Below are 56,611 nucleotides of genomic sequence, written 5' to 3' on the forward strand. Positions count from 1 at the left end.
CGTCGAACGCTTCGGTGCACCGCTCGACGTACCACGGCAGGTCGTACGGCGGCCCGCTGGTGTAGGCGAGCACCCCACGGTGGCCGGGGCGCGGCCAGTCGTCCACATCGGACTCGAGGTGGGTGTCGAGCACGTCGCAGGCCAGCCGGCCGACGTACTCGCCGCCGGCGTGCAGCCCGACGACCGGGTCCAGCACCGCCGGCACCGGGAACACCAGGTGGTCGCTGGCGTCGAAGAGCAGATCCGACAGCGTCTCCGGCCGGGGTCCCCGCAGGTGGTGCAGCAGCGGCGCGAAGGCGGCCGCGGCGGCGCGGTCCGGTGCCCGGCCGCCGTCGCTGCCCCATCCGAACGCCCGGTGGTCGGGCCAGACGACCGGCGAGACCACCGGTATCGACAGGCGGTGGGCGGCGACGATCGTCGTCAGGTCGTAGTCGTGGAACAGCGCCTCGACCCCGTGGGCGGCGAACGCCGCACACTGGCTTTCGAAGACCCCGGCCACGAACGCGGGATCGGCGTAGACGGTCTGCGACAGCAGGTCGTCCAGGCGCAGCACGGGCGCCGCTGCGGCCGGGTAGCCGGCGACCGGCGGGCCCGGCAGCGGCACGCAGGCGATGCCCAGCCGGTCCAGCAGCGGCCGGTGCTGCGGGCCCGCGAAGACGACCGGTTCGTCGCCGGCCCGCACGGCCGCTTCCCACACCGCGAGCACCGTCGAGGCGGATCCGATGCCGTAGGACCACACGCCCGGCACGAGACCAATGCGCACGTCAGCTCCTCCCGCGTCGGTTTCGGGTCGGTGGTCAGGCCGCGGCGCCGGCGGCGGTGTCCGGCGACCCGCCGGAGCGGCCACCGAAGAACACCTTCCGCAGCACGCCCGGCCGCATGATCGCCTGCGGCGGGTCGACCAGCCCGGCCGTGCGCAGGAACGCCTCGGTGAGCGCGGAGTCCCCCGCGGCGGCCGTGCGCAGCCGAGGCACGTAGGCGTTGGCCAGCCGGGTCGCCAGCGTCCGGCGGCCTTCGGCGCCGGGGAACCCCAGGTCGCCGCCCGCGGCCAGCGCCCACGGGGCGTCGTTGACCTTCGCCAGGTCGCGGAAGAACGCCTTCGGCCACGGTTCCCGCCCGGGACCGGTGTGCCGGCCCAGCACCTCGGCGCCGAGGGCCGCCACCGTCATGCCCTGCGCGTAGATCGGGTTGAACGAGCAGGCGGCGTCGCCCAGCACCAGCAGCCCGGCCGGCGGGGCCGCCAGCGTCTCGTAGCGCCGCCGGACACTGGCCGGGTAGTGGAACGAAACCGGCGTGGTGATCGGCTCCGCGCCCCGCACCGCCGCGTGGATCGCCGGCACCGCCAGCGTCGCCGCGAACTCCAGGAAACCGGGCAGGTCGGCCGGCGGCCGGTCCCCGAGGATGCCGTACAGCGACAGCGAATACCGGTCGGCCAGCCGGGCCAGCGTGGCCCCGCGCGGGCTCGACGGCGTCGCGACGCACACTTCGGCGACGCCGTCACCGATCGGGTCGGGGTCCAGCGGTCCGCGGAAGTCGCACGTCGTGTAGGTCAGGTCGATCTTGACCCGCTCCTCCGGCACCTTCGGCAGCCCGAGCCCGGCGAGCCACGCCGGGGTGCGCGACCCCTTGCCCGTCGCGTCCACGACGAGCGCCGCGGCGACCTCCCGCTCGGCCGCACCGGCGGCCCTGGCCTGGATCCGGACACCGGTCACGCGCCGGCCGCCGTCGGCGGTGAGCAGGCCCTTGATGTCGGTGGCTTCGGCGAACGACACCGGCGGCAGCGCGCGCACCCGGCGGCGCAGCCGCTGCTCCAGCATCGGCCGCGACGGCGAAATGCAGGTCAGCCCGGTCCGCGTCCGCTGCAGCATCCGGCCGCCGAAGTACCAGCCGAGGCTGGTGCCGAAGTCGCCGACCGGCACGTCGTCGGCCGTCAGTTCGGCGGTGAGCCCGGGGAAGAGGCGCTCGATGATTTCGTGCCCGCGCGCCAGCAGCCCGTGGATGTGGTGGCCCTGCGGGGCCGCCCGGCGCGGCCCCGCGACGTCGCCGAGCTCGTCCCGGTCGACGACGAGGACGTGGTCGTAGGCGTCGGCGAGGACCCGGGCGGCCAGCAGGCCCGCCATGCCGGCCCCGAGGACGACGGCGTTGCGCCCGCCCGCGCTCACAGGTACGCCGTGTTCGGCTCGACCCCGCACAGCACCCGGCCGTAGAGCTCGGCGTTGGTGTCCGGGTGCATGAGGGCGTGGAGGTTGAGCGCCTGCACGTCGCGCCGGATCCGCTGGATGGGTTCCGTCGCGTACAGCGAGGACCCGCCGCTGGCCGTCGCGAGCACGTCGACGGCGGTCCCGGCCAGGCGGAACACCCGGCCCAGCGCGGCGCGCGCGGCCACCCGCTCCGCGAGGTCCCACGGGGCGCCTTCGAGGCCCTTGCGGTCCAGCAGGTCCGCCAGCCGCTGGGCGTGGAACTCCGCCTCGTCGGCCAGGTACACCGCCTCCGCGAGCTTATGGTGGGTGATCGGGGCTTCGCGGCTGCTCTCGTAGGCGGTGTAGGTGATCTTGTGGTCGAGGCGGCCCAGGAAGCCGCTGATCGCCTCCCGGACCATGCTGGCGGCGACGCCGACGAAGCTGGCGCAGCCCGTGGCCATCATCGGGGCGCGCCACACCGGGGAACCGGCGTTGAGCCGGCTCGCGTACTGCTCCTGCAGCACCAGCGGCATCGGCAGGACCCGGTCCGGCGGCACGCGGACGCCCTCGGCCACCGTGGTGACGCTGCCGGTGCCGCGCAGGCCCGAGGTGTGCCAGTCGTCGACGATGCCCAGCTGCGCCATCGGCACCAGCGCCAGCACCGGCCACACGCCCGCGCCGTCCGGGGTGGGCGCCATCGCCAGCACGACCTGCCACTGGCTGTGCAGTGCGCCGCTGATGAACGCCCACCGCCCGTCGACGACCAGGTCGCCGCCGTCGGGGCGGGCCGTGGCCGTGGGGCTGAGCACGCCGCACACCCGGACGTCCGGGTCGCCGAACACCTCGTCCTGCACGTGGTCGGGGAACAGGCCGGCCAGCCACGCGCCCATCGCCCACACCGCGGTGTTCCAGGCGGCGGCGCCGTCGCCGCGGGCGACCTCGCCGACGACCCGGACGAGCGTGTTCGCGTCGGACTCGTGGCCGCCGTAGCGGGCGGGCACGCGCATCCGGACGACACCGGTGTCGAGCAGGACGCCCAGGGTGTCCTCGTGCAGCCGCCGGTTCTCGTCGTTCCACCGGGCGTTTCCGCGCAGCACGGGCAGCGCGTCCGCGACGCGGGCCCGGAGGTCGCCGGCCGTGGGGGTGGTGACAGTCATCGGGTGCCTCTCTTCAGGATCGGGGGGTCGCCGGCGCGGGCCGGCCGTCCGGTCGGAAGCGCAGGAGGACCTTGCCGAAGTGGGCGCCCTCCAGCTGGGCCCGCATGGCGGGGATGATGTTCTCCAGGCCGTCGATCACGGTCTCGGGCAGGACGACCGCGCCCCGGGCCACCAGGGGCGGGAACTCGCGGGTGAACTCGGCGATCACGTCGGGGTGGTCGTCGGTGGTGAAGCCCTGCAGGGTGAGCCGCTTGGCGATGACCAGCTGCATGTTGCGGATGCCGTGCGGCTGCCCGGAAACCTGCTGTTCGGTGCCGCCGCAGAGCACGATCCGGCCGTGCGGGTTCATCGCCTCGATCGCCGCTTCGAGCTGCTGTCCGCCGACGTTGTCGTAGTAGACGTCGACGCCGCCCAGGTCGGGCCAGCCCTCGTGGTAGTCGAACGCGTCGTCGAAGCCCAGGGTCCGCACGACCCGGCCGGCCTTGTCCGGGGAGCCGACGCTGCCGATGACCCGGCCGGCGCCGCGGAGCTTGGCGAGCTGCCCGGCGACGCTGCCGACCGCGCCGGCCGCGCTGGAGACGACCACCGTGTCCCCGGGGGCGATCCGGATCCGGCTGAGGCCGACCCAGGCGACCACGGCGGAGCTGAGGTGGTGGGAGCGGCTCGGGTAGAGATCGGCGTCGACCACGTCGAACTTCGCCGCGTCGGCCAGCGCGTACTCCCGCCACGCCAGGCGGTGCAGCACGACGTCGCCCGGGCGCTTGCCCGGATCCGCCGAGGCGACCACTTCGCCGAGGGCGTGTCCCCACATCACCTCGCCGAGGGGGAAGTCGGGGACCAGCCCGTCCAGGCACCGCATGCGCAGCAGCAGGCCGGGGTCGATGGCCATGTACAGGTTCCGCACCAGCACCTGCCCGGGGCCCGGCTCCGGCACCGGCACCTCTTCCAGCGCCACCTCGCCCGGGATCGGCAGCGTTCCCGGCGGGTGCGTCAGCAGGCGCATCTGACGGCTCGTGGTCATGCCTGGCTGTCCTCTCGTCGGGCCGCCCGACCGCGGGGTCAGGACGGCAGTGCGCGCCGGAACCGGCGAAGGTCGCCGACCAGCAGTTCGGGTTGTTCCATCGCGGCGAAGTGGCCACCGCGGTCGAACTCCGTCCACGTCACGATGCCGGTGAACGCCCGCTCGGCGAACGGGCGGATGGGCAGCACCGAGTCGTCCGGGAAGACGGCCACGCCGAGCGGCACGGACGACGGCGGTGGTGGCGGCGGGGGCGGCGAGGCGGTCGGCAGCGTGCCGGCCATCTCGAAGTACAGGCCCGCGGCGGAGGCGGCGGTGCCGGTCAGCCAGTAGAGCATGACGTTGGTGAGCAGCTGGTCGCGGTCGACGGCGTCTTCGGGCACCTTCGCCGCGCCGCTCCACTCCCGGACCTTCTCCACGATCCAGGCCAGCTGCCCGGCCGGTGAGTCGGTCAGCGCGTAGGAGAGGGTGCGGGGGCTGCTCGCCTGCAGCCGCATGTAGGCGGATCGGTCGTCCAAAAAGGACTTGAGCCGCTCCAGGCGGGCGAGGTCGACCGGAGCCAGGTCCGCGAAGGCCGCGGGATCGGCGGGCGGCGGCGTGACGAGGAAGTTCACGTGCACGCCGAGGACGTGTCCGGGGTCGACCGCGGGCAGGGTGAGGCTGATCCAGGCCCCGACGTCGCCGCCCTGCGGGATGTACTCCTCGTAGCCGAGGCGGCGCATGAGCTCGGCCCAGGCGCGGGCGATCCGGGTGATGTCCCACCCCGGCTCGGGCACCGGACCGGAGAAGCCGAACCCCGGCAGGGACGGGATGACCAGGTGGAAGGCGTCGGCGGGGTCGCCGCCGTGCGCGCGCGGGTCGGTGAGCGGCCCGATCACCGACTGGAACTCGGCGATCGACCCGGGCCACCCGTGGCTGAGGAGCAGGGGAACGGCGCCGGGCTCGGGCGAGCGGACGTGCAGGAAATGGATCCGGGCGCCGTCGATCTCGGTCACGAACTGCGGAAAACCGTTGAGCCGCGCCTCCGCGGCCCGCCAGTCGTATTCGGTCCGCCAGTATTCTGCCAATTCCTTCAGATAAGCGGGTGGTACGCCGCGTTCCCACCCGGCGTCGAACCGCTCGTCCGGCCAGCGCGTGGCGGCGAGCCGGCGGCGCAATTCGGCGAGGTCGGCCTCGGGGACCTCGATCCGGAAAGGTTTCATTCGTCTCTTCCCCTCTGCGGCGCGGTCGTCAAACGCCCGCGGCCGCGCGCCCCTTCAGGTAGGCCGGGCAGTTCTTGCGCCCGTTCATGATGAAGCTGCCCTGCGGTTCGAGCCGGTCGCGCTCGACGGCGAGCTCGAGGGCGGGGTACCGCTCGAACAGCGCCGGCAGCATGATCAGCGTGGCCACCGTCGCCAGCCGCACGCCGAGGCAGTAGTGCACGCCGTGGCCGAAGGACAGGAACGTCTTGTCCGCGCGCCGGGCGTCGAACACGTCCGCGGTGTCGCCGTGCAGCTTCGGGTCGCGCCCGATCGCCGCGTAGTCGATCAGCACCGCGTCGCCCTCGGCGATGGTGACGCCGCCGAGGCCGAACTCTTCGGTGGCGAAGCGGAAGGGCAGGTGCGCGACGGGGCATTCGACGCGCAGGGTCTCGTCCATCACGTCGGTCCACGTCACCTCGCCGTCGGCCAGCTGACGGCGCAGCACCGGGTCGGCGAGCACGGCGATGATGGCGTAGTTCAGCGAGTTCACCATCGTCTCGGACCCGGCGCCGAGCATCAGGTGCAGCGTCCCGATCAGCTCGGTGTCGGTCAGCCGCGATCCGTCCTCCTCCTGCGCGGCGATGAGCGCGCTGGTCAGGTCGTCGCCCGGGTGATCGTGTTTGTAGGCGACCAGGTCGGCGATCGCCTGCTCCCACTGGTCGACGTTGGCTTCGGCCTCTTCGGGCGTGAGCCGGGTGTCCACATTGACGTGTCCGCCGCGCAGCACCTCGTCGCGCGCTTCGTCGGGGACGCCGAACAGCTCGCACATCAGCCGGGCGGGCAGCGCCTGGCAGTAGCGCTGCTTGAGGTCGACGACCTCGTCCGGGTCGCCGGCCCCCAGCTCGTCGAGCAGGTCGTCGACGATCGCCCGGATCCGCGGCACCATCGCGTCGACCCGGCCGGTGGTGAACGCCTTGAGCAGCAGCCGGCGCAGGCGGGCGTGGTCTTCGCCGTCGTGGGTGGCCATGTTGTCCATCACCACCCAGCTGATCATCGGCCAGTCACGCGGGATCTCCCCGTTGACGTAAGCCGGCCAGCTGCGGCGCGGGTTCTTCGAAAACCGTTCGTCCAGCAGGATCTTCTTGGCCAGTTCGTAGTCGTGCACCGACCAGGCGAGGACACCGCCGGGCAGTTCCACCCGCGCGATCGGGCCCTGCTCCCGGAGCCGGGCGCTTTCCGCGTGGGTGTCCTTGCCCTGCGGGTCGAGGACGTACGGGCACTGGTTCTGGGTCATGACGGCTGCTCCCCTGGAAATGGCGCTCGGCGGGATTCGCGGGGGTCTGGCCGATCTGATCCGGGGATCGTCGGCAACCGCGGCGCGACTCCACCACGGTATAACTGCCGTCAGGAATTCACTTCTTCCGGAATGCTTTCGGGGCACCGGCATTCTGCGAGATGTCGCCGCGGAGCGCATTGCTATCTTCAATCAAGTAAGCGCTACCCGGGCCGTCGACGAGGTCACTTCGAAGATTTCGACGGCGATTTACGAAACTTTCGGGCGGTGCCGGAACCGGCGCCACCGCGGAAAGCGCTGTCAATCAAGCAAATTCATTCGAAATGTGCAGGACCTCGGAGAAATGGGAGGGAATCGATGACGGTCACCGAGATCGGCGCCGGACGCGACCCGCGCCGCTGGGCGGCACTCGTGCTGTTGTGCATGGCGAGCTTCATGATGATCCTCGACTCGCAGATCGTGATCCTGGCGCTGCCGGCCATCCAGCAGGGGCTGGACATGGCACCGGGAGCGGCCCAGTGGATCCTGACCGCCAACGCGATCACCTTCGGCGGGCTGCTCCTGCTCGGCGGCCGGATGGCGGACCTGCTGGGCCGCCGGCTGGTGTTCATGCTCGGCGTGGGCGGCTTCCTGGGCACCTCGCTGGTGTCGGGGCTGGCGTGGAACGGCGACGTGCTGGTGGGGGCCCGTGCGCTGCACGGCCTGTCGTCGGCGTTGATGGTGCCCAGTGCGCTGTCGATCCTGATGAACACCTTCCCCGAAGGCCGCGAGCGCAACCGGGCCATCGCCGCGTGGTCGGCGGTGGGCGGCATCGGAGCGACCGCCGGCCTCCTGGTCGGCGGGCAGCTGACCACCGCGCTGGGCTGGCAGTGGGTCTTCCTCGTCAACGTCCCGGTGGTGCTCGCGGTCCTGGTGGTGAGCCCGTTCATCCTGCGCGAGAGCCGCGACCACGGCCGGCGGCGCACGTTCGACCTGGCCGGCGCGGTCACCAGCACCGGCGCGCTGCTCGTCCTGATCTACGCGCTCGTCAACGCCCCGGCCGCCGGGTGGGGGAGCGGCCGGACGCTCGGCCTGTTCGGCGCCGCCGCGGTGCTCATCGCCCTGTTCTTCGTGATCGAAGCCCGCTCCGCCGCCCCGCTGGTGCCGCTGCCGCTGCTGCGCCGCCGGAGCGTGCTGACCGGCAACCTGCTGATGGGTCTCGTCGCGATGGTCGCGTGGGGCGAAGGGGTGCTGATCTCCCTGCACACCCAGCAGGTGCTCGGGTACACGGCCTTCCAGTCCGGCCTGGCCAGCTGCGTCATGCCCATCCTCGCGGTGCTGGGCGCCTACATCGGCCAGGCGCTGGTCACCCGGCGCGGTTTCCGGCTCGCCGCGGCGGCCGCTGCCCTCGTGCTCGGGCTGGCGTGCGCCCTGCTGGCCCGCATCCCGGTCGACGGCCGGTTCGCCGCCGACATCCTGCTGCCGCTGGTCCTGTTCGGGCTCGGGCTGGGCGTGGGCAACACGACCGCGTCGATCGTCGCGCTCGACGGCGTGGCCGAGCCGGAGTCCGGGCTGGCGTCCGGGCTCAACTCGGCCGGGTTCCAGATCGGCGGCGCGTTCGGCGTCGCGCTCGTCACGACGGTCGCGGTGGCCGTCTCGGCCGGGTCCACCGAGCCGGCCCGGCTGGCCGCCGGCTTCCACGCCGGCTTCGTGGCGTTGGTGATCGTCGCCGCGGTCACCGTCGCGACGGCGTTGTTCCTGCCCGCCTTCGTCCGCCGGGCCGGGTCGCGGCCCACCGCGGTGCCGGCGGCGGACGAACTCGGGAAAGCCGCGTGAGCGTGCCGGAAACCGGCATTCTCCGAGAAGCGTCCCCGTGCCCGAACCACTACACAGGCAGAGTGCCCCACCTCTGCCCTCGAGTGCCCCCCTCGAAAGGAGCCGTCGGACAATGAGCTCACCGCAGGTCGCCCGGCCCCCCGTCGTGTCCCGCGAAGAATGGCTGGCCGCGCGCAAGAACCTGCAGGCGCAGGAAGAGGAGGCCGCGCGCACGCTCGCCGCGCTCGGTGCCGCCCGGCAGGCGCTGCCCGCCGTGGCGGTCGGCAAGGAGTACGTCTTCGAAGGACCGGACGGGAAGCTGAGCCTGCTCGACCTGTTCGAAGGCCGCAGTCAGCTGATCGTGTACCACTTCATGTTCGGGCCGGACTGGGACGCGGGCTGCAAGTTCTGCTCCTACCTGGTGGACAACCTCGGCCACCTGGCGCACCTGCACGCGCGGGACACCTCGATCGCGCTGGTCTCCCGGGCGCCGATCGCGAAGATCACCGCGTTCAAGGCGCGCATGGGCTGGTCGGTGCCCTGGTACTCGTCCTTCGGCAGCGACTTCAACTACGACTTCCACGTCACCCAGGACGAGTCCGTGGCGCCGGTGGAGTACCTGTTCAAGACGAAGGCCGAGCTGCTGGCCGAAGGTCTGGACCACATGACCGTGGGTGAACAGGCCGGGCTGAGCAGTTTCGTCCGCGACGGCGACACCGTCCTCCACGCCTACTCGACGTACGGCGAAGGCACCGCGCTGCTGCACGGCACCGACAACTACCTCGAGTTCACCCCGCAAGGCCGTCCGGTCTTCGCGGAGAAGAACGACTGGCTGCGCCACCACGACGCCTATCCCGGCTCCGGAGGTTGACGATCATGGGGATCGACGCGGAACACCCGCCGCAGGTGTCGGTGGTCATGCCGACGTACAACCGCTGCGAACTGCTGCGCAGCCAGCTGGCGCAGCTGACCCGGCAAACGCTGCCGGCCACGGAGTTCGAGGTGGTCGTCGCCGACGACGGCTCGTCGGACGGCACCCGGGCCGTGGTGGCCTCGTTCGAGGACGAGCTGCGCCTGAAGTACTGCTTCCAGGAGGACCTGGGCAACCGGGTCGGCACGGCTCGCAACGCGGGCGCCGCCGCGGCCGCCGCGCCCGTCCTGGTCTTCCTCGACACCGGGCCGCTGTTCGGCACGGACTTCGTGGCGCAGCACCTGGCCCTGCACCGCGACCCGGCGCACCGCCGGGCGATCGTCGGCTACGCCCACGGCTACAACCCCGAGAAGACCATGACGTGGGTGAACGACGAGGTGGCCCGGCTCGGTCCGGAAGGGACGGTCGCGCGGTACGCCGACGACCCGGAGTTCCGCGACGTCCGGTACGGGTTGTTCGAAGAGATCGGCTTCGACCTGTCCCGGCGGCTCGCACCGTGGCAGCTGTTCTTCAGCCTCAACATCTCCATGCGCGCCGAGGACTTCCACGCCGTCGGCGGGTTCGACGAGGCCTTCAACGGGGCGTGGGGTGCGGAGGACCTCGAGCTCGGCTTCAAGCTGTTCCGCAGCGGGGTGGAGTTCCGGCTGAGCTTCGACGCGTGGGTCATCGACGTGCCGCACGAGCGGGACCTGTTCGACCTGCGCGAACAGCTGTACCGCCAGTTCCTGGTCCTGCTGGACCTGCACCGGGAGCCGCTGTTCGAGATCGGGTGCGCGCTGACCGCCCACCACCTCCTGTGGAGCTGGGAGGCCGACTACGGCGCCCTGCTGGCCTGGGAGCGGGAGGCGGCCGGCCGCAGCGTGGCGGCGGAGATCGCCGACGCGCTCGGTGACCTGCCGCCGGGCACGAGCATCGCGGTGTTCGGGGCCGGCGGCGAACTCCCGCCGGGAGCGCCGCCGATGACGGTGCTGGACTTCGACCGGGCGCTGGTGGACCGGGCCGCCGCCGGCAGTGTCCACACCGGACACCACGCCCTCGGCCTGCGCACACCGCTGGCCGATGCGTCGGTGGACGTCGTGGTCGTCACCTCCCGCCTGGCGGGGCTGTGGGACCGGTGGTCGCGCGACCTGCTGGCCGAGGCGCGGCGGGTCGGGCGGGACGTGCGGGTGTTCCCCGGGGCCGTCGAGCGGGGAGGCCGGCCGTGAGCGAGCGCAGCAGCGGAACCGCCGCCGAAGTGCGGCAGACGGCGGACGCCGAGCGGGCCACGCCCGGCGTGGCCCGCGCGCGGTGGGCCATCACCGGGGTCTTCTTCATCAACGGGCTGCTCCTGTCCACCTACCTGGTCCGGATCCCGTCGCTGAAGGCGAGCCTGGGACTCACCGAGTCCCAGCTCGGCGTGGTGCTGACGTGCTACGGCGTCGCGGCCGTGCTGGCGATGCAGTCGGTCGGCCGGCTCGTGGCCCGGTTCGGCAGCGCCCGCGTCATCCTGGTCACGCTGGCCGCGTTGCCGTTCGCGCTGGTCGCCATCGGGTTCGCCGGCGACGTCGTCGAGCTGGCCGCCGCGGTGACGGTGGCCGGGGCGGCGGCGGGCACGATCGACGCGGCGATGAACGCCCACGCGGTGGTGGTGGAGCGGCTCCACCGGCGGCCGATCATGAACGGCTGCCACGCGGCGTGGAGCATCAGCGCGATCGTCGCGTCGCTGCTCGGGGCCGCGGTGATCCGCGCGAACGTGTCCGTGGCGGAGCACACCCTGTGGGTGGGCGGCTTGCTGCTGCCGGCCGCGATCCCGGTCGCGTTGGGTCTGCTGCCCGCCTCGGCGGACCGGGAGCCGAAGCTCGCGAACCACACGAAGCCGGCAGGGAAGGCGCGCTACGGCTGGACGGGTGCGGTGCTGGTGTTCGGCTGCCTCGGCCTGGTGCTGATGCTCTGCGAGGCGGCGGTGATCAGCTGGAGCGGGGTGTTCCTGCACGAGGGCCGCGGCGCGACCCTGGCGGTGGCGGCGCTGGGCTACGGGGCCTACACGCTGTTCCAGACGTTCGGCAGGCTGGCCGGCGACCCCCTGACCGAGCGCTTCGGCCGGGTCCGGATGTTCCGCGCCCACGCGCTCGTCGCGGTCGCCGGCTTCGTCGTGGTGCTCGCCGGCCGGACACCGCTGGTGTCGCTGGCCGGGTTCGCGGTGCTGGGCTTCGGCACGTCGGTCCTGGTCCCGCTGATCTTCAGCGCGGTCGGCCACGCGGGCGGCCAGGGCCCCGGAGCCGCCCGGTTCGTCTCCCGGGCCACGACGTTCACCTACGCCGGCATCCTGATCGGCCCCGCCCTGGTCGGCTGGCTGGCCCAGGGTGTGGGCCTGAACTGGACGTTCGCGGCGCTGATTCCCCTGATGGTGCTCACGGCGCTCAGCGCCCGCGTGATGCGGCCGCCGTCAGGTGACGGCGCGGGTCCTGTCGGTGGGTAGCGCTACGGTCGCGGGGTGACGCTGCTGGGGAGCTTGGAAGACGACGAGTACCTGCCCGAGTACGGGACCTTGGTGATCCGCGACCGCTACGCCGCGGACGGGCTGGAGCCGCTGGAGAACGAGCTGCTCGGTGAGCTGGCGACCGAAGCCCTGTCCGGCACGGTCGCCACGGCCGGGGACGGCTGGGTGCACGGGCACGCCGGCGACCCGTTCCAGTCGGTACGGCTCGAGGCCCACGACGCGCCGCCGCCGGTCGGGCTCGACGACTGGGAGGACGTGGTCGAGTCGCCGTTCCGCACCCGCAGCGGCCAGGTCGCCCTCGGGCTGCTCACCGGCGGCGAGGGGGACGGGACGCTGGAGCTCGGCCGGCGCGGGCTGTTCCGGGTGCGGGTCGCTCGCCGCGCGGCCGCGGCGGGGGAGGAGGGCGACGTCTGGCTGGTGCAGTTCTGGCCGTCCGCCGGCCCCGGCTTGCCCCGCTGGGTGCGGCGGACGCGGCCGGCGCTGTCCGCGCCCGATCCGGGGTGGCAGCAGGTGCTCGGCCATCCGGTGATGTCGGCCGCGTGGGCCGCCGCCGGGTTCGGCCCGCCCCGGCCGGACTCCTGGCTCGACGAGCCCCTGGACGGCGATCCTCCGGACGCGGCGATCTGCGCGCAGCTCGGCGTCGCTCCGCCGGTGTCCCACCGCGACGCGGTCGCGCTCCTGGTCGCGGCGGGCGTGCTCGTCGCGGACGGCGACGGGCACCGGCTCGCCGACCACCCGCCGCTCGCGGCGGAGCGAGTCTCGCTGCCGGAAGGTCTGGCCGCGCAGGTGGAGCGGGCGGCCGCCAGTGCCCGGTACACCTGGGCCGCGGCGGACCTCACCAGCGTCGCCGCGTGGGGCGATCCCGCGCCGCTCGGCGACCTCGCCGAGCGGCTGCTCGTCGCGCCGGGCGAGGTTCCCGGCTTGCTTGCCTACGCCGTGTCGGACCACTTGGTGCAGCGGGTCGGCGAGGGCATCGCGGCGCTGCCGCGGCGGCGGCCGGAGCGGGTGTCGACGCCCGTACCGGTGGTGGTGCCGTCGCGGTCGGAGCACCCGGCCACGGTTCCTGGTGCGCCGCCGCGGGCCGGCGTCGTCGGTGGCAACGGTGAGGTCATCGTGTGGCGGGCGGGCGACCCGGTCGTGCTCGGCCGGGTCCCTGACCAGTACCGCTACCGCGCGCACGAGACACCGGCGGGGATCGCGGTGGCCACGTCCGGCGGCCCGGGAATGCTGGTGCGGTGGGACGGCACGAGCGAGCGGCTGCCCGTCGACCTCGGCACCCACCCGGCCCGCAGCGCCGACGGGCGGTTCCTCGCCGGGGTCGAGCACCACGTCGGGCGCCGGTCGTGGGACCGGCCGCACCTGCTGGACGTCACCACCGGCGAGGTGGTGAGCCTGCCCCGGACCGACGAGCTGACGCGTCGCGCGCTGGCCGTGGTCGACGGCGCCCTGATCTACGCCGACGGCTTCCAGGCCGGCAGCCGGACGTTCCGCTGGCGCCCGGGCGCCGACCCCGAGCCGCTCGCGCCCGATCTCTGGCAGATCGACCCGCTCTCGGGCGCGGCGCTGGAACGCGGCGCCGACGGCGTCTTCCGGCACGACCCGGCCGGCGCTCGCACCCCGCTGCCGGCCGACCGGCCGTACGAGCTCGTCCCGGGCGGCGGGCTGCTGTACGCGTTCCGGTACGCGCCGCCGTCGGTCTGGCTCCTCGCCGGCGGCGAACCGGAGGAACACCCGGTGCCGGAAGGCTGCGACCTCAGCACGGCGATCCCCTCGGCCCCGTTCTGGGAGACACCCACGACGCTGGTGTTCACCGGCGAGCGCGGCGGCGTGAGCCGGCTGGTGCGCTGGGAGATCCGGTCCGGCCGGTTCGAGCACTTCGACCTGCCGGCCCTGGCCGGGTACCGGCCGTTCGCCGTCCAGCCCATCCTGCGGCCACGGCCGGGACTCCCGGCGCACTGAACGAGAACGGTCCGGAAACTCAGTCTCTGGTCTGAGAAAAGCCGTCGCAAATCCCAGTTCCTGGCCTGAGGACAATACGCCACACCCCCGCGTAGCTTCATTCTCGGCCACGGCGAAACGGGAGGTCCGACCATGAACAACAACCGGAAATCCACCTCAGCGGCCACCGCCGGGCGCCGCGACAGGTTCGGGGCGCTGGCGAGAATCGACGTCGTCGGGCTCACCATCGATCTCGCGGTGGCCACGGCTTTTCTGGTGGTCCTCGCCAAGGCGACCGGCGGCCCGCGGGACGAACCGGCCTGACGACGCGCCCTCCCCGGCGGCTCGTGAACCGCCGGGGAGGGGGTCCGGCGATCAGGTGCGCGCCAGCGCCACCTCGTCCGAGGCGAGGATGCCCCGGCGGAGGTTCTGCAGCCGCTCGGACGGCTGCAGGCCCAGCTCGCCGGCCAGTGCGTGCCGCAGGCGCTCGAAGACCTCCAGCGCTTCCGCCCGGCGGTCCACCCGGTGCAGCGAAAACATCAGGTACTCGTGGAACCGCTCGTGGTACGGGTGCTGGTGCACGAGCATCGACAGCTCGCTGACCAGCTCCCGGTGCCGGCCCAGGCGCAGCTCGCTTTCGATGCGCAGTTCCTTGGCCGCCACCCTGCGCTGCTCCAGCCGGGCGATCTCCGACCTGAGCGGGAGCCCGTGGTCGATGTCCGGCAGCACCGGGCCGGTCCACAGTTTTTCGGCGCGCCGCAGCAGTTCCACCGCCTTCACGCCGTCGCCGTCGGCCGCTGCGCGCTCGCCCGCGCCGGCCAGGCCGAGGTACTCGTGGAGGTCGAAGGAGCAGTCCGCCAGCTGGAACCGGTACCCCTCGCTGTGCGTCACCAGCACGGCGTTGCGCACGTGCTCGGGCGGCAGGTGCAGCCGCTCGGCGAGCCGGCGGCGCAGGTTGAGGATGTACGTCTGCAGCGCGGTCCGCGCCCGCCGGGGCGGCTCGGCCGGCCACAGTTCGTCGATCAGCTGGTGCACCGGGACGACGCGCGCGTAGTTGAACAGCAGCAGTGCGAGCACTTCACGCTCCTTCGGCGCGCTGGGCGCGGCTTCGGTGCGATGTCGCCCGCGGATGGACAAGTTGCCCAGGATCGTGATGGTGGTGCGGTCCCCCATTGTTTCTCCTTTGCAGGAAATGTTTTCCATATCGAATGCGGAAGTGTTGCCGACCGAATCGCCGGCCACGTTCGGAATACATCCCGAAAAGCCGGAATCTCGCCGGCCCCCTGATGCCGGTGCGCTCGCTCGTCAACAACCCCCGAGCTTCGTATCGTACACCGTACAGAACTCGCCAATCGCGATTAATCGAAATCGGCCGACCGGTCGAAAACGGCTGAAACCATGAAATCACTGTGATCATCCAGCGGATCTCGTGGCCATATCCCCGCAGTGGCACGGATTCGGCCGACCGGTGTCGAGGGTCGCGGGGCTGGACATACCGGGGAGCGGAACGCCGGGCCGGTGTTCCGCTCCCCGCGTCAGTCCACCGCGGACCGCGCGACACCCGCGGAAGCCGGGGAAAGGCGCACGAACGCCGTGACGCCGGCGGCGAGCAGATCCGCGGCGGTCACCACGAGCCGGCTCATCGCGACGACCGCCACGATCGCGGACATCGACGGCCCGGCGAGCACGGCGTTCAGCACCAGCCCGAGCACGGCTTCGCGCGCCCCGAGCCCGGCGGGCAGCACGACCACCAGCACGCCGGCGACCGACGCCAGCGCGAACCCGCCGGCGAGCACCGCGGTCCCGGGCAGCCCGCCCACCGGCAACCCCTCGGTGAGCACCACCAGGTGCAACCCGGCGAGCAGCCACCCGGCCGCCATCAGGCCCAGTGCGCCGAAGACCGCTCGCGGCCCGGGGAGCACCACGGTCTTGCCCGTACGCCGCCGCACGATCGCCGCCGCCAGCCGGGTCAGCGGCGGGGTGCCGATGACCAGCAGGCCGGCCACGAGCATCGGCACGACGACCCACCACACCGGCTGGACCGCCGCCAGCGCGGGCACGGCCACCGAGCCGACCGCCAGGCCGGCGACCGTGGACACGAGCACGCTGGCCAGGAACGCGCTCGCCAGCAGGCCGGGCGGCTCACGCAGCTTGCGCGCGAGATCGGCGTGCGCGACCGCGGGCCACAGGCCGCCGGGCAGGTAGCGGCCCAGCCCGGCGACGAAGTACACCTTCGCCGCGACCGGCGTCGCCAGGCGGCAGCCGAACGCCGTGAGCAGCGCCCGCCAGCCCGCCATGCCCAGCCACCCGCCCGCCGCCGCGATCGCGACCGCGGCGGCGAAGCGGCCCCAGCCCAGCGACGTCACGACCGGGACGACGTCGCCGCGGTGCGTGAACAGCTGGTACCCCAGGAAGCCCAGCACCGCGGCGTAACAGCCGGTACGCACCAGGGCGAAGAGCCTGCGCCGGGTCACCGCCCACCGGCCAGCGAGATCCGGGTCCGCTGCAGGTCGTGGTCGGACAGCCCGGCCGGGTCGTCGAACCGGTAGTCGTGCACCCGCACCCCCGGTGTCGTCAACGTCCAGTCCAGCCGCCACAGCGGTGCGGCCGCCGGCCAGGACCCCGGGTAGAGCGACGAGCTCGCCCGGCCGGCGTCCACGAGCGTGCCGCGCAGGTCGTCGAGGTCGCCCATGGCCGGGCTGGTGTTGAAGTCACCCGCGACGAGCAGCGGGTTCGGGTTCGCGGCGATGTCTTCGGCGAGCCCGGCCAGCTGCGCCTTGCGCAGGCCGTCCCGCGCGTGGACGTAGCTGTAGAAGCCGCGGCTCAGCGGATTGCGGGTGACGTCGACCTGCACCGGCAGGTGGACGTTGTAGACGGTCAGGACCGACGAACCCACCTGCAGGTCGGTCCGCAGCACCTTCGCGCTCTCGAACACCTCCGGGTAGGGCGCGGCGTCGGGCAGGCCGCGGTCCGGGCCCACCCGCGGCCGAGCGAGCACGGGGTACCGCGACAACGTCAGCAGCTCGCCCCGGGCGACGAGGTGGTAGCCCGGGAACTCCGCGCGCAGCCGGGCCAGGTCGTCCGCGTCGCGCGCGCCGTCGGCTCCCACCTGGTCGACGTACTCCTGCAGCAGGTAGACGTCGGCCGGGTGGGCGTGCAGGTAGGCGTAGAACCGGTCCGGGTCGTCGGTCTGGTCCCAGTACTCGGTGTTCCAGGCGACGACGGTGGGCGCGTCCGCCGGGGCCGCGCCCTCGCCGCCGCCGAGCGCCGCCACGTTGATCCCGCTGCGTCCCGCGCCCGCCACCAGCGCGGCCACGGCCAGCACCAGCACCAGCCGGAACGCCGCCTTCGGCACACGTCGCCGCAGCAGCCGCGGCACCGCGAGGGCGATCGCGACCAGCAGCGGGCAGAGCCCGAAGGCGAGCGGCGGGACGAGCCCGGGCAGCAGCCACACCCACAGCTCGCCGGTGAACAGCACGTAGGCCACGGTGAACAGCAGCCAGGCCGCGGCGAACCCGACCAGCACCCGGGTGGCGGCGCACCACCGGCCCGGCCGCGGCGGGAGCAGCCGCTCCGGCTCTTCCAGGGTCTCCGCCGTCATGCCGGGACCTCGTCGTAGATGCGCCGGAACCGCGGGGACAGCACCCACTGCGCCGCGCCGGTCAGCACCCCGGCGGCGATGGCGACGTTGGACACCAGGTTGGTGCCGACGAAGAAGAGCCCGAAGCCGAAGCCGCGGCGGCGCGCGACGAACCGGTACATCGCCCCGTCGGCGGCGATCGACCCCAGCAGCAGGCCGGCCGGCACCACCGTCCACAGTGGTCCGGCGAGCACGGGCAGCGGCAGGGTCAGCACCGCGCCCAGCGCGGCCAGGCTGCCGGCCGCGCGGGCGGGCGACTCCGGTCCCTTGCCGAGCTTCTGCCCGCCGGCGAACAACGGCACCCGCAGCAGCGACCGGGTGAACACCTTGTTCAGCAGCACCGTCAGCTTGTCGTCGTGGTCGTGCCGGCCCCGCACAGCGGACGTGAGCCGCAGTTCGTAGTCCCGGCCCAGCCGGGCCCCGTAGTCGGCGTCCTCGGTGTGCCGCAGCTTGGCGTTGAACGGCCCGACCGCGGCGAACACCTCGGCCCGCATGGCCATCATCGCCGGGTAGATCCCGGAGATCGGGCCCTCGCACGCGACTTGCACGTAGTGCAGCTGCAGACTCCGGTAGCGCTCGACCGGCCCGTCGTCGATCAGCGGGTCGGCGTCGTAGATGCCGCACACCGCGCCGATGCGCTCGTCGGAACGCAGCAGGGTGACCGCGTTGGCGACCGCGTCCGGCGCGAGGCCGACGTCGGAGTCGAGGAAGAAGAACACCTCGCCGGTCGCGGCTTCCGCGCCGACGTTCCGGGCGCCGGCACAGCCCATGTTGACCGGCGTGTGCACCACCTTGGCGCCGAAGGACTGCGCCACCGCGACCGAGTCGTCGGTGCTGCCGTCGTCGACGACGATCACCTCGAGGCGCGGGTACGCCTGCTCGGCCAGCGCGGCCAGGCAGAGCCGCAGGGAGCGTTCGTAGTTGTAGTTGGGGATGATCACCGATACCAGCGGGGTCCGCTCGATCATGGGAGTACTCCGTCGATCCGTCCGGGGGTGGCGTCCGTGGCGAGCACGTCAGAACAGGGCCTTCACCAGGCTCAGCGCACCCTGGTTCCACGGGTCTCGCGAGGTGCGCCCCGCGCCGGCGGACGGCTTGCGGGACGGCCCGCGCTGGGTGCACCACCAGCGGTAGGTGTCCAGGATGGCCTGCCGGTTGGACAGCCGCGGGACGAAACCGAGCCGCTCGCGGGCCTTGTCGATGCTGACGTACGAGTCGGCCATCAGCTTGTGCAGCAGCCGCCCGTAGACCGGCGACAGCTTGTACCGCTGCAGCGTCCGGAGCACCGCCAGCGCCGGCTTGGCCGGCAGGGACACGACCCGCTTGCCGTGGCCGGCCGCGTCGAGCACGCACTGGAAGTCCTCGCGGATCGTGCCGAAGTCGGCGGCGCCGAGGTTGTAGGTGTCGTTGGCGACCGCCGGGGCCGCGCCGAGGGTCGCCACGACCGCATCGACGAGGTCGCCGACGCCGAACATCTGGATCCGCACGTCGCCGCGGCCGAGCACGGGGAAGTTGTGACCTTCGGCCGCCCACTCGAACAACATGGCGAACAGGCCCATCCGGCCCGGCCCCAGGAACGTCTTGGGCCGCAGCATCGCCACGCACAGCCCGTCGCTGCGAAAGGATTCGCAGACTTCCTCGGCCGCCGTCTTGGCCCGGCTGTACGCATCGACCGGGCGGCGCGGGTACGTCTCGGGCGTCGGGACGACGTCGGGCAAGCCGTAGACGGCGGTCGAGGAGATGTGCACGACCCGCGGCACCGCGCGGTCCCGGCTCGCCCGCAGCACGTTGCGGGTGCCGTCGACGATGACCGAGCGGATCTCGTCGTCGGCGTAGCTGGGCAGCGCGGCCGCGCAGTGCACCACGGCGTCGACGTCGACGGCGGCCCGGTCGAGCAGCGCGGGATCGCGGATGTCGCCGCGGACCTCGGTGACCCCGGCCACCGGTTCCCGCGGTGGGTGCAGATCCACGCCGACGACCTCGGCGCCGTCGGCCCGCAGCCGGCGGACGAGGTTGCCGCCCAGCATGCCGCTGCTGCCGGTCACCAGGACCCGGGTCACCACTGCGCCCTCACGCGGTCCTTGACGAACTTCGCGAGCAGCCGCGGCAGGCCCTTGGCGAGGGTCTTGCCCAGCGCGTCCAGGAACCGCTCGATCTCCTCGCGGCCGACCACCAGCGACGGCGCGACCACGAGGGGAGTGTCGCCGTTGGGGCTGAAGTACGTCAGGATCCCGTGCTCGCGGTAGAGCTCGCTGATCACCGCGCTGGTCACGAGCTTGGTGCGGAACTTCGGGTCGTTGGCGAACCCGGACGGCGCGAGCCGGGCGGCCATGCCGAGGATGGCCGGTCCGTTGTCGAGGAAGACGCCGAACAGGGAGCCGGTGCCGGCCACTCGCGTGATGGTGTCGGGGAACTCCTTCTGCAGCCGTTCCAGGCCGCCGCCGAGCACCGCTTCGACCTCCCGCGCCCGGCGCGGGAAGTCCTCCTCCACCACGATGTTGACGGCCTCGATCGCGGTCGCCGTCTCCTCGCCGAAGCCGTAGTAGGTAGTGGTGTGCAGGATGACGTCACCGAGCCGGTCGTAGGCCTGGCGGAACAGGGGCTCGCGCACGGTGTAGCCGGAGATCGACGCCTTGCCGCCGCCGAAGGACTTCGAGTACGTGAGGACGTCGGGCACCAGGCCCTCGTGGCGCATGAAGTAGAAGAGGCTGCCGGTCTTGCCCCAGCCCGTGTAGATCTCGTCGAAGATCAGCACGATGTCTTCGGCGGTGCAGAGTTCCCGCAGCGCACGCAGGGCTTCTTCGCTCCAGCGGCGCATGGTGGACGCGCTGAACGGCTCGACGAGGATCGCGTAGACGTCGGACGTCCCGTCGGCCCGGCGGTGCGTGGCCACCAGTTCGCGCACGGCCTCGACGTCGCCGAACGGGTAGGAGACGTTCGGGATGCCGGGGAATTCGAAGCTGTTCTCCCGGGATCCGGTCAGGCTCCCGGTGGCCAGCAGCTTGCCGTGGAAGCTGATGTCCGACCGCAGGATCGTGTTCCGCTTGCCTTCGTGGTATTTGTAGGCGAGTTTGATCGCGCCCTCGTTGGCCTCGGCGCCGGAATTGGGGAAGTAGGAGATGTTGAGGTCGCCGGGCAGTACTTCGGCGACATTGTGACTGAGTGCGGCGACATACGGCGAGAAGAAAGCTTTGTGCACTTCCATCCGGTGCAGGTCGTGGAACCGCTTTCTCGCCGCGAGGATGCGCGGGTGGTTGTGGCCGTGGTTGAGGACGCCGACCGCGCCGGTGAAGTCGAGGATCCGCTCGCCGTCCCGGGTCGTGATCCACACCCCGTCCGCGCTTTCCACGAGCCGTTTGCCGAAACCGAACGTGGACATCAGCGAAACCTGGGCTCGGCTCACGTGGTCCCGGTAAAGCGCCTGCAATTGCTTGACGGTGAGGGATTCGCATTCTTCGACGGAGATCAGGCTGGCCATCTTGCTCCTTGTGACGATTTTCCGGCCGACTCCGATGAAAGCTACGGCAGAGCCGTCGCGCGACGCTTCCACCGCCGGTCTGAGATGTCCGCTGTCTCGTTCTCCGCCAAACGAATGAGATGGCCGGACACCGAGGTGCCCGGCCATCGGAAACGCTTTCTCAGGCCGACGTCAGCCGGACGTCCCCGCCGTCGGCGAACCGTTGCGCGGGCAGGTGCACGATGCCCGACCGGTAGGCCAGTGCGACCGCCTGCGTGCGGTCGCGGACCCGCAGCTTCTGCAGCAGGTGGTAGATGTGCGACTTGATCGTGCTGGTCTGCACGACCATTTCGGCCGCGATCTCGGCCGTCGTCATCCCCTGCGAGATGTACTGCAGGACGTCCCGTTCACGCTGGGTGAGCTGGTCGAACACGGCCGGCGGCGGCTGGTCGCGCACGAGGGTGTCCAGCAGTTTCCCGGCGACCGCGGGCGGCAGGCTGGCCTGGCCGGCGGCCACCGCGCGCACGGCCCCCGCCAGTTCGTGCGCGTCCCCCGACCGGCACACGAAGCCGCGCACCCGCGAGGAGAGCAGGCGGGCGACGCGGTCGGAGTCCTCCGGGCCGCCGATGAGCAGCACCGGTACGACGAGGTCGGCCAGCGCGGCTTCGCCCGCTCCACCGAGCAGGTCGACGGCGACGACGACCGCCGACGGTGACACCGCGCGGACCACCGCTCTCAGCGAGCCGAGCGACTCGACCTCCGCCGACACGCGCAGCGCCGGGTCCTGCTCCAGCTTCCGTCTCGTCTCGGCCCGGTCCAGCGGCCATGGCTCGGCCAGCAGAACCTCGGTCTCCGGTTCCGCCGGGCGGTGTTCGCGCTCGAATGCCACTTCGCTCCCCAGTCGCAAAAGTCGTGCTTCCGATCACCGGTCATCCTGTGCACCGGCGCTCAAGGAAGGATCAAGAGCCGCGGCCCGGAACCCGGACCGGCGGAGACCGGCGGCCGGGTCGCCGCCTGTTCGACCCCGGCGACACGGTCGTCGGCGCCTGGAGAGCCGCCCGGGACCGGTCCCCGGGGAACCGGGTTATGACAACACCGCGGGCGTCGCCGTGAGGCCCGCGGGAGGGTGGTCATGGGGCCGGCTCAGCGACGGCGTGCCATTCGCGACGCTGCGCACGCTGCAGGACTGGGAAACGTCGTCCGGATCCTCCGCAGCACAGCGTGGGCGTGGCCGTCGCGCTCGGGTGCCTCGTCGTCCCGGCCGCGGTCGGCGCCGTCATCGCGACGATCATCCTCCGCTACGACGATTCCACGGTCTGGCAGTGGCCGTTGCTGGGGTTGAGCGCGCTGGTGGGGCCGGCCGTCCTCGCGGCGCACGTCGGTCCCGTGCCCGGCGGGCGGCATTGGATCGCCGTGGCCGATCGTGGCGTGGTGGCTTGGCAGCGCGGTTCCGGGTGGACCGCAACCTGGGCCGAGGCGCCGCAGCTCGCCGAAGGCACCATGTGCGGTGGCGGGCCGCGATCTCGCGGACGCGCGCCTGCGGCGGTCGCCGGTCGGCGCCTGGACGTCCCGGCGGGTCACGAGCTCGACTCTGCTCGTCCTGTTCGGCGCGGCCGCCGTCTGGTTCACCGCCGTGCCGATCGCGCGGAACTACCTGGTGGGTGACCTGCCGGCCGAGGTCGACCAGCTGGGCAGGCTGTGCGGCGGCGGCCGCCCGTTCGGCCGGAGCGCCGCCTACGCCGGCCCTGCGCCGCACCCGGTCGTCGTGTTCGCCGAGGGGGCCGAGCAGTACTCCTCGGCCCCTCACGGCGACCCGGCCGCGGTGCAGCTGGTCGGACCGGCCGCCCGGCCGGATCGTTCCCGATCGAGGGCGGCAAGCGCGACCGAGGTTGCGGGGAGCGGCTTCTCGTGCCGCCGGACAAGGCCGACGAGAAACTGCGGAAGGACTACGACCTCCCCGCCCCCGAGACCCTCGGCGCGCACCTGACCGGGTTAGTCAGGGGACTCCCCGCTGCTCGCCGGTGACCTTCTCCAGCCGCCGCTGCCCGAGCCGCGGCACAGAGCGCTACTCAAGCCGGACGTTGTCGTTGACGGCGCGACGGGAAGCGTGCCGGTGGTCGACGACGTCGCGCCACTGGTCGCCGTAGACGAGGCCGGTCATGTCCTCGCCCGCCATGACGTCGTGGGGGAAGCCGAGTTCAGGCGCGCTGATCTCGTCGAGCCGGTGCAGGGCGTCGTCGTCGAGGGTGACGTCGGCGGCGGCGAGGTTCGCGGCCAGCTGCTGCTCGCTGGTGGCGCCGAGCAGCGGGATGACCGTGCCGGAGCGTGAGCGCAGCCACGCGAACGCGACCTGCGCGGGGGTCCAGCCGCCGGCTTCGGCGACGGCGACGACTTCGCGCACGATGTGGTTGCCGCGTTCGCCGCTGAAGTCCCAGCCGCCGCGGGTGAGGCGCCCTTCGGCGCCGTTGAGGTACTTGCCGGTCAGCCGTCCTTCGGCCAGCGGGCCCCAGGCGACGACCGCGAGGTCGTGGGCCTGCGCCATGGGCATCAGCTCGGACTCGACCGAGCGGGCCAGCAGGTTGTAGCGCAGCTGGACGCCGACGAAAGGTGACCAGCCGCGCAGCTCCGCGAGAACGTTCGCCTGCGCGATCTCCCACGCGGACCAGTCCGAGACACCGACGTGCAGTACCTTGCCCGCGCGGACCTGATCGTCCAGCGCCCGCATGAGCTCCGGCAACGGGGTGAGGGTGTCGCGGGCGTGCACCCAGAGCACGTCGATGTAGTCGGTGTGCAGGCGCCGCAGGCTCGCCTCGAGCGAGCCGACCAGGTTCTTGCGGTGGTTGCCCGCCGTGTTCAGGTTACCGGGGGAGGTCTGCAGGGTGTACTTCGTGCCGAGCACGAACCGGTCGCGGCGGCCCCGCAGGGCCTGCCCGATGATCGACTCCGAGGCGCCGCCCGTGTACGCGTTCGCGGTGTCGAGGAAGTTCCCGCCCGCGTCGGCGTAGAGCTCGAGCATCTTCGTGCTGGTCTCCGGCGGGGCGCCCCATCCCCAGTCGTCGCCGAAGGTCATCGAGCCCAGTGCGAGTTCGGAGACGCGGAGGCCGGATCGGCCCAGCAGCGTGTAGCGCATGGATGTCCCTTGGATTCGTGGTGCCCGGAATCGCGTGACGACGTTCCGCCGCGCAGTTCCAGGCTGCCGCGCGTCCCGGGTGGCAGCCAGGGTGGGATGTTCCCGGGTGCGATCCACCCACCCATCCGGTGCACCGCACGGTGAAGCGCTACAGCGCCGCGGCCGCCGCGGGGTCGTCGATCGCCGCCACGTACGAGGCGCAGTTCAGCGGCTGGTCGGTGAAGAAGCGGAAGGCCAGGTCGGCGACGTCGGCCGCGCGTTCCAGGACGACCCAGTGGTCGGAATCCTTCATGGTCAGGAAGCGGCTGCCCGCGATCGTGGCCGCGAACTCCCGCTGCCGGGCGGGCGAGGTGATGGAGTCGTGTTCACCGGTGAACACCAGGGCCGGCACCCCGGACAGCCCGCCGTCGAAGGACGGGCTGCTGATCAGGGACCGGTGCAGGTAATCCAGCACGTCGGGGACGTGGAGGGCGACGTGGAGCATCGAACGCCGGACGTACCGGTACACCAGCGAGCGCCGCGGGATGTGGCGGTCCTCGTCGAGGCACAGCTGCATGCCCGCGGCCACCGCGGCGAAACCCTCGGCGTCACCCTTCGCGAGGTGGTCGGCCGCCAGGCGCAGCGACTCCCGCTGCGCGGAGCTGGTGTGCGCGACCACGCCGCCGAGGACCAGCCGCGCGATCCGGTGCGGGTTCCGTTGTGCGCAGCCGAAAGCGAGTTCCGCGCCGTAGGAGTACCCGAACAAGTTGACTCGGGGCGCCCCGAGGTCCTCGATGATCCGGTCGACCGCCGCACCCGCGAACTCCGTGCCGGCCCCGGGCGGCAGCGGATCCGACGCGCCGACGCCGGGGAGGTCGGCCGTCACGAGGTCCGCCACCGGGGTGATCCGGTCCTCCATGTGGGGCCAGCCGGAGCTGCCCTGGAAACCGCCGCCGAGCACGACCACCGGCTCCGTCCGCGGGCCGGGCCGGCGAAGGAGCCGGTAACTGAATCGCGTTTCGCCGAGCGTCAGCGCGCGGATTGCTTCTTCGGGCACTTTCTCAGCAGTTCTTCGTGAGGACGAGTGCGGCGTTGTGGCCGCCGAAGCCCATCGACGTCTTGACCGCGCACTCGAACCTCGCCGGTCGGGCTTCCTTGGCCACGACGTCGATCGGGATCCGGAGGTCCCGGGTCCGGAGGTTGGCGGTGGGCGGCACGAGCTGCCGCTCCAGGGCCAGGACGGTCAGCGCGGTTTCGATGCCGCCCGCCGCGCCGAGCGCGTGCCCGGTCATCGCCTTGGTCGAGGTCACCAGCGGCTGCTCGCCGAGCATCCGGTGCAGCACGCTGGCCTCGATGAGGTCGTTCATCACGGTGGACGTGCCGTGGGCGTTGACGTGCCCGACGTCGGCGGGCGCGACGTCCGCGTCCGCCAGGGCGGTCCGCAGCGCGCGCTCGATGCCGGTGCCTTCGGGGTCCGGCGCCACGGCCGCGTAGGCGTCGCTGGACGCGCCGTAGCCCGCGATGCCCGCGCGCACCCGGGCGCCCCGGGCCGCGGCGTGCCCGGGTCGTTCCAGGACGACGAGACCGGCGCCTTCCCCCACCACGAACCCGTCGCGGTCGGCGTCGAACGGCCGGCACGCCGTCGCCGGGTCGTCCCGGCGCGTGGACACCGCCCGCATCTGGCAGGCGCTGGCGAGCAGGAGCCGGGAGCACACGGATTCGGCGCCGCCGGCGATGACGATGTCGCACGCCCCGCCGCGCAGGAGCTGCAGGGCGGTGCCGATGGCGACCGTGCCGGAGGAACACGCCGTGGAGACGCTCAAGCTCGGTCCCCGGGCGCCGAGGTCCATGCAGACGCTGCTGGCGGCGCTGTTCACCGTGGTCATCGGCGCGAGTTTGGGCGAGACCCGGCGCGCGCCCTTTTCCGCCAGGACGGTGCTCTGCTGGTCGTAGAACGGGAGACCACCGTGGGCCGACCCGATGACGACCGCGACGCGATCCGATTCCCACACCGCGGGGTCGAGCCCCGCGTCCGCCACCGCTTCCCGGGCCGCGACCACGGCGAGCTGGGAAAACCGGTCCATCATCCGCAGCGCCGGCACGCCGAGCAGGCTTTCGGTGTCGAGGTCGTCGATGGTGTACATGAAGTCGCAGGGCAGGCCGCGCAGTTCTTCGCGATGCCGGACGCCATGGGGCTCGCCGGGCCGGGTCACGCCGCGCCACGCGGCGTCGGCACCGACTCCCGCCGCGGTGACCAGCCCCAGCCCCGTCACCGCCGCGGCCGCGGCCGGGCGTCGGGAACGCGCGGTCATCCGGCCGTCTTCCCGCCGACGACCGTCGCGAGCTGCCCCACGGTTTCGCGGGAGGTCAGCTGGACGTCTTCGAGGTCGATGTTCAGGCGTTCTTCGAGGAGCACGCGCATTTCTTCCAGGGCGAGAGAATCCATTCCCAGCTCGCGCAGCGAGGCCTCGGGGCGGACGTCGCCCGGTTCCACGCCGAAACTCCGGATCAGGAGGGTGGTGATCTCTTCGGTGACGGTCACTCTGCTGTCGGCTCCCATTCGTTTTCCTCGCGGGCCACACCTGACTGTGGCCGCGACGCGGCGCAGCGTCAGATACCCGCGGACCATCAGTTATAAGGGGCTCCGCGCGGAAATCCGATTTTCTTAGCTCGATGGAGTGACGCCCAGCATGGGCGGGGCGGGAGCACTTCCCCCGTCGCGAGATCGAGCTCCTCGGCACGCCGGGGGGCCTGCGGCGATCTCAAGGAGTGCGTGACCAGCGCTCGCGGCCCCCCGGGTGATAGGAATGGCCGGTGACCGAATCGAACCTGATCGAAGCCGCCGCGGCCGAGGCCGTCACGCTGACCAGCGAGCTCATCCGCATCGACACCACCAACACCGGTGACCCCGACACGCTGGTGGGCGAGCGGGCGGCGGCGGAGTACGTCGCGGAGAAGCTGACCGACGCCGGGTACGAGATCACCTACGTCGAGTCGGGCGGGAAGAACCGGCACAACGTCATCGTGCGGCTCGAAGGCGCCGACCGGTCGCGGGGCGGGCTGCTGATCCACGGGCACCTCGACGCCGTGCCCGCCGACGCCTCGGAGTGGTCGGTCCACCCGTTCTCCGGCGCGATCCAGGACGACTACGTCTGGGGCCGCGGCGCGGTCGACATGAAGGACATGTGCGGGATGGCCCTCGCGCTCGCCCGCCACTACAAGATGCACAACGTCGTGCCGCCGCGGGATCTGGTCTTCGCCTTCCTCGCCGACGAGGAGGCAGGCGGCCACTACGGCGCGCAGTGGCTGGTCGAGAACCGGCCGGAGCTGTTCGAGGGGGTCACCGAGGCGATCAGCGAGGTCGGCGGGTTCTCCATCACGCTCAAGGACGACGTCCGCGCCTACCTGATCGAGACGGCGGAGAAGGGCATCCGCTGGATGAAGCTGCGCGTGCGCGGCACCGCCGGGCACGGTTCGATGATCCACCGCGACAACGCCGTCACGAAGCTGGCGGAGGCCGTGGCGAAGCTCGGCAACCACCGGTTCCCGCTCGTGCTCACCGACTCGGTGCGGGAGTTCCTCGCCGGCGTCACCGAGATCACCGGCTGGGACTTCCCCGAGGACGACCTCGAAGGCTCGGTCGCCAAGCTGGGCAACATCTCGCGGATGATCGGCGCGACCCTGCGCGACACCGCCAACCCGACCATGCTCACCGCCGGGTACAAGTCCAACGTCATCCCGTCGGTCGCCGAGGCGGCAGTCGACTGCCGCATCCTGCCGGGCCGCCTCGAAGCTTTCGACCGCGAGCTCGACGAGCTGCTCGGCCCGGACATCGAGAAGGAGTGGATGGAGCTCCCGCCCGTCGAGACGAGCTTCGACGGCGCACTCGTGGACGCCATGACCGCCGCGGTCCTGGCCGAGGACCCCGGCGCGAAGACGCTGCCGTACATGCTCTCCGGCGGCACCGACGCGAAGTCGTTCCAGGAGCTCGGCATCCGCAACTTCGGCTTCGCGCCGCTCAAGCTGCCCGCGGACCTCGACTTCTCCGCGCTCTTCCACGGCGTCGACGAGCGGGTCCCGGTCGAGGCGCTGAAGTTCGGTACCCGCGTGCTGGACCGGTTCCTGCGCACGTCCTGATGACCGGGTTCGCGCTCGCCGACGGCACGCTCCTGCAGGTGATCCGCAGGGGCGACCCGGCCGCGCCGGTGACCGTGGTGTTCGTCCACGGCTACGCGCTCGATCAGCGCAGCTGGGGCCGGATCGCCCCGCTGGTGCCGGACGCGGCGGACGGGCCGGTGGCCGTGCTGACCTACGACCAGCGCGGCCACGGCGGCTCGGGGCGGGCGCGGCGGGGCACCGCGACCATGGCGCAGCTCGGCGACGACCTCGCCGAGCTGCTCGAGCGCGAGGCCCCGGCCGGCCGGGTGGTGCTGGTGGGCCACGACATGGGCGGTCTGGCCGTGATGTCGCTGTCCCAGCGGCACCCGGAGCTGTTCGCCGCCCGGGTGTCCGGGCTGGTGCTGCTGGCGACGTCGTCGGGCACCCTCGCCGCCGAGGTGTCGGCGACCTGGCCGAACGCGCTGGGGAAGCTGGCCCGCGACCTCGAAGCGGTGCTCGGCTCGAAGCTCTTCGGCGTCGTGCGCGAGCACACCAGCCGGGCGGTCAGCGCGGGCCTGCGCTGGTGGCTGTTCGGCGACGACCCGGACCCGGAGCTGGTCGAGCTGACCGTGAAGATGATCCGCGGCAACTGGCCCCACACCGTCTCGCTGTTCCGACCGGCCATGGACGCGTACGCGCGCGACGCGGCCTTGGCTCAGGTGAGCGGGCTTCCGGTGACGGCGATCGTGGGGGAGCGGGACCGGATCGTGCGCGCGGCCGACGTGGAGCAGTGGGTCCACGGCCTCGGCAACGGGACGGCCGTGGTGCTGCCCGGTGTCGGGCACGTCGTGCCGCTGGAGGCCGCGGCGCAGGTGCTGCCGCGGGTGGTCGCGCTCGTCAACGCGAGTCCGCGGAGTTAGTGCCCGCGACGAGGAAGATCGGCACCGCCACGAACAGCCGGTTGCTGCGGGCGCGGGCCTGCTGTTCCTCCAGCCAAGCGCCGTCGCCGCCGAGGTTGGCCAGCACCGGCAGGACCGCGGCGTCGGTCCACACCAGCGCGTGGACCTCGACGCTGACGTCGGCGAACCCGTTGTCTAGCAACAGGTTCCGGTACCGCCGGGCGATCCTCGGGTGGGGCAGGCCGTCCGCGCGCGCGTGGACGATCGACCGGGTGCGCGCGGGGTCGTCGGAGTCGATCACCATCGTGTCCCAGTCCTGGCCGGTGAGCACTGCGCGGCCGCCCGGCGCCAGAACGCGGCGGGCCTCGGCGACGGCGAGCTCCGGCTCGGGCAGCACGTGCAGGACCTTGTCGGCGCGGTAACCGGTGACCGAGCCGTCGCCGAGGGGCAGCGCGGTCGCGTCGGCGACGTGGAACTCGCCGTCCGGCCAGCGCGCGGCGGCGACCTCGATCATCGCCGGGTCGGCGTCGACGCCGATGGCCCGCACTCCGCGGGCGGCCAGCTCGCCGACGGCCCGGCCGCCGCCGCAGCCGACGTCGACCACAACGTCACCGAGTCCTTGGTAGGTCCGTTCCCGCAGTTCAACGGCTTGCGGGCGGTCGTCGAGAGCGTCGAGGAGCGTGAGCAACGTGGACATGGCGCCCATCCTGCGACTTAATGTCGGGATGAAGTCAATCGGCGAAGTGGCCGCGCGGCTCGGGTTGCCGGCCCACGTCCTGCGCTACTGGGAGGCGGAAGGGTTGCTGCACCCGGCCCGTGTGGGGGCCCGGCGCCGCTACAGCGACGCGGACCTGCGCCGGGTGGCCGCGATCCTGGTCGCCAAGGAAGCCGGGTTCGAGCTCGCGGACATCCGGACGATGCTGACCGGCGAGTCCGCGGCCGAGCGCGCCGCGATGGCGGCCCGCCAGCGGGACCGGCTGCGGACCCGGATCGCGCGGGCCCAGGCCGCGCTCGAGCTCCTCGAAGGTGACTGCCCGCACGACGACCTCATGACGTGCCCGCACTTCCAGGGCCTGCTCGACCGACAACTCGAGCATTCTTGACAATTTCTCTATTCGGTTGACATTCTGGGCCCATGTTTCCCGTGGCGGTGATCGAAGACGCGGCGGCGGCCGAGGTGTCGCTGGACCCGGTCCGGGCCCGGCTGCTGGCCGAACTGGCCGAGCCGGCTTCGGCGACGATGCTCGCCGCGCGCGTCGGCCTGCCCCGCCAGAAGGTCAACTACCACCTGCGGGCCCTGGAGAGCCACGGCCTGGTGGAGCTGGTCGAGGAACGCCGCAAGGGCAACGTCACCGAGCGGATGATGCGGGCGACGGCGGCGTCGTACGTCATCTCGCCGACGGCGCTGGCCGCGGTGCAGCCCGACCCGGCCCGCTCGCCCGACCGGCTCTCGGCGCGCTGGCTGCTCGCCGTCGCCGGACGGCTCGTCCGCGACGTCGGCCTGCTGATCACCGGCGCGGCGAAGGCCCAGCAGCGCGTGGCGACGTTCGCGCTCGACGGCGAGGTGCGGTTCGCCTCCGCGGCCGACCGGGCCGCGTTCGCCGAAGAGCTCACGGCCGCGGTGACGACGCTGGTGGGGAAGTACCACGACGAGAGCGCGGAGAAGGGGCGCCCGCACCGGGTGGTCGTCGCCGTCCACCCGAGCATCCCGGAGGAGTCCTGACGTGGGCCACGAATTCGAGCTGACCGACGTCGCCGAAGTGGGGGCGACGCCGGAACAGGTGTGGGAAGCCATCGCGACCGGGCCGGGCATCGACTCGTGGTTCATGGGCCGCAACGAGGTCGAGGGTGGCACCGGCGGTGTCGTCCGCGGTGCCTTCGGCGGGTACCGGCCCGAGTACCGGATCCGCGAGTGGGACCCGCTGGAGAAGCTCGTCTACGGCAGCGAAACCGCGCCGGACGGACGGCGGATCGCCTACGAGTTCCTCGTCGAGGGCCGCGCCGCCGGCAGCACGGTCATCCGGTGCGTCACCAGCGGGTTCCTGCCCGGTGACGACTGGGAAGACGAGTTCGAAGCGATGACCACGGGTGGCGAGCTGTTCTTCCGCACCCTCGTCGAGTACGTCACGCACTTCGCCGGCCGGGCCGCGGTCCCCGTCACGGTCTTCGGGCCCGCGGTGGGGGACTGGGCCGAGGCGTGGGCCCGGCTGGGCACCGAGCTCGGCCTGTCCGCGCGGCCCGCCGAAGGCGACCGGGTCCGGGTCGCGCCGGTCGGCCGAGAAGGCGTGGTCTACGCGGTGAACGACCAGACGGTGGGCGTGCGGACGGCGGACGCGATGTTCCGGTTCGTCCGCGGCTTCCAGGGCGCGATGGTCGCCTGCCACCACTTGTTCACCCCGGGCACCGACGCGGACGTCGAGGAGAAGACCTGGGGTGACTGGCTCAACCGGGTGTTCGGCTAGGTCGGCAGAGCGCCGGGGAGGCTCTGCGCCGTCTTCTTGCGGCGCAGCCAGACCCGGCGCGTGCCGTCCGCGTACAACCGGACGGTCCGCAGTTCCCAGCCCGCGAACTCCGCGTGGATGGAGAGCTGGATCGCCGCCGCACGCCGGGACACGCCCGGGGGGAGGTGCAGACGGCGATACTCCCAATCCCCTTCGACCACCGCCTCGCCGACCGCTGTCATGGCTGGATCACCTGGGTCCCTTCTCCGGCCGCCGAGCCGACGATCACCCGGCCGCTCTTCTCGTCCACCCCGACCGAGTCCGGCTGGCGCACGGTGGGGAACCGGTACTTCTCCACGGGCTCGCCGCCGCGGACGTCGAACCCGGCCACTTCGTTGCGCCCGGTCAGCGTCACCCACGCCAGGCTCCGCGTCGCGTCGTAGGCGATCCCGTACGCCCCGCCCGGCACCGGGTACCGCTGCCGCATGATCAGCGGCGAAGCCGAGAACGCGATCAGCGCACCCGCCCGCGCGTCCGTCACCAGCACCCGCCCGTACGAGTCCGCCACGGCGTTCGCGGCACCGTCCCCGGCACGCAGCCCTTCGTCGACCTTCCCGGCGGCGACGTCCACCGAGAACACCGCCGTCCGCAGCCGGTCCAGCACCACCACGCCGTCCCCGGTGTCGACGACGTCGTCCGCGCTGTAGAGCTGCCCGCCGATCGTCCGCGCCGGACCCGCCGCGGGCAGCACCCGGATGTCCTTCGCCGCCCCCATCGCCACCAGCCGGTCCGCCCCGACCACGATGCTCGCCGCCGGCTGCCCGCCCGTCTTCGTCTCGGTCAGCTTCCGGTCCGGCAACGCCAGCTGCTGCACCACACCCTGACCCGGCTCCGCGATCTCCACCCGCCCCGGCGAGACGGAAAGCTTCTCCGCCTTGCCGTATAACGGCATATTCACCGGGGGTGACGCGAGCGCGTTCAAGTCGTACAGCCGCAGCGACGGGGGCTCGGAAACCGCAACGACGAGCGTGGCCGTCTTCGCGTCCACGGCGACCGCCGAGACCGAGCCGTCGCCGAGCACCTGACCGGCGGGTTTCACCGTCACGGCGGGGGAGACGGCCGGGCGTGCGGCGGTCGGGTTCTTCACGATCTGCAGGTCGTCGGTGGTCGACTTGGCCGACGAGCAGCCCGAGAGCACCAGGGCACCGGCGAGCGGGAGCGCGATCCACGACACGGCGGCGAACCGACGCACGTTGCTGCCTCCAGGTGTCCCTCGGCGGGCGGTCTTCACCAGCATGCTCCTTGATCCCCGTGCCGTCACGTGCGTGTCACCGAACAGACACCTGGCGCTCACCGCGGCCAGCGTTCGGGGTAGCCGACCTCGATCGCGCTGACGTCGTCGAGCGCGGACCGGATGGCGGGCGGGAGGGTGATGTCCTCCGCCGTCAGCGAGCCGGTGAGCTGGCCGGTGTCGCGCGCGCCGACGACCGGGGCGACGACGCCGGGCCGGTCGCGGACCCAGGCCAGCGCCACCGCCAGCGGCGACGTGCCGAGCCCGTCGGCGGCGGTCGCGACGGCCTGCACGATCCGGGCGGCGCGGTCGGTGCGGTGGTGCTCGACGTACCCGGCGTAGGCGCTGTTCGCGCCGCGCGAGTCGGCGGGTGTGCCGGTGCGGTACTTGCCGGTCAGCACGCCCCGGCCCAGCGGCGCCCACGGCAGCAGCCCGATGCCGTGGTGGGCGGCCGCGGGCACGACCTCGCGGTCCACCCCGCGCTCCAGCAGCGAGTACTCGACCTGGGTGGAGACGAGGGGAGCGACGGCCGAGGCGCCGGCGGCGGCCGTGGCCAGCTGCCAGCCGGAGTAGTTCGAGACGCCGACGTAGCGGACCTTTCCGCTGGTCACGGCGTACTCCAGGGCCGACAGCGTCTCGGCGAGCGGTACGCAGTCGTCCCAGGCGTGCAGCTGCCAGAGGTCGATGTGGTCGGTGCCGAGGCGCTTGAGCGAGCCGTCGAGCGCGGTGAGCAGCGCCCCGCGGGAGGCGCCGCCGCCGAACGGGCCCTCGGTGCGCCGGGCGACCGCCTTCGTCGCGAGGACGACGTCGTCGCGGGGCACGAGGTCGCCGAGCAGGGAGCCGAGCACCCGCTCGCTCTCCCCCTCGCCGTAGATGTCGGCCGTGTCCACCAGAGTGCCGCCGGCGTCGACGAAGGCGACCAGCTGACTGGCGGCCTCCTCCGCATCCGTGTCGCCACCCCAGGTCATGGTGCCGAGCGCCATCCGGGAGACGCGCAGTCCCGAGCGGCCGAGCAGTCGCTTTTCCACGACCGCCGAGCCTAGTGGGCTGCCCCGTCCGGGGGAGACCAAGGTGAGTCGTGTCGCGATCAAGGCCCCCGTTAGGGTCTGGCCCCGTGCGACTCGGACTGAATCTCGGCTATTGGGGCGCGGGGAACGACCCCGCGAACCTGGCCCTGGCGAGACAGGCGGACGAACTCGGCTACGCGGTCGTGTGGGCCGCGGAGGCCTACGGCTCGGACGCGGTCACGGTGCTCTCGTGGATCGCGGCGCAGACGTCGCGGATCGACGTCGGTGCCGCCGTGCTGCAGATCCCGGCCCGCACTCCGGCGATGACGGCGATGACCGCCGCCACCCTCGACACGCTCTCCGGCGGCCGGTTCCGGCTCGGCCTCGGCGTGTCCGGCCCGCAGGTGTCCGAGGGCTGGCACGGCGTGCGCTTCACCTCGCCGGTGGCCCGCACCCGCGAGTACGCCGGGATCGTGCGGACGGCGCTGCGCCGGGAGCGGCTGAAGTTCGAGGGCGAGCACTTCACGCTGCCACTGCCGGACGGCCCGGGCAAGGCGCTGCGGCTGACCGTCCGCCCGGCCCGCAAGCACATCCCGCTCTACCTGGCCGCGATCGGCCCGAAGAACCTGGAGCTGGCCGGGGAGATCGCCGACGGCTGGCTGCCGGTGTTCTTCTCGCCGGCCCACGCGGGGGAGCAGCTGGCCCACGTCCGCGCCGGTGCCGAGCGGGCCGGCCGCACCCTCGACGGCTTCGACGTCGTCCCGTCGGTGCCGCTCGTGCCCGGTGCCGACTGGCGGACCTGCGCGGACGCCGTCCGCGGCTACGCGGCCCTCTACCTGGGCGGGATGGGGAGCAAGGAGAAGAACTTCTACAACCGGCTGGCGTGCCGGATGGGATTCGCGGCCGAAGCCGCCGAAGTGCAGGAGAAGTACCTGGCCGGCGACCGGGCCGGGGCGATGGCGGCGGTGCCGCCGGAGTTCCTCGACGCGACGTCGCTGCTGGGCCCGAAGGAACGGATCGCGGAGAAGATGAAGGAATACGCCGAAGCCGGCGTGACCACCCTGTCGGTGTCGCCCTACACGCCGGAGCCGGCCGGGGCGCTGCGCACCGCCGTCGAGGCGCTCGAGCTGGCGGGGGTGGCCTGACGTGGGCTGGTTCGAAGCACTGGTGCTGGGCCTGGTCCAGGGCCTGACGGAGTTCCTCCCGATCTCCTCGAGCGCGCACCTGCGGATCGTCGCGGCGCTGGCCGGCTGGGACGACCCGGGCGCGGCGTTCACCGCCGTCACCCAGATCGGCACCGAGCTGGCGGTGATCATCTACTTCGGGCCGAAGATCGGGAGGATCCTGCGGGCCTGGTTCTTCTCGCTGTCCAAGCCGGAGTGGCGCCGCGACCCGGACGCCCGGCTCGGCTGGCTGATCATCGTCGGCTCGCTGCCGATCGTCGTGCTCGGGCTGCTGCTGCAGGACCAGATCGACAGCGCGTTCCGCGACCTGCGGATCACCGCGACCGTGCTCATCGTGTTCGGCGTGATCCTGCTGGTCGCCGACCGGATCGGGAAGCAGGAGCGCACGCTCGACCACCTGACCGTGCCGCACGGCCTCGGTTTCGGCTTCGCGCAGGCGCTGGCCCTGATCCCGGGCGTGTCCCGCTCCGGCGGCACCACCAGCGCGGGCCTGCTGCTCGGCTACACCCGGGCGGAGGCGGCGGAATACTCGTTCCTGCTGGCGCTGCCGGCGGTGTTCGGCTCGGGGGTGTACAAGCTCAAGGACATCGGCTCGGGTGACGTGCCGGCCCAGTGGGGCCCGACGATCCTGGCCACGCTGGTCGCCTTCGGCGTCGGGTACGTCGTGATCGCCTGGCTGATGGCCTACATCAAGAAGCGCAGCTTCGTGCCGTTCGTGGTGTACCGCCTGGTGCTCGGCGTGCTGCTGTTCGTGCTGATCTTCGCCGGCGCGCTGGACCCGAACGCGGGCCCGGTCGGGCACTGATCCGCCCGCGTGGGGACCGCTTGATCGGTCCCCACGTAGGGTGGGGCCCGTGAGTACGGTCATTCTGCTCCGGCACGGCAAGTCCACGGCCAACGGCTCCGGCGTCCTGGCCGGGCGCTCCCCGAAGGTCAACCTCGACGACACCGGCCGCGCCCAGGCGGAGAAGCTCGTCGAACGGCTCGACGGCGTCCCGCTGTCCGGGCTCGTCGTTTCGCCCATGCTGCGGTGCAAGCAGACGGTCGGGCCGCTCGCCGCCGCGCGCGGCCTCGACAAGGTCGTCGAGCCGGGGCTGTCCGAAGTGGACTACGGCGAGTGGACGGGCAAGGAGCTCAGGCACCTCGCCAAGGAACCGCTCTGGCGGGTCGTGCAGGCGCACGCCTCGGCCGCGGTGTTCCCGGGCGGCGAAGGGCTCGCGGCGATGCAGGCCCGCTCGGTCGCCGCCGTCCGCGCCCACGACCGGCGGATCACCGCCGAGCACGGCGACCACGCCGTCTGGCTGCTGTGCAGCCACGGCGACGTCATCAAGTCCATCCTGGCCGACGCGCTCGGCCAGCACCTCGACGCCTTCCAGCGGATCGTCGTCGACCCGGCGTCCATCTCGGTCGTGCGCTACACCGAGACACGGCCGTTCGTCATGCGGGTCAACGACCACGGCGGCGACCTGCGCGGCATCGTCCCGCCGGAGCCGAAGCCGAAACGGGGCAAAAAGGCCACGCCGAGCAGCGACGCCATCGTGGGCGGTACCACCGGTCGGTGATCCCGGCCACCTCCGGAAAGCGCTGACACCGGCCCCGGGGGACCACGTAGGGTGGCGGGACCGAGTGTTTTCCCCGACCAGGAGCCTGCCCGATGATTTCGCCGGACAACCCGTTCGCCGCACCCAGCGAGCTGCCCTACGCCCTGCCGCCCTTCGACCGGATCTCCGACGAGCACTACCGGCCCGCGTTCGAGGCCGGGCTGGCCGAGCACGCGGCGGAGATCGAGCAGATCGCGGCGCAGGACGCCGAGCCGACGTTCGAGAACACCATCGTGGCCCTCGAGCGCGCCGGCGAGCTGCTGAGCCGGGTGGCGAGCGTGTTCTACAACCTGGCCGGCTCCAACAGCACCGACGAGATCCAAGCCATCCAGGCGGAGTTCGCGCCCAAGCTGGCCGCCCACCACGACGCGATCCACCTGAACCCGCAGCTGTTCGCCCGGATCGACGCCCTCCACGCGCGGCGCGGCGAGCTCGGCCTGGACGAGGAGTCGCTGCGGCTGCTGGAGCGGCGGCACACCGACTTCAGCCGGGCCGGTGCCGGCCTCGGCGAGGCGGAGCAGGCCCGGCTGCGGGAGCTGAACGGGCAGCTGTCCACGCTGCAGACGAAGTTCCAGCAGAACCTGCTCAAGGACACCAACGACCTCGCCGTCGTCATCGCCGACCGGGCCGAGCTCGACGGCTTCGGCGAAGGGGTGATCGCCACCGCGGCCGAAGCGGCGTCCGCACGGGGCGAGGACGGCAAGTACGTGCTCACCCTGAGCCTGCCGACGAGCCAGGCATCGCCGCTGGAGACACTGCGCAACCGCGAGGTCCGCGAGCGCATCCACACCGCCTCGATGGCGCGGGGCAACCGCGGCAACGACTGCGACAACAACGCCGTCGTCGCCGAAATCGTCCGCCTGCGCGCGGAACGGGCCGTCCTGCTCGGCTACCCGAACCACGCCGCGTACGTCATCGCGGACGAGACGGCGAAGACAGCCGAAGCCGCGGCCGGGCTGCTGGAGCGGCTGGCTCCCGCCGCGGTCGCGAACGCCCGCGCCGAAGCCGCGGAACTGCAGCAGCTGCTGGAAGCCGACGTGCCGGGCGCGACGCTGCGGCCCTCGGACTGGCCGTTCTACGCCGCCCAGGTCCGCCGCGAACGCTTCGACGTCGACACCGAGGCGTTGCGGCCGTACTTCGAGGCCGACCGCGTGTACCTCGACGGCGTCTTCTTCGCCGCGACGAAGCTGTACGGCCTGACGTTCACCGAGCGGGACGACCTGCCGAAGTACCACCCGGAGGTCCGGACCTTCGAGGTCTTCGACGCCGACGGCACCCCGCTCGGCCTCTACCTGCTCGACCTGTACACCCGCGACTCCAAGCGCGGCGGCGCCTGGATGAACACCTTCGTCGACCAGTCCGCACTGCTGGACCGCAAGACGGTCGTGGTCAACGTGCTCAACGTGAACCGGCCGCCGGCGGGGGAGCCGACCCTGCTCACCTTCGACGAGGTCGTCACCGCCTTCCACGAGTTCGGCCACGCCCTGCACGCGCTGGTCTCCTCGGTCCGCTACCCGACCTTCTCCGGCACGAACGTGCCCCGCGACTTCGTCGAATACCCCTCCCAGGTCAACGAGATGTGGATGCTGTGGCCGGAAGTCCTGGCCCACTACGCCAAGCACCACGAGACGGGGGAGGCGCTGCCGCAGGAGCAGGTCGAGAAGCTGCTCGCGGCCCAGCAGTACGGCGAAGGCTTCTCCACCACCGAATACCTCGCGGCGTCCCTGCTCGACCAGGCCTGGCACGGCCTCGGCGTCGACGACCGGCTGGGGGAGGTGCAGCCGTTCGAGACCGAAGCGCTCGTGAAAGCCGGCGTCGCCGTCGACGCGATCCCGCCGCGCTACCGCACGACGTACTTCGCCCACATCTTCAGCGGCGGCTACAGCGCCGGGTACTACTCCTACATCTGGAGCGAAGTCCTCGACGCCGACACCGTCCAGTGGTTCCGCGAAACCGGGGGACTGACCCGCAAAAACGGCGACCACTTCCGCCGCACCCTCCTGGGCCGCGGAGGCAGCATCGACCCGATGGACGCCTTCCGCGCCTTCCGCGGCCGCGACCCCGAGATCGAGCCCCTCCTGGCCCGCCGCGGCCTCGACGGAGTCTGACCCACCGGTCACCTCTCCATAAGTGTATAACGACCTATACTGCGGGGCGATTTTCCGAAAAATCGCCCCGCAGTCCTTTTTGCACAAAAGAACAGCACCGACGGAAGGGGCAGCCTCCCGGCCTTGCGGTCGGGCAGGATCAGCCTCCCCGGTCACCGCACCCGAGTCACCCCGGCCGCGGCCCGGCGCGCGTTAGCTTTGCCGGGCAAGGGATTCGAGTGATTCTCGGGGAGGGAAACCATGAAGACCAAACTGCGCCGGCTGGGCGTCCTGCTGACGCTGGTGCTCGCGGTCGGCGGCGTTTTCACCGCGCCGGCGTCGGCGGGGACGCAGTCCACGGAAGCCACCTGCACGGGCGCGGGTTCGTGCTGGTTCACGTGGGGCCGCATCACGCGCGGTGACTGCACGATGGACCAGGCCAAGTGGACGCTGAACCGGAACGGCAGCGCGTCCTTCGAGGCGGTGATCATCAGCAACGACAGCAACGACGCGTGGCTGATGTGGCCGGTCGTGACGGACACGAGCGGGTTCGTGCTCGGGCCCGTCACGCACGGGGGTGACCCGAAGTTCGTGCGGGGCACGGTGAAGAACCAGTGGACGTGGTGGTTCGATGCCGGGTCGTTCGACCCGTGGCTCTTCGACCGGATCCACAGCATGAGTTTGTCGAGTAGCTGCTGATCGTCGCGTGTTCTCGCCCCGGCGCTTCCGGCGCCGGGGCGAGAGCCTGTGGTCAGCCGCCGGTGACGATGTGGTCGACGAAGCCGTAGGTGAGGGCTTCGTCGGCGTCGAACCAGCGGTCGCGGTCGGCGTCGGCGGTGATGCGTTCGACGGTCTGGCCGGTTTGCCGGGAGGTGATTTCGGCGATGCGGCGTTTCATCTTGCCGAAGACTTCGGCCTGGATGGCGATGTCGGTGGCGGCGCCGCTGATGCCGGCCGATGGCTGGTGCATGACGATCCGGGTGTTGGGCAGCAGGTAGCGCTTGCCGGGGGTGCCGGAGGAGAGCAGGAACTGGCCCATGGAGGCGACGAAGCCGAGGCCCCAGGTGGAGACGTCGGGTTTGACGAGCTGCATGGTGTCGTAGATGGCCATGCCGGCGGTGACGCTGCCTCCGGGTGAGTTGATGTAGAAGGTGATGTCCTTGGCGGGGTCGTCGGCGGCGAGCAGGAGCAGCTGGGCGATGATCCGGTTTGCCACGTCGTCGTTGACTTCGGAGCCGAGGAAGACGATGCGGTCGCGCAGGAGCTGTTCGTAGACCGAGTCGGTGGAGGTCTGGCCGGGGGCTTGCAGTTCGGGTAGGGCGAGAAGGGTCATGGGGCGACGGTAGGGCCGAAGATCGAGTGCGGGGCGGGAGTTTCGCTGTGAGCGTGCGGTGTTCGCTGAACGTGAAAAGGGGCCGCCGTCACGTGGTGACGGCGGCCCCTTCTTTTGCCGGGGTGGCTCAGATGAGGCCGAGCTTGGCCACGGTGTCGCGCTCTTCGACGAGTTCGGCGACGGAGGCGTCGATGCGGGCGCGGGAGAAGTCGTCGATCTCGAGGCCCTGGACGATCTCGTACTTGCCGTTCTTGGCGGTGACCGGGAACGAGGAGATGAGGCCCTCGGGGACGCCGTAGGAGCCGTCGGAGGCGACAGCGGCGGAGGTCCAGTCGCCGGCGGGGGTGCCGTTGACCCAGGTGTGGACGTGGTCGATGGCGGCGGAGGCGGCCGAGGCGGCGGAGGAGAGGCCGCGGGCTTCGATGATCGCCGCGCCGCGCTTGGCGACGGTGGGGATGAAGTCGTTCTCCAGCCAGGCCTGGTCGACGGCGTCGGTGATGCTCTTGCCGCTGAATTCGGCGTGCTGGACCGAGGGGTACTGGGTGGCGGAGTGGTTGCCCCAGATGGCGACCTTCTTGAGCTCGGTCACGGGGACGCCGAGCTTCTTGGCGAGCTGGGCGAGGGCGCGGTTGTGGTCGAGGCGGGTCATCGCGGTGAAGCGCTCGGCGGGTACGTCGGGGGCGTGCGAGCGGGCGATGAGGGCGTTGGTGTTGGCGGGGTTGCCGACGACGAGGACCTTGATGTCGTCGGCGGCGCCGGCGTTGATGGCCTCGCCCTGCGGTTTGAAGATGCCGCCGTTGGCTTCGAGGAGGTCGCCGCGCTCCATGCCCTTGCTGCGGGGGCGGGCGCCGACGAGGAGGGCGATGTTGGTGCCTTCGAAGGCCTGCTTGGGGTCGTCGAAGATGTCGGTGCCGGCCAGGAGGGGGAACGCGCCGTCTTCGAGTTCCATCGCGGTGCCCTCGGCCGCCTTGACCGCCTGCGGGATCTCGAGGAGCCGCAGCTTCACCGGGACGTCCTGGCCGAGGAGCTGACCGGACGCGATGCGGAAGAGCAGCGCGTAGCCGATCTGGCCGGCGGCGCCGGTGACGGTCACGTTGACTGGGGCTTGGGTCATTGCGGTTCTCCAGCTTGAGACGACTTTGGCTAGTGCGTGTGAGCCTATCCCTCCTGGGCGTTGCCGGTCGGGTGCGTCCGGTCACGCTCGTGAGTGGTAAGGCGGGTTAGAACCCGCCTTACCACTCACGAGGCGTCGGTGACGTTGTGGGCGAGGCGGGTGAGCAGGTCGGCGAGCTGGGCGATCTCGGTGTCGGTGAAGCCGGTTCGCAGGCGGCGGTCGTGGGCGATGGCGGCGGTGGCGAGGCGGTGGAAGAGCTGTTCGCCGTCGTCGGTGAGTTCGACGAGGTGGACGCGGCGGTTGGCGGGGTCGCGGCGGCGGGTGACGAGTCCGGCGGTTTCCATGCCGTTGAGGTGGTGGGTGAGGGTGGCGCCTTGGATGCCGACGGCGTCGGCGAGTTCGCGTTGGTTGGCGACGGGGGTGGTTTTGAGGGAGATGAGGATCTGCCAGACGGGTTGGGAGCCGCCGGCGGCGGCGAGGGCGTGGTCGAAGGCGCGGCCGGCGGTTTTGGCGGTGCGGGCGAGGACGACGCCGATGGGGGCGGTGGTGGGTGGTGGCACGGTCGGGACCTTACCGCAGATACCTAGGGGTCTAATCGTTTGACATCTAACGGTTCGACTTCTAACGTTCTCGGCGTCGACGGAAGGAGAACGTGATGAGCACCGAAGAACAGATCCGCGAGTTCGGCCGGGTGTGGGCCACGGCGGAGGAACGCGGCGACACCGACGTGCTGGCCGGCCTGGCCGCGGACGGGTTCCGCCTGGTCGGGCCGCTGGGGTTCGTGCTGGACCGCGAGCAGTGGCTGGCGCGCTACGGCGGCGGCGACCTGGTCACCGAGAAGCTGGCGTGGACCGGGGTCGAGGTCCGGGACTTCGGTTCCGCCGCGATCGCGATCGGCGTCCACGAGCAGGTCGCGACGCACCGGGGGAACCCGGTGAACGGCCGGTTCCGCGGCACGCACGTGCTGGTCCGCGAAGACGGCCGCTGGCGGCTGGCCGGCATCCACCTGAGCCCGATCGGCGCCCCGTTCGTCCCCGGCGGTGACGGGCGATGAGCGTTGAGCTGAACCACACGATCGTGTGCGCCACCGACCGCGAGGCGTCGGCGGAGTTCCTGGCCGGGATCCTGGGGCTGCGGACCGGACCGGTCGCCGGGCCCTTCGTGCCCGTCCGGCTCGCGAACGGCGTCACGCTGGACTACCTGCAGGTGGACCGGGTCACGAGCCAGCACTACGCGTTCCTGGTCGGTGACGACGACTTCGACGCCGCGATGGCGCGGATCGAAGCGGCAGGCGTCGCGTATTGGGCGGACCCGTTCCACGAGCGGCCGGGCGAGGTCAACAACCTCAATGGCGGCCGCGGGGTCTACTTCGCGGATCCGGACGGTCACAACCTCGAACTGCTGACGAGGGGGTAGCGGGGCGGCTGGGCATCGGGGTCGCCGGCCGCCTGCTGCGGGCCGACCCGCGCAGTACCGCGGCTTCGGCGACCGTCCGATCGGGGATCCGCGGCCGGTGCGGCAGCCCGAAGACGGCGCTCCTCGCGCGGCACTGTGAGGAGTTCGCCGGGTGGGCATCGATCACGGCTGGTCTGCGGTCGCCGTCGGGGTCCGGACGCTGGGACGGGCCACCGGGGCTCCTGGGGCGGGGCCGGACGACGCGGGGGTGATCGTTGCCGGCGGCCGGGGGACCGGCGGCGCGAAATCGTTTTCCCTCTCCCTTTATTCGCGTTCCCCGGAATGCGGGGGTTCGAAAATTGTCGAAACGTGAGCAATGTCGTGTGGTGGGACGGCTACGGCGCGTTGCTCCGTTCAGCGGGGTTTGCTTCCATGATCCTTTCGCTACCATGGTCGGCGCCCCCGTACCCAATTCGAATGTATTGGGAAGGATTCCGATGCTGTCTGCGGTCGTTGCTGCCGTAATGACGCTGTCCTCAGTGGTCACCCCGCATTCGTGGAACACTCCTCCGCCCCCCGACAAAATCGTCATCGACGTGGTCAACGCCATCGGCACCGGCTGTCCGCCCAATACGTCGGCGGTCGCGGTTTCGCAGGACAACACGGCGTTCACGGTGACCTACAGCGCCTACACGGCGTTGGTGGGGGTGGGGGCCGGCCCGCTGGACGCCAGGAAGAACTGCCAGATCGGCCTGCGGGTGCACGTGCCGCAGGGCTTCACCTACGGAATCGCGCAGGCCGACTACCGCGGGTTCGCGCACCTGGAAAAGGGCGCGACCGGCCTGGAAAGAGCGAACTACTATTTCCAGGGCAATTCGCCGACGGCGTACATGCAGCATCCGCTGACCGGTCCGTTCGAGGACGACTGGCATTTCACCGATTCGACGGAGGTCGGGGCCATCGTCTTCAAGCCGTGCGGCGAGGAACGCAACCTGAACATCAACACGGAATTGCGGGCCGCGGCCGGGACGTCGGATCCGAAGAAGACGACGAGCTACGTCACGATGGACTCGACCGACGGCAGCATCACCACGGTGTACCACTTCGCGTGGCTCACCTGTCCGTGATCGGCTCCGGGTGACCGGAGGCTCAGAGGGGCGGCGTGGCGGGAAGCCGCGCCGCCCCGGCCGGCCGGGGCGGCGCCTGGGCCCGCGGATCGGTGGCTTCGACGCCGAAGACGCGGCCGAGGGAGACGAGGGCCTCGTCGAGGTGGCTGAGGCTGGAGAGGACGGCCCGGGTCTCGGCCGCGTCGACGCGGTCGGAGACGGGGGTGCCGTCGTCGCGCACGAGCGTGCCGGGTGTGGGGCCACCCGGGGCGTTCAGTGCTTTGCGGAGGACGTCGATGTTGGCCAGCAGCCGCCCGGTGAACCTGCGGAGCCGGTCGGCGTCGGTGCCGGTGAGCTGGCCGGGCTGGGCGCGGGCGGCGACGTGCCGGGCCCGGAAGGCGATGGTTTCCAGCGTGGTGAGCACGTGCCAGCCGTAGTCGCGGCGGGCGCTGCGGAGGTTCACCGGGTGGGTCAGCGGTTCGATGGTGGTGCGGACCTGTTCGACGCTGCGGTCGAGGTCGCGGGAGAGTTCGATGATGTTGACGTTCTCCTCGCCGGCGAGCAGGCCGCGGGTGTGCTCGAGGAACTCTTCGAGTTCGTCGAGCACGGCGGCGATGTCGTCGAGCATGACCGAGCGGGTGCGGACCGGGACGATGACGACCGCGGCGAGGATGCCGGCCGCGGCGCCGACGGCGGTTTCGGCGACGCGGATCCAGAGCACCTCGAGGCTGAACGTGCCGAGCAGGCTGTAGAGCAGGCCGAGCATGCTGGTGACGAAGAACGCCATCACCACCTGGGAGACCCGGGCGGTGTAGACCATGCCGAAGACGCAGACCAGGATCAGCGCGAGCGTGGCGGCGGTGTTGCCGCCGACCAGCAGCGCGAGCAGGACGCCGCCGACGATGCCGATCAGGGTGCCGCCGAGGCGGCGGACGCCTTTGACGAAGGTGGCACCGGCGCTGGAGGCGCCGATGAACACGACGAAGACGGTGAGCACGGCCCAGTACCAGCGCTGGTGGGAGACGAGTTCGCCGCCGAGCACCGCGAGCCCGCCGCCGACGACGGCCTGGATGGCGCTGCGGGTCCGGTTGTCGTAGGCGAACTTCGGCGTCGGCTCGGCCTCGTCCTCTTCGAGTGGGTCCTCGGTGTACTCCGGCGCGGCGGCGCGCTGGGCGCGGTCGTCGGCCAGCGCCAGCTCGGCCAGTGCCTTGCGAACGCCGTCGCCCGGGGCGGCGTGTTCGCCGATCCGGCTGCCTTCGACGAGCATCCGGCTGTATTCGCCGGTCTCGCTGATCAGCGGCAGCTCCCGCGGGTCGCGTTCCATCAGGGCGCGGAAGCGGGCGAGGCGGGCGATGAGGTCGTCGCGGACCTCGGCGGTGAGTTCGTCGGAGCAGGTGCGCTGGACGGTGATCGCCAGCCAGCCGACGGCGAGTTCGACTTCGATGGCGCGGCGGCGCAGCACGTCGGCGGCGCGGGCGTCGACGACGTCGGGGGCGGCGTCTTCGATGAGCAGGACGCATTCGTGCAGCCGAGCCAATGCCGTGCGCAGCTGCTTGCGGGTCCGTTCGCTGCCGTTCACCGCGAGGTAGGCCTCGGTGGCGCGGACGACGGCGCCGAGGCGGGCCCGGAAGGCGCGGCGCACGCGCAGGAACTCGGCGGCGGCGTTGTGCCGCAACAGGACGAACCGGACGACGGCGTTGGCGAGGACGCCGACGCCGAGGGCCATCAGCAGCTGCGGGACCTGCTTGACGTGGGCCTGCAGGAACATGGGGAAGAAGAACAGGAAGAAGGCGATCGAGCCGAGCGCGGTGCCGCGGGCGCCGAAGCGCTGGGCGTAGACGGCGACGAAGATGAGCAGGACGAACACGATGCTGTCCAGCGGCGCCACGGCCGAGCCGAGGCTGGCGACGGTGATCGACGCGGCTCCGGTGAGGAAGGCCAGGCCCAGGGTGACGGCCTGGCCGCCCGGGGTGGGGTCGTTGACGGTGAACGCGGTCATCATGGCGGCGATGGCGCCGACGAGGGTGACGGTGAGCGGGACGTGCGCGGGCAGCAGCGCGGCCACGGCGAGCACGATGCCGAGCACGGCGGAGCCGGCCAGCCGCAGCCGGACCAGGCCGGGGTCGGCCGCCGCGAACCGGTCGAGGGCGGCGGTGCGGAAGTGGTTCATCGGGCGAGGAGCTCCCACTGGGCGAGGGTGGCGCGGCGGCCGCGGGTGGCGGTGATCCGCAGCCGGTAGCGGGCGTGTGCGGCGGGGGTGGCGAGGGCGAACGGGCGGGTTTGGCAGCGCCAGCGGAACAGCTCGCCGTCGCGTTCGTCGAGGGTGGTCCATTCGACGCCGTCGTCGGAGCCTTCCAGCACCCACGCGCTGGCGTCGCCGCCGCGGGCGCCGGAGGTCAAGGTGTACAGGGTGACTTCGCGGGGTTCGCCGGTGACGGTGAATTCGATCGCCGGGGTGGCGCTGCGGAAGGTGACCTGGGTGCGGGTGGTGTTGTCGAAGAGCGCGCCGACGCGTGCGCCGTCGGAGCTGGTCGCGGTGCCGGTCAGGTCGGTGACCGGGGCCGGGTGCCCGGCGGGCGGCGGCGGGGCGCCCCAGCCGGTGGGTTCGGTTGCCAGGTCGAAGACGAGCTCGGCGCCGCGCGCGAGGGTGGCGTGGGCGATCGAGGTGCTCTCGTGGGGTTCGCCGTCGACGGTGAGCCCGCGGACGTAGACCGTTTCGCCGGTGTTGCCGGGGGCGTGGACGACCAGCTTCTTGCCCCCGCCGAGGTGCACGGTCGCCTTTTCGAACAGCGGTGAGCCGATGGCGTAGCGCGGGCTGCCGACGGCCAGCGGGTAGAAACCCAGCGCGCTGAAGACGTACCAGGCCGACATCTCGCCGTTGTCCTCGTCGCCGGGGTAGCCCTGCCCGATTTCGCTGCCCCGGTAGAGCCGCCGCAGCACCTCCCGCACGACGGCCTGGGTCTTCGCGGGCGCGCCGGCGAGGTTGTAGACGTAGGGGATGTGGTGTGACGGCTGGTTGGAGTGGCCGTACTGGCCCAGCCGGACGTCGCGGGCCTCGGTCATCTCGTGGATCAGGCCGCCGTACGCGCCGGGGCGGCGGCCGGTCTCCGGGGTGGCGAAGAAGGTGTCGAGCTTGGCTTCGAGACCGGCGGTGCCGCCGTGGAGGGCGGCGAGGCCGGGCCCGTCGTGCGGCGCGGTGAAGGCGGTGTTCCAGGCGTTGGTCTCGACGAAGTCGCCGCCCCAGGCGGCCGGGTCGTAGCCTTCGGGGGCGAACTTGCGGCGGCCGTCGCGGTGGCGGCCCTGGAAGAAGCCGATCGCCGGGTCGAAGTGGTGGACGTAGTGCTTCGCGCGCTCGCGGAAGTAGGCGGCGTAGTCGGCATACATCCGGGCCCGCGCCCCCGAGCTTTCACGTGAAAGCTCCGCCGAGAGGTTGGCCAGGCCGAAGTCGTTGATGCACCCCTCCAGGGCCCAGGACAGTCCTTCGTGGACCGATACCGGGGTGTAGTGCAGGAAGATCGACTCTTCGAGGCCCTTGCGGCCGACCGCGCGGCGCGGCGGGGTGACGGTGGCGTTCTTCAGCCCGGCGTCGAAGGCGGCCTCGACGTCGAAGTCGCGGACGCCCTTGAGGTAGGCGTCGGCGAAGGCGACGTCGGAGCTGGTGCCGGTCATCAGGTCGGCGTAGCCGGGGGAGGACCAGCGGGCGATCCAGCCGCCTTCGCGGTACTGCTGGACGAACCCGTCGATCATCCGGCCGCAGCGTTCCGGGGTGAGCAGCGCGTACGCGGGCCAGGTGGTGCGGTAGGTGTCCCAGAAGCCGTTGTTGACGTACAGCTCGCCGTCGACGACCTTCGCGCCGGTGCGCCGGCGGGTGCTCGGCCACCACCGGCGCACGACCGGGCTGGCGTGCCGGATCCCCTTCGGCGTGTTCTCGTGCGCGACGTTCGGGTACAGGAACAGCCGGTAGAGGTTGGAGTACAGCGTGGTCCGCTGGTCTTCGGTGGCGCCTTCGACCTCGACGCGGCCGAGCTCCTCCTGCCACCGCCGCCTGGCCTGCGCCTTCACCTGCTCGAACGTCGTCCCGGCCGGGATCTCCAGCTCCAGGTTGCGCTTGGCCTGGGCCAGGCTGATCAGCGACGTCGCGATCCGCAGCGTGACGTCGGGACCGTCGAACTCGAAGTAGCCCGAGACCCGCCGCCACGGCGGGAAGCGGACCTTGGCGCCGCGGGTGGCCGGGGCGTCGGTCACGGCGTAGACGAACATCCGGCGCGCCCCGGCGGACAGCCGGCTGCGGACTCCGGTGTACCCGGTGATCACCCCGGTGTCGGCGTTCAAGCGGAGGCGGCCGCGGTTGCGGACGTTGTCGAACAGCAGCCAGCCGTGCTTGTCCGGGAAGGTGAACCGCATGATCGCCGCGTGCGACGTGGGCGCGAGGTCGGCGGTCATCCCGTTGGCGAACCGGACGCCGTAGTGGTGCGGCGAATCGGTCTCGTCGTCGTGGGAGAAGGCCAGTGCGCGCTTGCGGCGGTCGGGCTCGACCGGGCCGGTGCCGGGCATGACGTGGAAGGTGTGCCGGTCGCCCATCCACGGGCTCGGCTGGTGGGACAGCGCGAAGGCCTGCAGCGCGGGACGGTTCCGGGCGTCGTTGTGGCGGTGGTAGGAGTAGAGCCAGTTGGTCACGCCGGCGTCGGTGACGGGGGTCCAGAAGTTGAATCCGTGCGGCACCGCGGTGGCCGGGAAGTTGTTGCCCCGGGAGAAGTCGCCGCTGGAGTGCGTGCCGCGGGTCGTGCGGACGCAGTCGATCGCGTCGCGCGGCGGCTCGGGGCGTTCGGCGACGCGGACGTCGTCGAGCCAGCCGGTGATCTCCCCGGGCGCGTCGGTGCGCAGCACGAGCCGGCTGATCCGGCGCCCGGCGAAGGCCCCCAGCGGGCGGCGGACGAGGTTCCACTGGTCCACCCACAGCGTCTTGTCGTCTTCCGGGTCGAACCCGGCGGAGGTGCCGTCGGCGAACTCGACGTCGAGGCTGACGCGGGTGGCGTGGTAGGCGGGGATCTCGCCGTCGGCCACCGGGAAGACCACATAGGACAGCTCGGTGCGCCCGGTGACGGGCGCGTCCAGTTCGAACAGGACGGCGCGGGGCCGGGCGGTGTAGCGCAGGGCACGCAGGCCGGTGAAGCCGACGCCGGTCTTGGCCGTGGGGGAGCGGTCCGGGCCGCCGCCGACGTGCAGGCCGGGGTCCGCCGGCTGCGGGTCACCGGTTTCGAAGGAGGAGAAGAACACGGCGTCGGACATGCGCCCACCGTAACCGCCGCCGAACGGCGCAGCGTGTTGGACACTGCTGCCCGCACCGATGCGGGCAGCAGTGTTCTCATCAAGCGACGGCGGTGCCCTCCAGCTCCACCTGCTGGCCCGGGATCGCCAGCCGGCTCACCCCGAGCATCGTGGTGGCCGGCGCCACCCCGGCGGCGCCGAGCCGCGCCGCCAGCACGCCGTAGTGCGGGAACAGCCCGTCGACGTCGGTGGTGTAGACGTTGAGCCGGACGAGGTTCGCCAGGGACATGCCGGCCTCGGCGAGCACGGCCTCCAGGTTGTCCACGCTCAACGCCAGCTGGGCGGCGATGTCCCCCTCGTGCCGGGGCTTGCCCTCGGCGTCCGTGGACGTCTGCCCGGAGCAGTAGAGGGTGCGGGTCTGCCCCGAGACGACCTCCCCCTGGTTGAAGCCCAGCGCATGAGACCACGTCACCGGGTTGACCGCCGTTCGTTCCAGTGCCACATCAGCTCCGTTCGTCGCGAGTACTGCACCGGGGAGCTTTCCGGCGAATCACGACATCTTCTGTCGGGTATTCGCTACGGTCTCGGCGTGCGTGCCGACCGGCTGGTCTCCCTGGTGCTGCTGCTGCGCCGGCGCGGCCGGTTGACCGCGGAGACGCTGGCCCGCGAGCTGGAGGTGTCCACCCGCACGGTGCTGCGCGACATCGACGCGTTGTCGGCGGCGGGCGTCCCGGTCTACGCCGAACGCGGCCGGCACGGCGGGTTCGCGCTGCTCCCGGGCTTCCGGACCGAACTCACCGGCTTCAACCACGACGAAGCGCTGGCCTTGCTGACCACCGGGCGCGCTTTCGGCCTCGGCCCGGCACTGGCGTCGGCGATGCGCAAGGTGGCCGACGCCCTGCCCGAGACGCACCTGACCACCGCGGAGCGGTTCCTCGTCGAGCCCGAGACGGACCTGCTCTCCCGCCGTCCCGTCGTCGACGAGGTGGACCAGCCGGCGATGCTCGAGGTCCGCCGCGCGGTCCTCGACGGTCGGCGGCTGCGTCTGCACTACGCGGCCACGGGCCAGGAACCGCAGTGGCGCACGGTGGACCCGATCGGCCTGGTGACCGTCCGCGACCGCGGCTACCTGCTGGCGACGAGGGCGGGCGCGGACCGGACGTACCGGCTGTCGCGGATCCTGGCCGCCGAGTCGCTTGGCGAACCGGCCCAGCGGCCGGGCGAAGTCGACCTGAACCGCGTGTGGCGGCAACGCTGCGCCGCCTTCCTGGCCGACGGTCACCTGACGGCGAAGGTCCGGGTCCGCCCGGGCCGGAGGGAAGACCTGCTGGGCACGGCGGTGGCGGTCCGCGCCGGGGAACCCGAGACCGGCGGCTGGCTGCGGTTCGAGGTGACCTATCAGGACGCGTGGCACGCGGAGTGGGCGCTGTGGCAGCTGGGCCCGGACGCGGAAGCCCTGGCCCCACAGTCCCTACGCACGGCCCTTCACCAACGGGCGACCGCGATCGCCACCCGCTACACCGACCCGCCGCCAGAACCGGTCGTGAGTGGTAAGGCGGGTTAGAACCCGCCTTACCACTCACGACCAGCCGCGGCAGACCCCGAAAGCGGGAAGGCCACCCTCGAAGTACCGAGGGTGGCCTTCCCGCATCACTGCAGAGCTACATCTTCGTGCACTGCCCGGCGATCGGGCCGCGGACCGTGTTCGGCAGGTCGTGGTCCGTCGGCGCGGGGTTGTTGATCGCGCACGCCAGCGGGCCGCCGACCGTGCTGGAGGTCAGCACCGGCCCGTGGTTACCCGTCAACGCCACCGGCCCGCCGATGTCGGTCAGCTCGATCGACACCTGACCGGTCGCCCCGGTGATCGCCACCGGACCGCTCACCTTCGTGCGGTTCAGCACCACCTGAGCCGCACCCGTCGCCGCCAGCGGGCCCTTCACCGAACCACCGCGGACGATCAGCGAAGCGCCGCCGCCCACCGTGACCGGGCCGGACACCGTCGCGTTCTCCAAGCACACCGTGCCCGAGTGGATCGACAGCGGCCCGGACTGGACACCCGTCACCGTGCGAGTGCACGCGGCGTCCGGCTTGCCCAGCAGCTCGAACTCGGCCAGCTGCGCCGGCGCGCCGGTGCTGGTCGCGGTCACCTCGAGCCGGTAGTACGCGTAGTGCGCCGGGTTCGCCACCTTGAACGCCCGGGTCTGCTGCCGCCAGCTGAACGCCTGGTTCTCCTGCCGGTCGGCCACCGCCCAGGTCTTGCCGTCGTAGGAGCCCTTCAGCACCCAGCTCTTCGGATCACCCGCACCGGTCTGGGACGTCAGCGTGTAATTCGTGACGGCCTCATCGGTGTTGTCCAGCTGGTACTGCACGGCGCCGGTGACGGCGGCCTGGGTGCGCGAGGTGTTGTCCACCAGCGCGCCCGCGTTCGACCCGTCCGAAGTGGACAGCGTCCCCTTGCCGGGACCGGTCTCGTCGTGCAGCGGCGCCGGAGCGGCGTCGCCCTGGGTGATCGACTTCGGCGCGTCGTTCGGGCCGGTGCCCCACGACGACGGGTTCGGGCCCATGTCGAAGTCGATCTTCCCGCCGCGCGCGATCAGGTCGTGCGACAGCGACGTCGAGGAGTACGCCTTGCCGTTGACCTTCACACCCTGGATGTAGACGTTCTTCGCGCTGTTCTTCGGCGCGTTGATCACCAGGTCCTTGCCGCCGGCGAGGTGGATCGTCGCCTTCTTGAACAGCGGCGACCCGATCGCGTAGTCCGGGCTGCCCATCTGCAGCGGGTAGAAGCCCAGCGCGCTGAAGGTCCACCACGCCGACTGCTCGCCGTTGTCCTCGTCACCCGCGTAGCCCTGGCCGATCTCGCTGCCGGTGTAGAGCCGCGAGAGCGCCTCGCGGACCTTCTCCTGCGTCTTGGCCGGCTGGCCCGCGTAGTCGTACATGTAGAGCGTGTGGTGCGAGGCCTGGTTGGAGTGGCCGAGCTGGCCCATCCGGACGTCGCGGGCCTCCCGCATCTCGTGGATCACGCCACCGTAGGAGCCCGGGAAGTTTGCGGTCTCCTGGTCGGCGAAGAAGGCGTCCAGCTTCTTCGCCAGCCCCGCCTTGCCGCCGTAGAGGTTGGCCAGGCCCTGACCGTCCTGCGGCACGGAGAACGCCATGCCCCAGCCGTTGGTCTCGGTGTAGTCGATGCCCCACACCCGCGGGTCGTAGTCCTGCGGCGACCGGCTGAACTTGCCCGCCGCGTCCCGGCCCTGGAAGAACCCGACGCTCGGGTCGAACAGGTTCACGTACTGCTGGGCGCGGCTGGTGAAGTACTCGTAATTCGCCAGGTACTCCTGCTTGCGCGGATCGCTCGCCGGGGCTTCGTCGTAGAGCTTCTTCGACAGGTTCGCGATGCCGTAGTCGTTGACGTAACCCTCGATCGACCACGAGAACCCGTGGTCGGCCGTGTTGGGCGAGTAGCCGAGGAAGATGCCCTCGTCGAGGCCCTTGCGGCCGACGGCGTTGTTCGGCGGGGTCACCGTGGCGTTCTTCAGCGCCGCGTCGTAGGACGCCTTGACGTCGAAGTTGCGGACGCCCTTGAGGTAGGCATCGGCGAACGCCACGTCCGAGCTGGTGCCGGTCATCAGGTCGGCGTAGCCCGGCGAGGACCACCGCGAGATCCAGCCGCCGTCGCGGTACTGCTGCACGAACCCGTCGACCATCTTCCCGGCCATGTCCGGCGTGAGCAGCGAATACGCCGGCCAGGTGGTGCGGTAAGTGTCCCAGAACCCGTTGTTGACGTAGGTCTGGCCGTCGACGATCTTCGCCCCCGTCTGCGTCGGGGTGTCCGCGCCGGTCTTCGGCGAAACGAAGCTCGCGTACTGGTACTTCGGCTTCTCGGGCGTGCCGGTGTTCTCGAACCCGGAGTTCGGGTAGAGGAACAGCCGGTACAAGTTCGAGTACAGCGTCGTGAGCTGATCCTTCGACGCGCCCTCGACCTCGATCACCTTCAGCTGCTCGTCCCAGACCCGCTGTGCGGCGTCGCGGACGGAGTCGAAGGTCGCGGCCGGCGCGATCTCCTGCGCCAGGTTCTTCTTCGCCTGGTCCACGCTGATCAGCGACGTCGCGATCCGCATGGTCACCGTCTTGTCGGCACCGGCGGCGAACCGCAGGTAGCCGGCGACGTCGTCGTGGCCCTGCCCGGTGAGCTTCGCGCCCGCGGTGACCGGCTTGTCGAAGGTGGCGTAGACGAACATCCGGCCCGCACCGGCCGACAGGCCGCTCTTGACGTCGGTGTAGCCCGACAGCGTGCCGTTCGCGGTGTCGAGCGTCAGCCCGCCCTGGTTCTTGTAGTTGTCGAAGATCAGGCTGGAGTCGCTGCCCGGGAAGGAGAACCGGAACACCGCCGCGTGGTCGGTCGGGGCGATCTCGGTCTTGATCCCGTTCTCGAACTGCACGCCGTAGTAGTGCGCGCGAGCGACCTCGTTGTCGTGCTTGAACGCCAGCGCCCGGGCATCGCGGTTCGCGGACGGCGTCCCGGCGGCCGCGGACGGCATCACCTGGAAGGTCTGCCGGTCGCCCATCCACGGGCTCGGCTCGTGGCTGACGCTGAACGCCTGCAGCTCCGGGAGGTTCTGCTCGTTGTTCTGGCTGTGGTAGTTGTACATCCACCGCACGTCGCCGTTGTCGGCGTTCGCGTCGGTCACCGGGGTCCAGAAGTTGAACCCGTGCGGCACCGCCGTGGCCGGGAAGTTGTTGCCCCGGGAGAACGTGCCGTTGGCCATCGTGCCGCGCGTGGTGAGCACGTTGTCGGTCGGGCGGGTGCTGGCCGGCGGGGTCGGCGTCGCCGAGATCTTCACGTCGTCCAGCCAGCCCTGCAGCGAGCCGGGACCGTCCGGGTTGTCGTAGCCGACCAGGATCCGGTCGACCGTCTTGCCCTTGGCCACCGTCCCGATCGCCGAGCGCACCAGGTTCCACTGGTTGGTGTAGAGCACCTTGCTCTTGCCCTGGCCCTCCGGCGTCAGCGGGAAGCCGTACTGGTCGGTCGCGCCCAGGTCGCGCAGCCGGGTGCCGTCGGTGAAGACCAAGTCGATCGCCACGTTCGTGCTCTGGTACTTCAGGTCACCGGTGATGAACTGCGGCTGCACCTTGTACGTCAGTTCGGTCGAGGCGACGACGGGGACGTCGACGTCGAAGACCTTGTTGTAGGACCAGCCGTGCCCGTCCGCGGTCTGGCTGCCCGAGTAGCGGAACGCCTTGAGCCCGGTGAAGCCGACGCGGTTCTTGTTCGTGTACCCGCTGGTCGGGCCGGAATCGGTGAAGCTGCGCATGTTCGGCAGCGGCGGCGGCGCGGGCTCGTCGTTGGCCAGCAGCAGCTCCGACAGCTGCAGGATCGGCCCGCCGTTGTTGCGCGTGATGTCCAGCCGGAAGTACTTGAACGCCGGCGTCGCCGCGGCCAGCTTGTAGTCCTTCTGCTGGAGCCGCTCGGTGAACGCCTGGTCGGTCTGCTTGTCCAGGTCGGTCCAGGCCGAAGCGTCGTTGGAGCCCTGCAGCGTCCAGTCCCGGGGGTCGCGGTTGTCGAAGTCGTTGGCCGAGGAGATCGCGTAGTGCGTGATCGAGGTGGGCTCCGACAGCGTGATCTGCGCCCACGCGGTCGGGTCCCAGGACAGCCACTTCGTGTCGGTCGTGCCGTCGACGAGGTTCGACACCACCTCGCCGCCGCCGGAGTTCTCGCTGCTGGCGCCGGTCTCGGTCACCTTGCCGCGGACGTCACCGGGGATGGCGGTGCCGTTCGCGCCGTTGATCCCGGACGCGCGCGGCCGGCCCGCCGCGTCGGTGTCGACCGTGTCGGTCCACGTCGGCTGGACGTCACCGGCCTCGAAGGAGGACGAGAAGTCGGGGGGAAGGGCGTCTTCGGCGGCGGACGAGGCCGCGGGGAGGGCGACCAGGCCGGCGGCGACCACGGCGGCGGTCACCAGGAAAGCGACCGGCGGTCTGGCGCTTCGGGGCATCGTTGCTCCAAGCTCGGAGGGCGGATTTGAGCAGCGCCGCGCAGGCGGGACCGGCGGCGCCAACGAAGGGAAACGCGCGGGTGACATCGATGTCAAGACCGCCTGGCAAACCTGGCCAAAATCAGACAACGCGGAAACCGGGGGACCGATGAGACCCGTCAAGATCTTCGCCGCCATCACCGCACTCACGCTCGCCACCACCACGTTCACCCCCGCGGCCGCCGTCGCCGCGCCGGAATCCACCGTCCGGCCGGTGCTCGCCTGCGCCGACCTGGTCCGCGGGTTCGCCCTCCCGGGCGCCACCACGCACGTCACCTCGGCGGCCGTGACAACCGGAGCTTCGCTCCGAGCCGGGGGCTCCGCCACCCGGACCCCCGAAAGATCTGCAGTCGCGGCCACCGCAGTCGACCCCGAATACTGCGACGTGCAGGGCTACGTCGAACCCGCCGTCCGGTTCGAACTGCGGCTGCCCACCAAGACCTACTCCGGGCGCTACCTGCAGTACGGCTGCGGCGGCTTCTGCGGCGTGGTCACCCCGCCCGCCTTCGCCGATTGCCTGCCGCACGGCGGCGACTTCGCGGTCGCCGCCACCGACGACGGCCACGTCGGCAAGACCCCCGCCGTCGTCGACGACGGCAGCTGGGGCGCGAACGACCAGGCCGCCCGCAACGACTTCGAGTTCCGCGCACCCCACGTCGTCTCCCGCGCCTCGAAGGCGATCATCCAGGCCTTCTACGGCGCCCCGCCGCGCAAGTCCTACTTCAGCGGCTGCTCCGACGGCGGCCGCGAAGGCCTCCTGCTCGCCCAGCGGTACCCGGCGGACTTCGACGGCATCGACGCCGGGGCACCGGCGAACTACTGGAGCCCGCTGCTCGGGGTGTACCAGACCTGGCTCGCGCGGGTGAACAGCGCCGCCGACGGCAGCCCGATCCTCACCGCCGCCAAGCTGCCCGCGCTGCACAACGCCGTCCTGGCCGCCTGCGACCGCCTCGACGGGCTCGCCGACGGCCAGCTCGACGACCCCCGCGCCTGCCGCTTCGACCCGGCGACGCTGACCTGCACCGGCGCCCACACGCCGTCCTGCCTCACCCCGGCCCAGGCCGTCGTCGTCCGCAAGCTGTACTCGCCGCCCACCGACGCCCACGGCACGCTGCTCTACCCCGGCGGCCAGCTGCCCGGGTCCGAGCTGTCCTGGGCCGGCTGGATCATCGCCACCCCGGAGACCGGCGGCTTCGCCTTCGCCCGCAACCTCGCCGACAACTACCTGCGCTACCTCGGCTACCCGATCGGCGCGCCGGCCGCCACCGTCGACACCTTCGCCTTCACCAGGGCGGAGTTCGACCGGCTCACCCCGGTCGGCGTGCGCTACAACGCGCTGAGCCTCGACCTGTCGGCGTTCCAGCGGCGCGGCGGCAAGCTGCTGCTCTGGCACGGCTGGAACGACGAAGCCATCCCGCCGGCGGGCACGCTCGACTACTACCAGCGGCTCACCCACGGCCGTCCGCAGGACTGGGCGCGGCTGTTCATGGTCCCGTCGCTCTACCACTGCGGCGGCGGCACCACGCTCACCGAGTTCGACCCGCTGCGCGAACTGGTCACCTGGGTCGAGCGCGGCACCG

50 protein-coding genes (2 of these 50 running past the window's edge) are annotated in these 56,611 nt (G+C 71.8%); 22 read left to right on the plus strand and 28 right to left on the minus strand.

Translation table 11 applies throughout. The annotated features are described in order from the left end of the window. The 6 genes in view from Q5425_RS41745 to Q5425_RS41770 are tightly spaced (at most 38 nt apart) and all read right to left on the minus strand, a layout consistent with a single transcriptional unit that may run on beyond the window. A protein-coding gene (locus tag Q5425_RS41745) for a nucleotide disphospho-sugar-binding domain-containing protein (RefSeq protein WP_308677970.1) crosses the window boundary here: on the minus strand, window positions 1–763 show its 5' portion. The gene continues 437 nt to the left of window position 1, outside the view; only the first 763 of its 1,200 coding nucleotides appear in the window; the start codon lies at window positions 761–763; its stop codon lies beyond the left edge, outside the window. A gap of 34 nt (window positions 764–797) precedes the next feature. After that, window positions 798–2,162, minus strand: coding sequence for an FAD-binding monooxygenase (locus tag Q5425_RS41750; RefSeq protein ID WP_308677971.1), 1,365 nt, complete (start codon window positions 2,160–2,162; stop codon window positions 798–800). Continuing rightward, the gene (locus Q5425_RS41755; protein ID WP_308677972.1) at window positions 2,159–3,337 is read right to left on the minus strand and encodes an acyl-CoA dehydrogenase; all 1,179 of its coding nucleotides are present in this window, start codon (window positions 3,335–3,337) and stop codon (window positions 2,159–2,161) included. The genes Q5425_RS41750 and Q5425_RS41755 overlap by 4 nt, the downstream gene beginning before the upstream one ends. Window positions 3,338–3,350: 13 nt before the next feature. Then, window positions 3,351–4,358, minus strand: a complete 1,008-nt coding sequence (locus Q5425_RS41760) for an NADP-dependent oxidoreductase (RefSeq protein ID WP_308677973.1) — start codon at window positions 4,356–4,358, stop codon at window positions 3,351–3,353. A 38-nt stretch (window positions 4,359–4,396) separates the two neighbouring features. After that, window positions 4,397–5,557 (minus strand): epoxide hydrolase, encoded by a 1,161-nt coding sequence (locus Q5425_RS41765; protein WP_308677974.1) that lies wholly within the window; start codon window positions 5,555–5,557, stop codon window positions 4,397–4,399. A 28-nt stretch (window positions 5,558–5,585) separates the two neighbouring features. Continuing rightward, window positions 5,586–6,830 (minus strand): cytochrome P450, encoded by a 1,245-nt coding sequence (locus tag Q5425_RS41770; protein WP_308677975.1) that lies wholly within the window; start codon window positions 6,828–6,830, stop codon window positions 5,586–5,588. Between the two features lie 357 nt (window positions 6,831–7,187). On the opposite strand from Q5425_RS41770, the gene Q5425_RS41775 reads away from it, so the two are divergent. The 6 genes from Q5425_RS41775 to Q5425_RS41800 all read left to right on the plus strand — a co-directional run bounded on the left by Q5425_RS41775 (window position 7,188) and on the right by Q5425_RS41800 (window position 14,296). Then, a complete protein-coding gene (locus Q5425_RS41775) occupies window positions 7,188–8,645 on the plus strand; it encodes an MFS transporter (protein ID WP_308677976.1) in 1,458 nt (485 codons plus the stop codon). A gap of 112 nt (window positions 8,646–8,757) precedes the next feature. Continuing rightward, a complete protein-coding gene (locus Q5425_RS41780) occupies window positions 8,758–9,495 on the plus strand; it encodes a DUF899 domain-containing protein (protein ID WP_308677977.1) in 738 nt (245 codons plus the stop codon). Between the two features lie 5 nt (window positions 9,496–9,500). Next, a complete protein-coding gene (locus tag Q5425_RS41785) occupies window positions 9,501–10,760 on the plus strand; it encodes a glycosyltransferase (protein ID WP_308677978.1) in 1,260 nt (419 codons plus the stop codon). Next, window positions 10,757–12,013 (plus strand): MFS transporter, encoded by a 1,257-nt coding sequence (locus Q5425_RS41790; protein WP_308677979.1) that lies wholly within the window; start codon window positions 10,757–10,759, stop codon window positions 12,011–12,013. The genes Q5425_RS41785 and Q5425_RS41790 overlap by 4 nt, the downstream gene beginning before the upstream one ends. A 15-nt stretch (window positions 12,014–12,028) precedes the next feature. Continuing rightward, entirely contained in the window at window positions 12,029–13,993 is a 1,965-nt protein-coding gene (locus tag Q5425_RS41795; protein WP_308677980.1) for a hypothetical protein, read from the plus strand. A 132-nt stretch (window positions 13,994–14,125) separates the two neighbouring features. Beyond that, on the plus strand, window positions 14,126–14,296 hold the full coding sequence (locus tag Q5425_RS41800; RefSeq protein WP_308677981.1) for a hypothetical protein: 171 nt from the start codon (window positions 14,126–14,128) through the stop codon (window positions 14,294–14,296). Between the two features lie 51 nt (window positions 14,297–14,347). On the opposite strand, the gene Q5425_RS41805 is transcribed toward Q5425_RS41800, so the two are convergent. The 7 genes from Q5425_RS41805 to Q5425_RS41835 form a co-directional block, all read right to left on the minus strand. Next, complete coding sequence (locus Q5425_RS41805) at window positions 14,348–15,145, minus strand: AfsR/SARP family transcriptional regulator (RefSeq protein ID WP_308677982.1); 798 nt, start codon at window positions 15,143–15,145, stop codon at window positions 14,348–14,350. Between the two features lie 362 nt (window positions 15,146–15,507). After that, window positions 15,508–16,446, minus strand: coding sequence for a hypothetical protein (locus Q5425_RS41810; protein WP_308677983.1), 939 nt, complete (start codon window positions 16,444–16,446; stop codon window positions 15,508–15,510). Continuing rightward, window positions 16,443–17,573: an endonuclease/exonuclease/phosphatase family protein gene (locus Q5425_RS41815; RefSeq protein WP_308677984.1), complete on the minus strand. Its 1,131-nt coding sequence runs from the start codon at window positions 17,571–17,573 to the stop codon at window positions 16,443–16,445. Before Q5425_RS41815 ends, Q5425_RS41810 begins: the two co-directional genes overlap by 4 nt. Continuing rightward, on the minus strand, window positions 17,570–18,580 hold the full coding sequence (locus Q5425_RS41820) for a glycosyltransferase family 2 protein (protein ID WP_308677985.1): 1,011 nt from the start codon (window positions 18,578–18,580) through the stop codon (window positions 17,570–17,572). The genes Q5425_RS41815 and Q5425_RS41820 overlap by 4 nt, the downstream gene beginning before the upstream one ends. 48 nt (window positions 18,581–18,628) lie before the next feature. Continuing rightward, complete coding sequence (locus Q5425_RS41825) at window positions 18,629–19,672, minus strand: NAD-dependent epimerase/dehydratase family protein (protein WP_308677986.1); 1,044 nt, start codon at window positions 19,670–19,672, stop codon at window positions 18,629–18,631. Next, the gene (locus Q5425_RS41830; RefSeq protein WP_308677987.1) at window positions 19,669–21,090 is read right to left on the minus strand and encodes an aminotransferase class III-fold pyridoxal phosphate-dependent enzyme; all 1,422 of its coding nucleotides are present in this window, start codon (window positions 21,088–21,090) and stop codon (window positions 19,669–19,671) included. Before Q5425_RS41830 ends, Q5425_RS41825 begins: the two co-directional genes overlap by 4 nt. A 160-nt stretch (window positions 21,091–21,250) precedes the next feature. Beyond that, window positions 21,251–21,958: a response regulator transcription factor gene (locus Q5425_RS41835; RefSeq protein WP_308677988.1), complete on the minus strand. Its 708-nt coding sequence runs from the start codon at window positions 21,956–21,958 to the stop codon at window positions 21,251–21,253. A 618-nt stretch (window positions 21,959–22,576) separates the two neighbouring features. Here Q5425_RS41835 and Q5425_RS41840 point away from each other — a divergent pair. Beyond that, window positions 22,577–23,056 (plus strand): hypothetical protein, encoded by a 480-nt coding sequence (locus Q5425_RS41840; protein ID WP_308677989.1) that lies wholly within the window; start codon window positions 22,577–22,579, stop codon window positions 23,054–23,056. A 78-nt stretch (window positions 23,057–23,134) separates the two neighbouring features. Here Q5425_RS41840 and Q5425_RS41845 read toward each other — a convergent pair whose 3' ends face one another. The 4 genes from Q5425_RS41845 to Q5425_RS41860 all read right to left on the minus strand — a co-directional run bounded on the left by Q5425_RS41845 (window position 23,135) and on the right by Q5425_RS41860 (window position 26,738). Then, window positions 23,135–24,199, minus strand: a complete 1,065-nt coding sequence (locus Q5425_RS41845) for an aldo/keto reductase (RefSeq protein ID WP_308677990.1) — start codon at window positions 24,197–24,199, stop codon at window positions 23,135–23,137. A 148-nt stretch (window positions 24,200–24,347) separates the two neighbouring features. Beyond that, window positions 24,348–25,235 carry an alpha/beta fold hydrolase gene (locus Q5425_RS41850; protein ID WP_308677991.1) on the minus strand — a complete coding sequence of 296 codons (888 nt, stop codon included), beginning with the start codon at window positions 25,233–25,235 and terminating at the stop codon, window positions 24,348–24,350. Between the two features lie 4 nt (window positions 25,236–25,239). Then, window positions 25,240–26,490 (minus strand): beta-ketoacyl-[acyl-carrier-protein] synthase family protein, encoded by a 1,251-nt coding sequence (locus tag Q5425_RS41855; protein WP_308677992.1) that lies wholly within the window; start codon window positions 26,488–26,490, stop codon window positions 25,240–25,242. Continuing rightward, window positions 26,487–26,738, minus strand: a complete 252-nt coding sequence (locus tag Q5425_RS41860) for an acyl carrier protein (RefSeq protein ID WP_308677993.1) — start codon at window positions 26,736–26,738, stop codon at window positions 26,487–26,489. Before Q5425_RS41860 ends, Q5425_RS41855 begins: the two co-directional genes overlap by 4 nt. Window positions 26,739–26,992: 254 nt before the next feature. Here Q5425_RS41860 and Q5425_RS41865 point away from each other — a divergent pair, with 254 nt between their 5' ends. Continuing rightward, window positions 26,993–28,315: a M20/M25/M40 family metallo-hydrolase gene (locus tag Q5425_RS41865; protein WP_308677994.1), complete on the plus strand. Its 1,323-nt coding sequence runs from the start codon at window positions 26,993–26,995 to the stop codon at window positions 28,313–28,315. After that, complete coding sequence (locus Q5425_RS41870) at window positions 28,315–29,196, plus strand: alpha/beta hydrolase (protein WP_308677995.1); 882 nt, start codon at window positions 28,315–28,317, stop codon at window positions 29,194–29,196. The genes Q5425_RS41865 and Q5425_RS41870 overlap by 1 nt, the downstream gene beginning before the upstream one ends. On the opposite strand, the gene Q5425_RS41875 is transcribed toward Q5425_RS41870, so the two are convergent. After that, on the minus strand, window positions 29,174–29,872 hold the full coding sequence (locus Q5425_RS41875; protein ID WP_308677996.1) for a methyltransferase domain-containing protein: 699 nt from the start codon (window positions 29,870–29,872) through the stop codon (window positions 29,174–29,176). The genes Q5425_RS41870 and Q5425_RS41875 overlap by 23 nt on opposite strands. Before the next feature lie 28 nt (window positions 29,873–29,900). Here Q5425_RS41875 and Q5425_RS41880 point away from each other — a divergent pair, with 28 nt between their 5' ends. Genes Q5425_RS41880 through Q5425_RS41890 form a run of 3 tightly spaced genes read left to right on the plus strand, consistent with a single transcriptional unit; the run spans window position 29,901 to window position 31,637 of the window. Beyond that, a complete protein-coding gene (locus Q5425_RS41880) occupies window positions 29,901–30,278 on the plus strand; it encodes a MerR family transcriptional regulator (RefSeq protein WP_308677997.1) in 378 nt (125 codons plus the stop codon). 32 nt (window positions 30,279–30,310) lie between these two features. Then, complete coding sequence (locus tag Q5425_RS41885; RefSeq protein ID WP_308677998.1) at window positions 30,311–30,898, plus strand: helix-turn-helix domain-containing protein; 588 nt, start codon at window positions 30,311–30,313, stop codon at window positions 30,896–30,898. Window position 30,899: 1 nt separating this feature from the next. Further along, the gene (locus tag Q5425_RS41890; protein WP_308677999.1) at window positions 30,900–31,637 is read left to right on the plus strand and encodes an SRPBCC domain-containing protein; all 738 of its coding nucleotides are present in this window, start codon (window positions 30,900–30,902) and stop codon (window positions 31,635–31,637) included. On the opposite strand, the gene Q5425_RS41895 is transcribed toward Q5425_RS41890, so the two are convergent. The 3 genes from Q5425_RS41895 to Q5425_RS41905 form a co-directional block, all read right to left on the minus strand. Continuing rightward, a complete protein-coding gene (locus Q5425_RS41895; protein ID WP_308678000.1) occupies window positions 31,634–31,858 on the minus strand; it encodes a DUF5703 family protein in 225 nt (74 codons plus the stop codon). The genes Q5425_RS41890 and Q5425_RS41895 overlap by 4 nt on opposite strands. Next, the gene (locus Q5425_RS41900; protein ID WP_308678001.1) at window positions 31,855–32,868 is read right to left on the minus strand and encodes a hypothetical protein; all 1,014 of its coding nucleotides are present in this window, start codon (window positions 32,866–32,868) and stop codon (window positions 31,855–31,857) included. The genes Q5425_RS41895 and Q5425_RS41900 overlap by 4 nt, the downstream gene beginning before the upstream one ends. Before the next feature lie 98 nt (window positions 32,869–32,966). Beyond that, the gene (locus Q5425_RS41905; protein ID WP_308678002.1) at window positions 32,967–33,935 is read right to left on the minus strand and encodes an aldo/keto reductase; all 969 of its coding nucleotides are present in this window, start codon (window positions 33,933–33,935) and stop codon (window positions 32,967–32,969) included. An 86-nt stretch (window positions 33,936–34,021) separates the two neighbouring features. Here Q5425_RS41905 and Q5425_RS41910 point away from each other — a divergent pair, with 86 nt between their 5' ends. From Q5425_RS41910 to Q5425_RS41930, 5 genes are all read left to right on the plus strand, one after another. Beyond that, complete coding sequence (locus tag Q5425_RS41910; RefSeq protein ID WP_308678003.1) at window positions 34,022–35,059, plus strand: LLM class F420-dependent oxidoreductase; 1,038 nt, start codon at window positions 34,022–34,024, stop codon at window positions 35,057–35,059. Between the two features lies 1 nt (window position 35,060). Further along, on the plus strand, window positions 35,061–35,903 hold the full coding sequence (locus Q5425_RS41915) for an undecaprenyl-diphosphate phosphatase (RefSeq protein WP_308678004.1): 843 nt from the start codon (window positions 35,061–35,063) through the stop codon (window positions 35,901–35,903). A gap of 49 nt (window positions 35,904–35,952) precedes the next feature. Continuing rightward, complete coding sequence (locus tag Q5425_RS41920) at window positions 35,953–36,660, plus strand: histidine phosphatase family protein (RefSeq protein WP_308678005.1); 708 nt, start codon at window positions 35,953–35,955, stop codon at window positions 36,658–36,660. Window positions 36,661–36,752: 92 nt separating this feature from the next. Then, on the plus strand, window positions 36,753–38,807 hold the full coding sequence (locus Q5425_RS41925; protein ID WP_308678006.1) for a M3 family metallopeptidase: 2,055 nt from the start codon (window positions 36,753–36,755) through the stop codon (window positions 38,805–38,807). Window positions 38,808–39,047: 240 nt separating this feature from the next. Beyond that, window positions 39,048–39,485: a DUF6294 family protein gene (locus tag Q5425_RS41930; protein WP_308678007.1), complete on the plus strand. Its 438-nt coding sequence runs from the start codon at window positions 39,048–39,050 to the stop codon at window positions 39,483–39,485. Window positions 39,486–39,537: 52 nt separating this feature from the next. On the opposite strand, the gene Q5425_RS41935 is transcribed toward Q5425_RS41930, so the two are convergent. The 3 genes from Q5425_RS41935 to Q5425_RS41945 form a co-directional block, all read right to left on the minus strand. Next, entirely contained in the window at window positions 39,538–40,119 is a 582-nt protein-coding gene (locus Q5425_RS41935) for an ATP-dependent Clp protease proteolytic subunit (RefSeq protein WP_308678008.1), read from the minus strand. A gap of 127 nt (window positions 40,120–40,246) precedes the next feature. Beyond that, the gene (locus Q5425_RS41940; RefSeq protein WP_308678009.1) at window positions 40,247–41,233 is read right to left on the minus strand and encodes a malate dehydrogenase; all 987 of its coding nucleotides are present in this window, start codon (window positions 41,231–41,233) and stop codon (window positions 40,247–40,249) included. A 125-nt stretch (window positions 41,234–41,358) separates the two neighbouring features. Beyond that, entirely contained in the window at window positions 41,359–41,793 is a 435-nt protein-coding gene (locus Q5425_RS41945) for a MarR family winged helix-turn-helix transcriptional regulator (RefSeq protein ID WP_308678010.1), read from the minus strand. A 95-nt stretch (window positions 41,794–41,888) separates the two neighbouring features. Here Q5425_RS41945 and Q5425_RS41950 point away from each other — a divergent pair, with 95 nt between their 5' ends. From Q5425_RS41950 to Q5425_RS41960, 3 genes are all read left to right on the plus strand, one after another. Then, entirely contained in the window at window positions 41,889–42,287 is a 399-nt protein-coding gene (locus tag Q5425_RS41950; RefSeq protein WP_308678011.1) for a nuclear transport factor 2 family protein, read from the plus strand. Continuing rightward, window positions 42,284–42,649 (plus strand): VOC family protein, encoded by a 366-nt coding sequence (locus tag Q5425_RS41955; protein ID WP_308678012.1) that lies wholly within the window; start codon window positions 42,284–42,286, stop codon window positions 42,647–42,649. Before Q5425_RS41950 ends, Q5425_RS41955 begins: the two co-directional genes overlap by 4 nt. 476 nt (window positions 42,650–43,125) lie before the next feature. After that, window positions 43,126–43,755: a DUF4360 domain-containing protein gene (locus Q5425_RS41960; protein ID WP_308678013.1), complete on the plus strand. Its 630-nt coding sequence runs from the start codon at window positions 43,126–43,128 to the stop codon at window positions 43,753–43,755. 22 nt (window positions 43,756–43,777) lie between these two features. On the opposite strand, the gene Q5425_RS41965 is transcribed toward Q5425_RS41960, so the two are convergent. The 3 genes from Q5425_RS41965 to Q5425_RS41975 form a co-directional block, all read right to left on the minus strand. After that, window positions 43,778–45,904, minus strand: coding sequence for an FUSC family protein (locus Q5425_RS41965; protein ID WP_308678014.1), 2,127 nt, complete (start codon window positions 45,902–45,904; stop codon window positions 43,778–43,780). Next, window positions 45,901–49,023, minus strand: a complete 3,123-nt coding sequence (locus Q5425_RS41970) for a GH92 family glycosyl hydrolase (protein WP_308678015.1) — start codon at window positions 49,021–49,023, stop codon at window positions 45,901–45,903. The genes Q5425_RS41965 and Q5425_RS41970 overlap by 4 nt, the downstream gene beginning before the upstream one ends. 79 nt (window positions 49,024–49,102) lie before the next feature. Beyond that, window positions 49,103–49,498 carry a RidA family protein gene (locus tag Q5425_RS41975; protein WP_308678210.1) on the minus strand — a complete coding sequence of 132 codons (396 nt, stop codon included), beginning with the start codon at window positions 49,496–49,498 and terminating at the stop codon, window positions 49,103–49,105. Between the two features lie 93 nt (window positions 49,499–49,591). Between Q5425_RS41975 and Q5425_RS41980 the strand changes: the two genes are divergently transcribed. Next, on the plus strand, window positions 49,592–50,566 hold the full coding sequence (locus Q5425_RS41980) for a WYL domain-containing protein (protein ID WP_308678016.1): 975 nt from the start codon (window positions 49,592–49,594) through the stop codon (window positions 50,564–50,566). A gap of 97 nt (window positions 50,567–50,663) precedes the next feature. Here Q5425_RS41980 and Q5425_RS41985 read toward each other — a convergent pair whose 3' ends face one another. Further along, window positions 50,664–54,992 carry a GH92 family glycosyl hydrolase gene (locus Q5425_RS41985; protein ID WP_308678017.1) on the minus strand — a complete coding sequence of 1,443 codons (4,329 nt, stop codon included), beginning with the start codon at window positions 54,990–54,992 and terminating at the stop codon, window positions 50,664–50,666. 148 nt (window positions 54,993–55,140) lie between these two features. Between Q5425_RS41985 and Q5425_RS41990 the strand changes: the two genes are divergently transcribed. Then, window positions 55,141–56,611, plus strand: the 5' portion of a protein-coding gene (locus Q5425_RS41990) for a tannase/feruloyl esterase family alpha/beta hydrolase (RefSeq protein WP_308678018.1). The gene runs 218 nt beyond the window's last position; the window shows 1,471 of its 1,689 coding nt (coding positions 1–1,471); it begins with the start codon at window positions 55,141–55,143; the stop codon falls past the right edge of the window.

The sequence above is a fragment of the Amycolatopsis sp. A133 genome (assembly GCF_031082405.1).
Taxonomy (GTDB): Bacteria; Actinomycetota; Actinomycetes; order Mycobacteriales; family Pseudonocardiaceae; genus Amycolatopsis.

Excerpts from the sequence above, each read along its gene's own strand:
- Q5425_RS41755 (WP_308677972.1), bottom strand. The coding sequence starts at position 3,337 with ATGACTGTCACCACCCCCACGGCCGGCGACCTCCGGGCCCGCGTCGCG.
- Q5425_RS41760 (WP_308677973.1), bottom strand. The coding sequence starts at position 4,358 with ATGACCACGAGCCGTCAGATGCGCCTGCTGACGCACCCGCCGGGAACG.
- Q5425_RS41765 (WP_308677974.1), bottom strand. The coding sequence starts at position 5,557 with ATGAAACCTTTCCGGATCGAGGTCCCCGAGGCCGACCTCGCCGAATTG.
- Q5425_RS41770 (WP_308677975.1), bottom strand. The coding sequence starts at position 6,830 with ATGACCCAGAACCAGTGCCCGTACGTCCTCGACCCGCAGGGCAAGGAC.
- Q5425_RS41775 (WP_308677976.1), top strand. The coding sequence starts at position 7,188 with ATGACGGTCACCGAGATCGGCGCCGGACGCGACCCGCGCCGCTGGGCG.
- Q5425_RS41780 (WP_308677977.1), top strand. The coding sequence starts at position 8,758 with ATGAGCTCACCGCAGGTCGCCCGGCCCCCCGTCGTGTCCCGCGAAGAA.
- Q5425_RS41785 (WP_308677978.1), top strand. The coding sequence starts at position 9,501 with ATGGGGATCGACGCGGAACACCCGCCGCAGGTGTCGGTGGTCATGCCG.
- Q5425_RS41800 (WP_308677981.1), top strand. The coding sequence starts at position 14,126 with ATGAACAACAACCGGAAATCCACCTCAGCGGCCACCGCCGGGCGCCGC.
- Q5425_RS41805 (WP_308677982.1), bottom strand. The coding sequence starts at position 15,145 with ATGGGGGACCGCACCACCATCACGATCCTGGGCAACTTGTCCATCCGC.
- Q5425_RS41815 (WP_308677984.1), bottom strand. The coding sequence starts at position 17,573 with ATGACGGCGGAGACCCTGGAAGAGCCGGAGCGGCTGCTCCCGCCGCGG.
- Q5425_RS41820 (WP_308677985.1), bottom strand. The coding sequence starts at position 18,580 with ATGATCGAGCGGACCCCGCTGGTATCGGTGATCATCCCCAACTACAAC.
- Q5425_RS41830 (WP_308677987.1), bottom strand. The coding sequence starts at position 21,090 with ATGGCCAGCCTGATCTCCGTCGAAGAATGCGAATCCCTCACCGTCAAG.
- Q5425_RS41845 (WP_308677990.1), bottom strand. The coding sequence starts at position 24,199 with ATGCGCTACACGCTGCTGGGCCGATCCGGCCTCCGCGTCTCCGAACTC.
- Q5425_RS41855 (WP_308677992.1), bottom strand. The coding sequence starts at position 26,490 with ATGACCGCGCGTTCCCGACGCCCGGCCGCGGCCGCGGCGGTGACGGGG.
- Q5425_RS41860 (WP_308677993.1), bottom strand. The coding sequence starts at position 26,738 with ATGGGAGCCGACAGCAGAGTGACCGTCACCGAAGAGATCACCACCCTC.
- Q5425_RS41870 (WP_308677995.1), top strand. The coding sequence starts at position 28,315 with ATGACCGGGTTCGCGCTCGCCGACGGCACGCTCCTGCAGGTGATCCGC.
- Q5425_RS41875 (WP_308677996.1), bottom strand. The coding sequence starts at position 29,872 with ATGTCCACGTTGCTCACGCTCCTCGACGCTCTCGACGACCGCCCGCAA.
- Q5425_RS41880 (WP_308677997.1), top strand. The coding sequence starts at position 29,901 with ATGAAGTCAATCGGCGAAGTGGCCGCGCGGCTCGGGTTGCCGGCCCAC.
- Q5425_RS41885 (WP_308677998.1), top strand. The coding sequence starts at position 30,311 with ATGTTTCCCGTGGCGGTGATCGAAGACGCGGCGGCGGCCGAGGTGTCG.
- Q5425_RS41895 (WP_308678000.1), bottom strand. The coding sequence starts at position 31,858 with ATGACAGCGGTCGGCGAGGCGGTGGTCGAAGGGGATTGGGAGTATCGC.
- Q5425_RS41925 (WP_308678006.1), top strand. The coding sequence starts at position 36,753 with ATGATTTCGCCGGACAACCCGTTCGCCGCACCCAGCGAGCTGCCCTAC.
- Q5425_RS41930 (WP_308678007.1), top strand. The coding sequence starts at position 39,048 with ATGAAGACCAAACTGCGCCGGCTGGGCGTCCTGCTGACGCTGGTGCTC.
- Q5425_RS41935 (WP_308678008.1), bottom strand. The coding sequence starts at position 40,119 with ATGACCCTTCTCGCCCTACCCGAACTGCAAGCCCCCGGCCAGACCTCC.
- Q5425_RS41940 (WP_308678009.1), bottom strand. The coding sequence starts at position 41,233 with ATGACCCAAGCCCCAGTCAACGTGACCGTCACCGGCGCCGCCGGCCAG.
- Q5425_RS41950 (WP_308678011.1), top strand. The coding sequence starts at position 41,889 with ATGAGCACCGAAGAACAGATCCGCGAGTTCGGCCGGGTGTGGGCCACG.
- Q5425_RS41955 (WP_308678012.1), top strand. The coding sequence starts at position 42,284 with ATGAGCGTTGAGCTGAACCACACGATCGTGTGCGCCACCGACCGCGAG.
- Q5425_RS41960 (WP_308678013.1), top strand. The coding sequence starts at position 43,126 with ATGCTGTCTGCGGTCGTTGCTGCCGTAATGACGCTGTCCTCAGTGGTC.
- Q5425_RS41965 (WP_308678014.1), bottom strand. The coding sequence starts at position 45,904 with ATGAACCACTTCCGCACCGCCGCCCTCGACCGGTTCGCGGCGGCCGAC.
- Q5425_RS41970 (WP_308678015.1), bottom strand. The coding sequence starts at position 49,023 with ATGTCCGACGCCGTGTTCTTCTCCTCCTTCGAAACCGGTGACCCGCAG.
- Q5425_RS41985 (WP_308678017.1), bottom strand. The coding sequence starts at position 54,992 with ATGCCCCGAAGCGCCAGACCGCCGGTCGCTTTCCTGGTGACCGCCGCC.